This window comes from Hephaestia mangrovi (assembly GCF_019880555.1).
GTDB lineage: Bacteria > Pseudomonadota > Alphaproteobacteria > Sphingomonadales > Sphingomonadaceae > Sphingomonas > Sphingomonas mangrovi.
Genome location: NZ_JAINVU010000006.1, coordinates 164,350 through 215,797, shown reverse-complemented (window position 1 = coordinate 215,797; position 51,448 = coordinate 164,350). Strand labels below are relative to the sequence as shown.

Below are 51,448 nucleotides of genomic sequence, written 5' to 3'. Positions count from 1 at the left end.
CATCTCGGCGATCACCGCTTGCGGAATCGCGTCCTCCGCCTCGACCTCGGCCTCGAGCGGACGGAGCCGTTCGGCAACGAAGCGCCGCACCGCCTCGATCAGCGCAGCAAATGTCTCGGGGTCCAGCGCCACATACCTCTCCCTCTTTTTCTGGCGCGAGGGTTACGGAAACGATCGTTGTCGGGCAAGCCTTTCCCTACCCGATATTCAAAAATCGCTCAGACGGCGCGCGGCTCGCCGGGCTTGCCGAGCGGACAATCGAGCGCGGCACGATCCCAGCGGCCGAGATCGGCGGCGGCATCGTAGGTCGACTGGCAGAAGGCGAGCAGTGCCGCATCGGGATCGGCCGCCGTGCGCACCGCATCATAGCTGAGCAGGAACTCGCCAAGCTCGGCATTCCACGTCGCGCCCTCCGGCATCACGCCGGCATCGGCATAGCCGGGCGGCGCGGGATAGGCATAAGCGTAGAAAGCGGGTTGCGGATAAGCGTCGCTGCCGGGCCAAAAGCCAACGCTCGCTTCCTCGTGGCTGTACGCCTCGCAGGTCACGGCATCGGGCAGGCCGGGAAAACCGCCGGGGTGGCGCGGCGCCGCACGGCCTGAAAAGCGCGTCGAAGCGAGATCGAAGCTGCCCCAGAAAAAGTGGATCGGGCTCGCCTTGCCGAGAAAGCCGGTGCGGAATGCGCCGAACACGCGCTGCACTTGGATCAGCGCGCGCCAGAAGTGGCGGGCGGCCTCCCCATCATAGGGCCGCTCCGCACGATCCTCGGCGAAGGGCACCGGATCAGGCATTTCGCTGGGCTTCGGATCGAACCGGCAATCGACGCCAAGATGGCGGAGCGCGGCTATCACCGCGGCATGGAAATCGGCAATCGTGCCGGCTTCCAGCGCGATCAAGCGCTCGTCACCCTCGCTCGTCGAGAACCGCACACGATCAGCCAGCAGATCGAAATCGATCTCGAGAAGGCGATCGTCTACCGCGATCGCCGAGGTCGTCCAGCCGCGCGCTGTGAGGTAGAACGGCACATGCCAGCTGTGGTTGAGCCACGGCGACAACGCCAGCCGGACCTTGCCGACGATCTGGCAGCGCAGTTGCAACCCGATCGCCGTCTCGCGCCAGGCCGGCCAGTCGAGCTCGGGCCAGGCGCCGGCGCCGCTCATGCGACGGCGGTGCCGCCGACGGTCAGCCCCTCGACCAGCAGGGTTGGCTGGCCAACACCGGCGGGCACGCCCTGCCCGGCCTTGCCGCACATGCCGATGCCCTCGTCGAGCGCGAAGTCGTTGCCGATGCCGGTGACCTTGGTCAGCACGGTGGGGCCGTCCCCGATCAGCGTCGCGCCCTTGATCGGGGAGCCGAGCTTGCCGTTCTCGATGCGATAGGCCTCGGTGCAGGAAAAGACGAACTTGCCCGAGACGATATCGACCTGTCCGCCGCCGAACGACTTGGCGAAAATGCCCTTCTTCACGCGGCTCATCAGCTCGGCGGGGTCGTCATTGCCGGCGCGCATGAAGGTGTTGGTCATGCGCGGCATCGGCGAATATTCGAAGCTCTGACGGCGGCCGTTACCGGTCGGCTGAACGCCCATCAGCCGGGCGTTGAGGCGATCCTGCATATAGCCCTTGAGCACGCCATTCTCGATCAGCACGTTTTCCTGCGTCGGCGTGCCCTCGTCGTCGATCGAGAGCGAGCCGCGGCGATCGAGAATCGAACCGTCGTCGACTACCGTGACGCCCGGCGCGGCGACGCGCTCGCCGATGCGGCCGGAGAAGGCGGAGGTGCCCTTGCGGTTGAAATCGCCCTCCAGCCCGTGGCCGACCGCTTCGTGGAGCAGCACGCCGGGCCAGCCGGGGCCGAGCAGCACGGTCATCTCGCCGGCGGGGGCATCGACCGACTCGAGATTAACCAGCGCCTGCGCCAGTGCCTCGTCGATCGCGCGGTTCCATACATCCTCGCCCATCAGGCGATCGTAGAGATAGCGCCCGCCGACCCCGAAGCTGCCGGTTTCGCGGCGGCCGTTTTGCTCCACCACGATCGAGACGTTGAGGCGCACCAGCGGGCGGATGTCGGTAGTGACGAAACCATCGGCGCGCACCACCTCGACCACGCTCCACGAGCCGGACAGGCCCACCGATACCTGGCAGACGCGCGGATCGCGGGCGCGCGCGGCGGCGTCGATCGCCTGGCACAAATTCACCTTGTCGGCGAACGGGACCAGGTCGATCGGATCGGCGTCGGTGTAGAGATGGCGATTGGTGTGCTGCGGCGGGCCGGCCTTGGCGCGCGCGGAAGGGTCGATCAACGCCATGGTTTCGCCGGCGCGGCGGATCGCCGCCGCCGACAGCTCGTTCGAATGGGCGAAAGCGGTGGTCTCGCCCGAGATCGCGCGCAGGCCGAAACCCGATTGCGTATCGTAGCTCGCGGTCTTGAGGCGGCCGTCGTCGAAGCCGAACGCTTCGGTCTTGCGATATTGCAGGAAGAGTTCGCCGTCGTCGGCCTTGGCCAAAGTCTCGGCGGTGAGCGTCTGCGCGGTCTCGGGATCGAGGCCGTCGCGATACAGGAAGGAGCGGGGATCGGTGATGGTCATGCTTCTCGATATAGGAGGTGCGGCGCTCAATCGAAGAGGCCGTCCTGCATGTCCTTCGGCGGCGCGATGCCGAGGTGCTTCCAGCCGCCGGCGTTGAGGCAGCGGCCGCGCGCGGTGCGGGCGACGAGGCCGAGCTGGATCAGATACGGCTCGATCACTTCCTCAATCGTGTCGCGCGGTTCGGAAAGGCCCGCGGCGAGCGTTTCGACGCCCACCGGACCGCCGCGATAGATATCGGCGATCATGTGGAGATAGCGGCGATCCATCGCGTCGAGGCCGAGATTGTCGACCTCCAGCCGATTGAGCGCCGCGTCGGCCGTCTTGGCATCGACCGTTTCGGTGCCGGCGACATTGGCGAAATCGCGCACCCGGCGCAGCAGCCGCCCGGCAATGCGCGGGGTGCCGCGCGCGCGCCGCGCGATTTCCCGCGCGCCATCCGGGGCGACGTGGAGATCGAGCAGGCGCGCGGCGCGGGTAACGACGTGTTCGAGCTCGTCGACCGTATAGAAATTGAGCCGCACCGGGATGCCGAAGCGATCGCGCAGCGGGGTGGTGAGCAGCCCTTGCCGGGTGGTCGCGCCGACCAAAGTGAAATGCGGCAGGTCGATCCTGACCGAGCGCGCCGACGGCCCTTCGCCGATCATCAGATCGAGCGCGCGATCCTCCATCGCCGGATAGAGCACTTCCTCGACCGCGGGCTGGAGGCGGTGAATCTCGTCGATGAACAGCACGTCGCCATCTTCGAGATTGGTAAGCAGCGCGGCGAGATCGCCCGACTTGGCGATGACGGGGCCGGAGGTGGCGCGGAAGCCCACCCCCATCTCCCGCGCGATGATCTGCGCCAAAGTGGTCTTGCCGAGCCCCGGCGGGCCGAAGAACAGCACGTGATCGAGTGCCTCGCCGCGCGACTTGGCGGCTTGCAGGAACACGCGCAGATTGTCGCGCGCGGCGGCCTGCCCGACGAACTCGTCGAGCGACTTGGGCCGCAAGGCAGCGTCCATGTCCTCGGGCTTGCGCTGTGCGGTCAGGATACGGTCAGCATCGCCCATCAATCGTGCTCGACATCGTCGCCGGTGATACTCACCCATGGGTGGCGGCGGTTTTCGAAGACGGAGAAGTGCGGGGGCGGGAAGGTCGGGTCGGCGAAGGCGCCGAGCGGGATCGCGATCAGGCCGGGCATGCTTTCGTTGCGATAATAGAGGCCCGAACCGCAGGTCGGGCAGAAGCTCTGGGTCATCGCGCCATTGTCGCCGGTGCGGGTCCAGTCGGTCGCGGCGCCGGTGATCGTCACGTCCTTGTCCTCGAAGCGCGCCTGCGCGGCAAACGCGCTCCCCGAACGGCGCTGGCAATTGAGGCAGTGGCAGACCGAGACGCGGACCGGCTCGCCCGACACCTCGACGCGGAGCTGGCCGCACTGGCATTCGGCGTGGCGGGCGGTCATCGGCGTTTCTCCAGCTTGCGCTCGATGCGTTCCCACAGGCCGGCAATCGCGGCGACCCCGACGGCACGACGCGGCGCATAGGCGCCGAGCGGGGCACGGGCCTCGCTCATCGCCTCGAACGCGCTGGCCATCGGGATCACCGGCCAATCGGGCTCGGCCTCGAGCGCGGCGCGGTGGAGCGCGCGGCGGCGGTCGACCATCGAATAGACCGGCAGGAGGCGCGCATCGGGGCTCTTCTTGCCGTGGAGATGCTGTTCGATCGTCGCCAGCGCGCGGCGCGACAGCGGCGACGGGATCACCGGCACGACGACGAGATCGGCGGCGCGCAGAATCTGGTCCGAGGTGTCCGAGAGGCCGGGCGGGCAATCGATCAGGATGCGATCGTGATCGCGCGCGAGGCGCTGGGCGAGCTTGGCGACGCGCTTCTTCTTGTCGAGTTCGTGGAAAGCGATGTCGAGCCCGCGCAGCGAGGCATCGGCGGGGAGCAGATCGAGGCGGGGGATGTCGGTCGCGCGGACCAGCTTTTCCGGATTCACCGCGCCGAGGATGGTCTTTTCCGCTTTCGGGCCACCGGCGCCGTGGCCGAGAATCCAGGTCGCGGCAGCCTGGGCATCGAGATCCCACAGCAGCGTCCGGCGCGACGAGAGCGCGGCCGCGGCCCAGGCGAGATTGACCGCGATGGTCGTCTTCCCGACGCCACCCTTGAGGCTGTAGACCGCGATGATCCTGCCGCTCATCTCGATGCCTTGCGTAGCGCCAATCGCACCAGCGCGTCGAGGGTCGCGCCGGTGCCGAGTTCATCCTCGGCAGCTTTCACCGCGGCCGACGCCTCGGCCGGCTTGAACCCGAGATTGCCGAGCGCGGAGACGGCATCGGCCGACACGCCCGTCGCGGCGACGGGCGCGCTGCCGCCGCTGCCGAGCGCGATCGCGCCGGCCTTGTCCTTCAATTCGCGGACGATGCGTTCGGCGAGCTTGGGGCCGACCCCGTTGGCGCGCGCGACCATCGCCTTGTCCTGCCGCGCCACCGCGGTGCCGAGTTCATCCGGCGCGAGCACCGAGAGGATCGCCAGGGCGACGCGCGCGCCGACCCCCTGCACGCTGGTGAGGTGGCGGAACCAGTCGCGCTCGGCCGCCTCGGCAAAGCCCATCAGGCGGATCGAATCCTCGGCGACCAGCATCTCGGTGTGAATCGTCACCGCCTCGCCGGTGGGGCCGAGCGCGGCCAGCGTGCGCGACGAGGCGCCGACGAGATAGCCGACCCCGGCGACGTCGATCACCGCATGATCGATTCCCGTGGAGACGAGCAGGCCCTTGAGGTGCGCGATCATCGCTCAGCGCCCTCCTCGACGAGGGTGAAGTGGAGAAAGTGGAGAGTGTCGCGCGGATCTTCACAGGGCAGCGCGAAAGACCGTGAACGAGGCGGATGGGATCGAGCGACGGTCATGCTCGGGACATAAGCAGAACGAGGCCGTGTAGGAAAGGTGTTTCGGCTGTTCAGCGGGTGAGTCGGCGCGCGGACGCGAGATGATGCGCGTGGCAGATCGCCACCGCCAGCGCGTCGGCGGCATCGGCGCCGTCGATCCTGACGCCGGGCAGCAGGCGCGTGACCATCGCATGGACCTGCGCCTTTTCCGCATTACCGACGCCGACCACCGCCTTCTTGACCAGGCGCGCGGCATATTCGCCGACATCGAGCCCGGCGCGGGCGGCGGCGCAGATCACGACGCCGCGGGCCTGACCGAGCTTGAGCGTCGATTGCGGGTTGGCGTTGACGAACACTTCCTCGACCGCGGCGGTATCGGGGACGTGGTCGGCGATCAGCGCCGATAGCATCGCATCGAGATGCGACAGGCGGCCCGGCAATGGCGCGGCGCTATCGGTCTTGAGCTTGCCATTGGCGAGATGCGACAGGCGGTTGCCCTCGGCGCGGATCAGCCCCCAGCCGGTCGTGCCGAGCCCGGGATCGAGGCCGAGGATCAGCAAGGGTGCACGCGAAGGCGCGAAGGCGCGGAGAAGGAAGCAGAAAGTTCGCGCAGAGGCGCAGAGGCGCAAAGAGGATGCGTGCTCAGCAGGCGCCCTGCGTCAGCAAGGCAGACGTCGCATGCGGCAGCCACATGCGATAATGGCCGCTGGCGCGGCGGCGGGCGCGCTCCCTCTGCGCCTCTGCGCCTCCGCGCGAACCACCCCCTTCGCGCCATCGCGCCTTCGCGCGAAACGAGCACTAGCCCAGCTTCTCCATCACCGCGTCGGAGACTTCGTAATTGCCCCACACGGTCTGGACGTCATCATCGTCGTCGAGCGTGTCGATCAGCTTGAACAGCGTCGCGGCATCGTCTTCGCCGACCTCGACATTGTTCTGCGCGCGCCAGGCGAGCTTGACGCCTTCCGGCTCGCCGAGCGTCTTTTCGAGGTTTGCGGCGACTTCGTGGAGCGCCTCGACCGAGGTCCAGATCTCATGACCGTCGTCGCTCGACGAGACATCCTCGGCGCCGGCCTCGAGCGCGGCTTCGAATACCTTGTCGGCGCTGCCCGCATCGGCGGGGTAATTGATCAGACCGAGCCGGTCGAACCCGTGACTGACCGAGCCGGCGGTGCCGAGGTTGCCGCCGTTCTTGCTCATCGCGGTGCGCACATTGGTCGCGGTGCGGTTGCGGTTGTCGGTCAAGGCTTCGATGATGAGGCTGACGCCGCCGGGACCGAAGCCTTCGTAGCGGATTTCCTCGTAATTCTCGGTATCGTTGCCGGCCGCCTTGTCGATCGCGCGCTGGATATTGTCCTTGGGCATCGACTGCGCCTTGGCGGCGTTGACCGCGGCGCGCAGGCGGGCGTTGGCATCCGGATCGGGAATGCCGGTCTTGGCCGCAACGGTGATCTCGCGGCTCAATTTGGAGAATAGCGAGGAGCGCTTCTTGTCCTGCGCGCCCTTGCGATACATGATGTTCTTGAACTTGGAATGGCCTGCCATCGGGTGCCTCTGGGTTGGGGCGCAGTGCGTGGAAGTCTCGAGCCGTCATGCCGGGCTTGTTCCGGCATCCACCGTTCCGCAGGAGCCGCGGCGGCCGATTATGCGGCACCGTGGACCCCGGAACAAGTCCGGGGGACGTTCGGCGACCTCAGATCATGCCGAGCGCCTGCATATAGGTTTCGAGGATCGCTTCCTCTTCCTGATACTCTTCCTTCTTCTTCTTGCGGATCGAAAGGATCTTGCGGATCGCCTTGGGATCGTAGCCGCGGCTCTTGGCTTCGGCCATCACGTCCTTGATGTCGTCGGCGATGCCTTTCTTTTCCTCTTCAAGCCGCTCGGCGCGCTCGATCAGCAGCCGCAGTTCGTCCGCCGCGACATGCCCGCCGCCCATGCCTTCGCCACGCTCTTCCGCCATATCTTTTCCCGCACCCCGAGGGCGCGGCCCTTTCTTCGATGATGAGATGAGTCGCCGGAACCGGCGACTGGACCGTCGCCTCTACGGGGTTCGCCGGTGCGGCTCAACCCCGGCCGGGCTCGGTCATCGCAGGCGGATCGCTTGCCGGGAACGATTCGTCGAGCGCCTCATCGAGATCGTCCTCGACCTTGTTCTTCGCCACGCTCGCTTTCATGCGATCGAGCTGTTCGGGCGTCGCCTCGGCCTGATGCTGCGCCTTCCACTCGGCATAGGTCATGCCGTAGACTGCTTCGCGGCCCGCCTCCTTGCTGAGCGTGCCCTCGCTCGCTTCGGCCAGCCAATCGCCCAGGCAATTGCGGCAGAAGCCGGCAAGGCCCATCAGGTCGACATTCTGCGCATCGGTGCGATGGCGCAGGTGCCGGACCAGGCGGCGAAACGCCTTGGCGGCGACGGCATCATCGATTTCGTTGAGCGCTACCATTTTTGCCTCCGACGGTTGATCCTTTCGAGATAGGGTTTAGGGACGGCTCCGCACAACCCGCAGGAAATTATATGACCAAGGCCTCCGCCCCCCGCTCGCGCAAGGTGCGCGTGCTCGCGACGCTGGGCCCGGCGAGCAATTCGCCGGAGATGATCGAGAACCTGTTCGCCGCCGGCGCGGACGCGTTCCGGATCAACATGAGCCACGGCGATCAGGCGTCCAAGATCCCGGTGATCGAGGCGATCCGCGCGCTCGAAAAGAAATACGGACGGCCGACCACGATCCTCGCCGATCTGCAGGGGCCGAAGCTGCGCGTCGGCAGGTTCGCCGGCGGCAAGGTGATGCTCGAAACCGGGCAGACCTTCGTCTTCGATCGCGATTCGACGCCGGGCGATGCCGCGCGCGTGGAATTGCCGCATCGGGAGATTTTCGAGGCGATCGAGCCGGGCGCGCGGCTGCTGCTCGACGACGGCAAGCTGGTGCTGCGCGTCACCGACAATGACGCCGAGCGGATCGAGGCGCTGGTCGAGGTCGGCGGCAGGCTTTCCAACAACAAGGGCGTCAACGTGCCCGACGTGGTGGTGCCGATGGCGGCGCTGACCGATAAGGATCGGAGCGACCTCGCCTTCGCGCTGGAACAGCATGTCGACTGGATCGCCTTGTCGTTCGTGCAGCGCCCCGACGACCTCGCCGAAGCGCGCAAGCTGATCCAGGGCAAGGCCTCGCTGCTCGCCAAGATCGAGAAGCCCGCGGCGATCGACCGGCTCCCCGAGATCATCGAGATGTGCGACGGCGTGATGGTGGCGCGCGGCGACCTGGGCGTCGAATTGCCGCCGCAGGACGTGCCGCCCTTGCAGAAGATGATCGTCGAGGAATCGCGCAAGCAGGGCAAGCCGGTCGTCGTCGCGACGCAGATGCTCGAATCGATGATTACCTCGCCGACGCCGACGCGCGCCGAAGTGTCCGACGTGGCGACCGCGATCTATGACGGCGCCGACGCGATCATGCTGTCGGCCGAGAGTGCCGCGGGCGAGTGGCCGGTGCAATCGGTCGCGATGATGAACTCGATCGGCGAAGCGGTCGAGCGCGATCCGCGCCACGGCGACCGCGTGCATTTCACTGTGACCCGCCCCGACCCGACCACGGCGGACGCGATCGCGGAAGCCGCCAAGCAGATCGCCCGCACCGTATCGGCGACGGCGATCATCTGCTTCACCGCATCGGGATCGACCGCCCGGCGCGTGAGCCGCGAGCGCCCCTCGGTGCCGATCATGGTGCTGACGCCCAAGATGGAGACGGCGCGGCGCTCCGGCCTGTTGTGGGGCGCCTATGCCGTGCACACTCGCGACGTCGATTCGTTCGAGGAAATGGTCGCCAAGGCCAAGCGCATGGCGCTCCGGCATCACCTCGCCCAGGCCGGCGACCGGGTGATCGTGATCGCCGGCGTGCCGTTCAAGACGCCGGGATCGACCAACGTGCTGCACGTCGTGCGGATCATCGGCGACGAGCTGAAGAACCATTCTGATTGATCTGCGTCATCCGGTCGGCGCTTGCGCCCGGAGCGATCGGAACATAAAAGGAACGGATGGCGCAGCTCGACGTCCGTCAGAAGCTCGAAATCCTTGCCGATGCGGCGAAATACGACGCGTCCTGCGCGTCATCGGGATCGATCAAACGCGATTCGCGCGGCGGCAAGGGGATCGGCTCGACCGACCAGGGAATGGGCATCTGCCACGCGTATGCACCCGACGGCCGCTGCATCTCGCTGCTCAAGGTTCTGCTGACCAATAGCTGCATCTTCGACTGCCATTATTGCATCAATCGCAAGAGCTCGAACGTGCGCCGCGCGCGCTTCACCGCGCGCGAGGTGGTCGATCTGACGATCGCTTTCTACAAGCGCAACTATATCGAGGGGCTGTTCCTTTCGTCGGGCATCATCCGATCGGCGAATTATACCATGGAGCAGATCGTCGAGGTCGCGCGGTCGCTGCGCGAAGACCACGATTTTCGCGGTTATATCCATCTGAAGACGATCCCCGACGCCGATCCGGCGTTGGTCGAGGCGGCCGGGCGTCACGCCGATCGCGTGTCGATCAACGTCGAACTGCCGACGATCGGCGGGCTCAAGCGGCTGGCGCCGGAAAAGAACGCCGGACGGATCGAGGGCGCAATGGGGGCGATGACCGCGTCGATCGCCGATCATAGCGACGCCCGGCGCCGCTATCGCGCGGCACCACGTTTCGCGCCGGCCGGGCAATCCACCCAGATGATCGTCGGCGCTGACGCGGCGACCGACAGCGACATCGTCCATCGCGCCGCCACGCTCTACGGCCGGTTTGATCTCAAACGCGTCTATTATTCGGCGTTCAGCCCGATCCCCGATGCCAGCGCCGTGTTGCCGCTGCGGCGGCCGCCTTTGATGCGCGAGCACCGACTCTACCAATCCGACTGGCTGATGCGCTTTTACGGCTTCGCGCCGGGCGACGTAGCGGCGGCGGCGGACGAGACGACGGGGATGCTGCCGCTCGATATCGACCCGAAACTGGCCTGGGCGCTGCGGTTTCGCGCGGCGTTCCCGGTCGACGTCAACACCGCCGCGCGCGAGCGGCTGCTGCGCGTGCCGGGGCTCGGCATCAAGGCGGTCGACGCGATCCTGTCGATCCGGCGCTGGCGGCGGCTGCGGCTTGACGATGTCGCCCGGCTGACGGTGTCGATCGCCCGGCTGCGCCCGTTCATCGTGGCCGCCGACTGGTCGCCGACCGCGCTCGTCGACCGGCAGGACCTGCGGCCGCTGGTGGCGCCGCGTCCCGAGCAGTTTGAATTGTTCGCGGCCTGACATGGCCGCGCTGCGCACTGTGACGCTCTCCGGTCCGGACGATGTCGCGGGCTGGCGCGACGCGGCAAGAACGCTTGCGGCCCAGGGCGTCGCGCCCGGGGCAGTCATATGGCAGACCGGGGAAAGCGGCGACCTGTTCGCCGCGGCGCCCGCCTCGATAGCCATCGCGGAGCCATCGGCGCGGTTAAGGGTGCCGCGCGCGTTCATCGACCTTGCCGGCGCGGCGCTGCTGCATCGCGACCCCGAGCGGTTTGCCTTGCTCTATGCCGCTCTGTGCCGATTGCAGGCGCATCCCCGCCTGCTCGACGACGAGGCCGATCCGCTCATCGCGCGGATCGCGACAATGGCCAAGGCGGTGCGGCGCGACATCCACAAGATGCGCGCCTTTCTGCGCTTTCGCGAGACGCATGACGACGACGGGCTGCGCTATATCGCCTGGTTCGAGCCCGAGCATCATATCGTGCGCGCCAATGCCGGCTTCTTCGTCGATCGGTTCGCGGCGATGCGGTGGTCGATCCTGACGCCCGAATTGTCATTGCATTGGGACGGCGAGACGGTGCGCGAAGGGCCGGGCGCGACGCGCGGCGACGCCCCGGCGGACGATGCGATCGAAGCGGTGTGGCAGACCTATTACGCATCGATCTTCAACCCGGCGCGGATAAAGATCGGCGCGATGCTCAAGGAAATGCCGAAGCGTTACTGGAAAAACATGCCCGAAACGGCGTTGGTGCCGAGCCTGATCGCCGACGCCCAGGCACGGGAGAGACGCATGATCGATACCGCACGGACGCAGCGCGGCGGCAATGCCGAGGCGGCATGGCACGCGCTGCGCGAGGAAGCCGCGGGCTGCACGCGGTGCCCGCTCTACAAGAACGCTACGCAGACGGTGTTCGGCGAAGGGCCGACGAGCGCGGCGATGATGCTGGTCGGCGAGCAGCCGGGCGATCAGGAGGATCTCGCTGGGCGTGCGTTCGTCGGGCCGGCCGGGCAGATGCTCGATCGCGCGCTGGCGGACGCCGGCGTCGATCGTGCGCAAGCCTATGTCACCAACGCGGTGAAGCATTTCAAGTTCGAGCGGCGCGGCAAACGGCGCATCCATTCCAAGCCCAATGCCGGCGAGATCGAGGCATGCCGCTGGTGGTACGAGCAGGAGCGGCTGGTGGTGAAGCCGCAGGTCACTGTGGCGCTGGGCGCGACGGCGGCGCGATCGGTTTTCGGCCGGCCAATGACGATCGGGCGCGAACGCGGTGCGGCGCACGAATTGCCGGATGGCGGCACCGGCTGGGTGACGGTGCATCCCAGCTATCTGCTGCGCCTGCCCGACAAGGCCAAGGCGGCCGAAGAATTCGAGCGGTTCGTCGAGGATTTGCGCGGCGCGGCGGCGCTGTTGCGACGCTGACCACGCGCCGGGGTGGGCAGCAAAGGCCCCGCGCCGCCTGGGCGCGAGGCCTGCCTTGACCCGTTAGCCCGGGCTGGAGGGCGGGGTCGAATCCGAGCTATGATCGGTCGCGACGATCGTCGCGGCGACCAGGCCGGCGGCAAACACGCCGGCAAGGGCGTAACCCAGGACGGGCGTGCCCTCGTCGGACTGGCTGCTGCGGTGCTTCAGCGCGGGCGCGGCGCGGACGCCGTTTACCGGTGCGCTCTGCACGGCGGGAACCGCGGCAGCGGAACGGACGGGGCCGGCGGCAATCGCGCCACTGGCGACCAGCATCGATGCCGCGGCAGTGCCGGCCATCGCAAATTTCATCAAACGCATAATAAACCCTTTTTTGACTTTGACTTGGCGACCAACGTCTCGAACGAACCGGTGGCGGAATAAGTTCCGGCGAGGTGCAGCTGACGCCGGCGCGGCTTGGCCGGGCAGATGCGAAGGCCGCGCATTTGGGGCTGGAAACGCAACGGCGCCTCGGCCATGGCGGCGGACATGATCGAACATATCCTCGCCGTGCTCGCCGGGTTCATCGTCGCCGTGATCTCCGCGACCGGCTATCTCGGCGTCGCGCTGATGATGGCGATCGAAAGCGCGTGCATCCCACTGCCATCCGAAGTGATCATGCCGTTTTCGGGCTATCTGGTTTCGACCGGGCGCTTCGAGCTGTTCGCGGTTGCGACCGCGGGCGCGATCGGCTGCAACATCGGATCGGTGTTCGCTTATGAGCTCGGCAAGCGCGGCGGCCGGCCGGCGATCGAGCGCTGGGGGCGCTTCGTCCTGCTGGGGCCGGGCGAGCTCGACGCGGCAGACCGGTTTTTCGCGCGGTTCGGATCGGCAGCGGTGCTGATCGGGCGGCTGCTGCCGGTGATCCGGTCATTCATCGCCTTCCCCGCGGGCATCGCGCGGATGCCGCTGGGGCGGTTTCACCTCTACACCTTCATCGGATCGTGGCCGTGGTGCTTCGCGCTCGCCTGGATCGGGATGAAGCTCGGCGCCGCATGGGACAGCGACCCGCGGATCAAGGCCGCGTTCCATTCGGCCGACGCGGTGATCGGGGGACTGATCGTGATCGCCGTGGCGGGCTATGTCGCCCATCGCGTGCGCGGGATGCGCCGCTGAGCCTGGCTGGCACTCGCGATGGCGAGGCCTTGATCGCTACGCGAGCTTGAAGCCCTCGCGATTCATCTGGCGGGTCAGCTTGCGGTTCTGATCTTCCGAAAGCTGCGCCTTCAGCGCCGGAAAATCGCGCTCCTCCTCCTCGCGCATGTGCGTTTCGATCTCGTGGCGGAAGGCCTTGATCGTCTCGAGGAACTCGGGCGCGTTCTTGGGCATGTTCTCGAGATCGTAGAGGAAATGCTTCACGTCGCCATGATCGCGGATCAGCGATTCGGCGGCATCGGCACGGCCAGCATCGCGCAACGCGGGATAGATCGCATTCTCCTCCTCGATCGCGTGCTTGGCCAGCGCATGCTTGAGCTGCGCCAGCAACATCGTGCGGCGCGCGACGGCGCGCGTCTGCGTCGCCTCGATCGCGTCGAACAGCTTGAGCACCGCCTTGTGCTCGGCGGCGAGCGCCTGCGGCCAATCGCCGGCGAGGATCGTCGGCGCCTGGCTGGCAGTGCGCCGCCCGAACAGCGCCATCATCCCGATCGCCGCGCCGGCGGTGGCGGCGAGGCCGAGCTTGACAGCCGAGGTGCGCCGCTGGCGCGCGTCCTCGTCCGAAATGAAGCGGCCCTTGCTGTCGCGATCGAGCGTCGTCATGGCAATCTCCCTTCTCGCGAGAGACAACCGACGAAGCGCGATGCGCGTTCCGCTGCCGCGTCCACGTAAGTGGACCAGCTTCAATCAGCGCGCGGCGGCGGCCAGTTCGACGTTGCGATCGCGCGCGGCGGTGAGCGTCGCGACGAGCAGGCGTTGCAGCGCATCGTCGCGATCGAGCACGTTGAGGCCCTCGCGCGTCGATCCGCCCTTGCTGGCAACGCGATCGGCGAGCGTGGCGGGCGTCTCATCGGCGTTCGCTGCCATCATCGCCGAGCCCTCGACCGTCGCGGTGGCGAGGCGCAGCGCCTGATCGGCTGGCAGGCCAAGCGCGGCGCCGGCCGCGGCGAGCGCGTCGATGAAGCGATAGACGAAGCCGGGGCCGCTGCCCGACAGCGCGGTGACGGCATCGAACAGCCCTTCTTCGTCGATCCACTCGACGGTGCCGAGCGGCGCCATCAGCGCCGACGCCGCGTGCCCCGCCTCGCTTTGCGGATCGGCGCCGTAGAGCCCGACGGCGCCATGGCCGAGCGCGACCGGCAGATTGGGCATGACGCGCACGATCGCTTCCGCCTCAAAGCGCCTGGCGAGCGACGCGACCTCGACCCCGGCCAGGATCGACAGCAGCAGCTTCACGCCCTTGATCCTCGGCGCCAGCGCGCCGGCGATATCATCGAGCATCTGCGGCTTGACGCCGATCATCACCGCCTCGGGCGCCGCCTCGTCGGGCAGGCTGGCGACATGGCGCACGCCGCCGGGAAGCCGGGGCTGGCCGGGATCGACCACCGTAACGGTGGCCGGATCGACCACGCCGCTTTCCACCCATCGCGACAGCATGGCGCCCGCCATGTTGCCGCAACCAATCAACCAGATGCTCGTCGGTACGTCTGAAATCATGCTTCTCCCTGGGTTTCGATGAGCGCGGCGGCGATTGCCTCCTTCGGCGTCTTGCCGCCCCACAGGACGAACTGGAACACCGGATAGAAACGCTCGCACTCGTCAATCGCGCTTTCGATGATCAGTTCCGCGTCGGACAAGGACAGGCCGGCATCCTCGCCTCCGCCGACCATCGCGGCATGACGATAGAGCAGCACGCCGGTCGACGACCACAATTCGAAATGGCCGATCCACAATTGCTCGTTGATCAGCCCGATCGCCTCATAGATCGCCGCGCGCCGCTCCTCGGTGACGCGGATGTCCGGAAAGGCGAGGAATTGCAGCACGCTGTCGTCCTCGCGCCACAGCCCGCGCAGCTCGTATTCGGTCCAGCTGCCCTTGACGGTGGCGACGATTTCCTCGTCCTGCCGCTCGTGCTTCCAGCCGTGCGCGGCGAAGTAATTTTCCAGCATGTCGATCGGCGCGGCGGTATCGTCGCGCTCGAGATCGCCCTCATCGAGCATAAATGTCTCCCTCGCGCGCATGGTGACGGGCCGCGCCGCGCGAAACAACCCCGCCGCCGAACCCCCGCGTGGAAAAAGCTGTGGACAAGCTGTGGGGCACGCGCGGCGCCATCGCGACGAAGCGCGCGCGCCGGAGCGCCGGATGACGACGCGGACTGGCGCCGCGATCGATCAACTCACGCCTTGGGCGCGGCCTTCGGCGCCGCCTTGGCGCGCTTCGCCGCAGCAGGCTTGGCGGCCGGCTTCACGGGCTTGACCACGGCCGGCGGCGCGGCGCCTTCGAGCGCATCGAGACGGGCGCGCAGCGCATCGACCTCGTCGCGCGCAGCCGCGGCCATCGCCTTCACCGCATCGAATTCCTCGCGGGTCACAAAATCCTGGCCACCGATCCATTCGCGGAACCGGGTTCGCGCATCGGCCTGGCCCTCACGCGCCATGCCGGCGAACGTGCCGGCGGCGCCGTTCACGAATTTGACGAAATCGTCGAAAATCTTGTTTTCGGATTGCATTGCGGATGTTCCTTCGTTCGTTCGGCACCAGCCGCCTCAACCATCATAATGCGATCTGGGTGCTTACCGCGCCGGGGACAAGGCCATCGGCATCCGGATTGAGCCGATGGATACCCCAGGTCAACGCCCCGGCAAAGCAGATCCAGGCGAGATAGGGCACCATCAGCCACGCCGCCGCCGCGCGGATACGCCCGAACAGGATCGTCGCCGCCAGCGCCAAAGCAAACATCACGACGATCACGCCGAACGCCAGCATCACGCGATGCGCGCCGAAGAACAACGGGTTCCACACCAGGTTGGCCGCCAATTGGGCGACGAACAGGCCGATCGCCAACCCGCGATCGCGCGCGCCACGCGCGTTGAGCACGATCGCCAGCGCGATACCCATCAGGACGTAGAGGATCGTCCAGGCAACCGGGAACACCCAATCCGGCGGGGTCAGCGCGGGCTTGGCCAGCATCATATACCAGCCGTTGTCGGCGCCGGCCGGCACACTCGATCCCGACAGGAAGCCGAGCAACAGCACCGCGGGCACGGTGACCAGGGCCCAGCGCACGAACGACATCCTCAATTGCTGCTTCGATGCCAGTTCGCTCACCCACGCGCTCCTTTGTCAAGCGGTACGAGACAGATCGGAAACCCGCTTACAACGGATTTCGACTAGGCGGAAAGGTCCCGCTGCGCGGCAAGCAGGAACTCGACATTCCCCTCCGGTCCCGTAATGGGACTTTGCGTCACGCCGACGACACGCCAGCCCTGATCCTCGAACCAGCGCGCGACCTCGTCGCAGACGCGGGCGTGGACGGCGGGATCGCGCACCACCCCGCCCTTGCCGACTTCCTCCCGCCCCGCCTCGAACTGCGGCTTGACCAGCACCAGCGCGCGCGCCAGCGGCTTGGCGAAGCCGAGCGGCTTTTCGAGCACCTTGGCGAGGCCGATGAAGCTCGCATCGCAGACGATCAGGTCGACGTTTTCCGGGATGTGCTCGGTGGTGAGGATGCGCGCGCTGGTGCGTTCGTGAACGATCACGCGATCATCCTGGCGCAGCTTCCAGGCGAGCTGGTTGGTGCCGCTGTCGACTGCATAGACGCGCGCCGCGCCGCGGCTGAGCAGCACATCGGTGAAGCCGCCGGTCGACGAGCCGACGTCGATCGCCACCGCGCCGGCGACGTCCCAGCCGGTCTGATCGAGCCCGTGCGCGAGCTTGATGCCGCCGCGCGACACCCAGGGATGATCGCGGCCGCGCACCTCCACCGCCGCGTCGTCGGCCACCTGCTGGCCCGCCTTGTCGATCTTGCGATCGCCGACGAAGACATGGCCGGCCATCACCAGCGCCTGCGCGCGCGTCCGCGATTCCGCGAGCCCGCGATCGACGAGCAGTTGATCGATGCGCTGCTTGGCCATGGTTCCTCCAGCGCCTCCTTGACGCGGACGGCGCGGCGCCGCAACCGTCGCGCGATGGCCGATATGGTGATCGAACCCGCGACCGAAGCCGACATTCCGGCGATCCGGGCGCTGATGGCGCGCGCGATCGACGATTTGCAGCGCGGCTTCCTGAGCGACGCCGAGATCGCGGCGAGCCGCGCGGTGATGGGGCTCGATACCCAGCTGATCGCCGATCGCAGCTATTTCCTCGCGCGGATCGGCGGCGCGCTGGCCGGATGCGGCGGCTGGAGCTGGCGCGCGACGCTCTACGGCGGCGATCACAGCAGCGACCTGCGCGACGCGCGGACACTCGATCCCGCGCGCGAGCCGGCGCGGATCAGGGCGATGTTCACCGATCCCGCGTTCGCGAGGCAAGGCGTCGGCCGCGCGATCCTCGACGCTTGCGAAGCCGCGGCTGCGAAGGCGGGGTTCGGCCGAGCCGAGCTGATGGCGACATTAGCCGGCGAACCGCTCTACCGCGCGTGCAGCTATACCGCGAGTGAGCGGGTGACGACGCCGCCGGTCGATGGCGTCGCGGTGCCGCTGGTCAGGATGACGAAGGCGCTGCCTTAGGCGACCGGCAGGTCTACGAAGTCAGACCGTCTTTGGCATATGCTCGGCCATACGTCTTCGGCGCTTGCGAATCGCGAGCGGCACCGCGATCACGACGAACACGCCCAGGGCGAGATACAGCTGAACCAGGCCCCTCTCCTTCTCCAGAAAGGCAAGCCAGATCAGGCAGGGCACGGCGATGAGTGGCGTCACCTTGGTTACCCACCACAGGATCGTTCCCCAGCCGGGGCGATCGCGGGCTTCTATATCGACGAGCAGGACGATCGCGGCCGCCGCCCCTTTCGCGCCGAGCGCAAGGATCACGATCCAGCTCAGCAGATCCAGCGTTGTCGCGAACCCGAGATGCAGCATCGCAGCAGGATGGCGCACGGACCGGCGGAACGCAACGCCATCCGGATGACGAACCCGCCGCCGGTGGTCCTGACCCTATTCCTCGCAATCGGCGCAGGTGCCGCGGACCTCGATCACCGGGCGCACGGGCGAGAAGCCGGCGGCTTCGGCGGCGTGGCGGACAGTGCCGGTGATGCGATCGTCGTCGATATGCGTGGTCTGGCCGCATTTGTCGCAGACCAGGAAGATGCAATCGTGCAGGCAATCGGGGTGCGCGTTGGCGACATAGGCGTTCGAGCTCTCGACGCGGCGCGCGAGATTGGCCGAAACGAACAGATCGAGGATGCGATAGACGCTGTTGGCGGCGACGCGGCGATCCTCGGCCTTCGACACCGCCTCGGCGATGTCATAAGCGGACGCCGGCTTGTCGAACCCGGCCAGCGCCTCGAACACGCTGGCGCGCATCGACGTCCATTGCTCGCCGGCCTTTTCGAGCGTGGTCTGCGCGGCATGGGTCAGCGCCTTGCCCTTGGGCTCGTGATGATGGTGGTGCGCGGCCATCAGCGGAATTTAGGGTCCGGCCCCGTAAACGGCAAGCCGCGTCAGTGGCTGGCGCGGCGGTTGAGATCGTGGCCGAAGGCGAGCAGCGCGACGCCCATCACCGTATAGATCGTTTCCATCCCGCCATCGTGCGGCAGCGTGATCGCGCCGGCCATCATGCCCAGCCCGAACGAGCCGACGAACAGCGGCGCGGCATAACCGTGGCTGAGGAAACCGCGGCCCAGCGCGACCACGCCGAACAGGATCGCGAAAGTGAGGCCGATCTCGTGCCACAACGGGTTGAGCAGCGCGGCGCCGACCGAGGCCATGAAGGCGAGGAACAGCGCGCTGGCCACGCAATGCACCGCGCACAGGCCCGACAGCCCGATCGCGAAACGATCGAACCGCGTGTCCACCCAATGCGAGAGCCGCGATTGCGCTAGGGCCGTCATGCGCGGCGATATGGCACGGCCGGCCCGATGTTACAACATAACATTTGATGCGGCGACGTGGCGATTCCGCGCGGCGAAAATATGCGCTACACCGCCGCGCGATGCTGCAGCAAACCTCGTTTCCCGCCACCCGCGCCCGCCCCCGCGCGATCGCCCATTGGCTGTTGTTCGTCGCCGGCATGATCGTCGGCATGGTGGTGCTCGGCGGGATCACCCGGCTGACCGAATCGGGGCTGTCGATCACCGAATGGGAGCCGATCAGCGGCATCATCCCGCCGCTCAACCACGCGCAATGGATCGCCGAATTCGATCATTACAAGCGCATCCCCGAATATACCGAGATCAACCGCAACATGGACCTTGCCGGGTTCAAGGCGATCTTTTTCTGGGAATATCTCCACCGGCTGTGGGGGCGGCTGATCGGCTTCGCCTTCGCGCTGCCGCTGATCTGGTTCGCGGTGCGGCGGCAGATCCCGCGCGGTTATGGCTGGCGGCTGACGGCGATCCTCGCGCTCGGCGGGCTGCAGGGAGCGATCGGCTGGTGGATGGTATCCTCCGGCCTCGCCGTGCGCACCGACGTCAGCCATATCCGGCTCGCGGTGCATCTCGTCACCGCCCTGTTCATCCTGGCGGGCACGGTGTGGACGGCGATGGACCTCTATGCGCTGGCCAACACGGCGGCACGACCGGCGCGGCTGACCGCGATCGGCGCGGCGGCGATCATCCTGCTGTTCATGCAGATCACGCTTGGCGCGTTCACCGCCGGGCTCAATGCCGGCTATGCCTTCGCGAGCTGGCCGTTGATGGGCGACCGGCTGTTCCCGGCCGGCGTGACGATGCTGCAACCGGCCTGGACCAACGTTGTCGACAATCCGATCGTGGTGCAGTTCGTCCACCGCTGGTTCGCCTTCATCGCCGCCGCCGGGCTGATATGGCTGGCGGTGCGGGCGATGCGGGTCGGGGCCCGGCGCCAGGGCCAGGTGGTGATTGGCCTGGTCTGCCTGCAGATCGTGCTGGGCATCTCGACCTTGATGAGCGGGGTGGAGATCGTCATCGCGGTCGCCCACCAACTCAATGCCGCGCTGACGCTGATCGCCGCGGTGATCGCGGCCCATGCCGTCGGTCGCCGCGCGGCACGGTGAGCGTGATCGCGCTGGTCGCGCCACCTTCGCCGACCGGGCGGAGGCCGAGCGCATCGCCACAGCGGTGGTCGAGGCGCGGCTGGCGGCGTGCGCGAATCTCGGCGCGGTGGAATCGATCTACACATGGGAGGGCGCGATCGAGAGCGGATCGGAAGTGGCCGGCATCTTCAAGACGCGCACGACGCTGGCGCCGTTCCTCGCCGCACGGATCGCCGCGCTGCACAGCTACGATCTGCCGGCGGTCACCTGGTGGACGGTCGATGCCGAAGAGCGTCTGGCCGCGTGGGTGGAGGCCGCGACCGATGATTGATGCCGTATCGGTACCCGCCGGCAGGCCTCGCTGACCCCTCCGGTATCCTGATACCCGCTCGCTAACCCGCGCATTCCCTTGACTCGCGCGATCCGATCGACGATAGGGCGCGCGTTCGCGCCGCTCCGTCTGGGGCGGCGTCGCTCGTTTCAAACGCAAGCATAAGGTCCAAGCCCCATGAAGGCGCTGATGAAGACCACCAAGTCGGCCAAGCCGCATGAGGTGGAGAAGAAGTGGCACATCGTCGATGCCGACGGCCTGGTGGTCGGTCGCGCGGCGACGATCATCGCCAACGTGCTGCGCGGCAAGCATAAGCCGAGCTACACCCCACATGTCGATTGCGGTGACAATGTCATCGTGATCAACGCCGACAAGGTGAAGTTCACCGGCAACAAGCTCAAGGACAAGGTCTATTACCGCCACACCGGCTATGCCGGCGGCATCAAGGGCGTGACCGCGGGCAAGGTGCTGGAAGGCAAGTTCCCCGAGCGCGTGCTGGAAAAGGCCATCGAGCGGATGATCCCGCGCGGGCCGCTCGGCCGTGCCCAGATGCGCAGCTTGCGCATCTATTCGGGCGCCGAGCATCCGCACGCCGCCCAGAACCCCGAAGTGCTCGATATCGCGGGCATGAACCGCAAGAACAAGGTGGGCAACTGATGTCCGACAATCGTCAATCGCTTTCCGATCTCGGCGCCGTCGTCGGCGGCCAGCAGGCCGATACGGCCCCGGCCGCGCCGGCTGCCACCGAAACGGCAACCGCCGCCGCTCCCGAAGCGCCCGTCGCCGCCGAGCCGACCACGCCGCTGCGCGAGCAGCAGATCGACAAGCAGGGCCGTGCCTATGCCACCGGCCGCCGCAAGGATGCGGTGGCGCGCGTGTGGCTGAAGCCGGGCTCGGGCAAGATCACCATCAACGGCCGCGACCAGGCGGTCTATTTCGCGCGCCCGACGCTGCGCCTCGTCATCAACCAGCCGTTCGACGTCTCGTCGCGGCAGGGCCAGTATGACGTCGTCTGCACCGTCAAGGGCGGCGGCCTGTCGGGCCAGGCGGGTGCGGTGAAGCACGGCATCAGCCAGGCGCTGACCCGCTACGAGCCGGCGCTGCGCAGCCCGGTCAAGGCCGCAGGCTTCCTGACCCGCGACAGCCGCGCGGTCGAGCGCAAGAAGTACGGCAAGGCCAAGGCCCGCCGCAGCTTCCAGTTCTCGAAGCGCTAAGACGCAGGCGGCTTCGGATTGCGCGAGCAATCCGAAGACTCGCCACCAAACACGAGAAGGGCGGTGCCGGCAGCGGCGCCGCCCTTTTTCTTGAGCACTTGCACTTCACCCGTTGTCGATCGTCACCGGTAATTGGCGGCCGGCGGAAGCCATCGAAGCGTCGGTTGTCTTCGCCCCCTTGCTCGCGATGCCAGCCATTACGGCCTGTCGTTACCCACCAACGCCAGCAGGAAGCCGTCCCATTTCTTGCCGCCGACCGTCTGGATCGCGGTTGCGGTCAGGCGCGGTTCGGCGGCGACCGCGTCGAACAGTGCGCGGGTGCCGGCAATGCGCGGGTCGGTGCTGGTCGCATCGAGCACGCCGCCCTCGCGGATCACATTGTCGATGACGATCGCCGTGCCGGGACGCGACAGCCGCAGCGCCTCGCGGAGATAAGCAGCGTTGTTCTGCTTGTCGGCATCGATGAACACGAAGTCGAACGGCCCGTCCAACGTCGCGAGCGTCTCGATCGCCGGGCCGACAAGCACCTCGACGCGATCACCGAGGCCGGCCGCGTCGAGGTTCGCCCGCGCGACCGCGGCATGGTGCGGGTCGATCTCCAGCGTCACGACGCGGCCGCCCTCGCTCACCGCGCGCGCCAGCTCGATCGTCGAATAGCCGCCGAGCGTGCCGACTTCGAGCACATGCGTCGCACCGCACATCGTGGCGAGCAGCCGCAGCATGCGCCCTTGCGGCGGCGACACGTCGATATCGGGCAGCCCGCCCGCCGCATTAGCCGCGAGCGCGGCGGCAAGCGCCGAATCATGGCCGAGCAGCGTCTCCCCGATATAGGCGTCGACCGCGGCCCAGCCCTCATCCTGCGGCTGCGTGCGCTCGACCATCAGCGCGCGTCCGGCGTCTTGTCCACCGAGGCGGCGTAGATCTGATCGATCGCCTCGGCGAGCGCGGCATCGAATTCGGCATCGCTCATCTGATGACGCAGATCCTCGAGCAGCGCGCGGCTGAAGCTCGCGATCATGCCCTTGTTGCGGGCGAGCTCGGCACAGGCTTCGGGGCGATTGAACCCGCCCGACAGCGCGACGACGCGCAGCACGCGCGGATGGTGGATCAGCCCTTCGTAAATGCCGCGTTCGGCCGGCAGCGAGAGCTTGAGCATCACCTTCGGCCCGTCGCGATCCTTGTCGAGCGCCGCGGCGAGCTCGGCGACGAGCAGGCGATCGGCATCGGCGCGCTCGGGGCTCTTGATGTTCACCTCTGGCTCGATGATCGGCATCATGCCCTGCGCCGCCACCGCGCCGGCGATCTCGAACTGCTGCGCGACGATGGCCGCGATCCCGTCGCGATTGGCGAGATTGACCACCGACCGCTCCTTGGTGCCGAACACGCCCAGCCCCTTGGCCCGCACGAGCAGGCCGTCGAGCCCCGGAATCGGCTTCATCAGCTGCACGCCGTCGGCCTCTGCCTCGAGGCCCTTGTCGATCTTCAGGAATGGCACGATGCCGCGATCGTGGAGCGCCTGGGGCACCGGCATGCCGCCGGCCTGCCCATCCATGGTCCGCTCGAACAGGATCGCGGCGAGCACCTTGTCGCCGGTGAAGGCCGGTGCCGTGATGATCCGCACGCGCATCGCGTGGATCAGCGCGAACATCCCCTCGTCATTGGACCAGGCGCCGTCCGCGATGCCATATGCCTTGAGCGCCTTTGGCGTGGAGCCGCCCGATTGATCGAGCGCGGCGATGAAGCCGCGGCCCTCCCTCATCCTCGCGGTCATCTCGTCAGTGTTCATTAGCCTTCCCCATCTTATGATTGTGCGCGACTGATAGACGCCGCGCCGGCCAGCGGCAACGCGACTGAACGCGACCGGGAAACGTCGCGGGGCTTGTTCTTGTTGCGATGCGGCTTATTGCCGCGCGATGCCTGCCGATCCCCCGCACGAGCATCTGACGCGCGCCGCGACGTTGTTGTTCGCGGTTGCCTGCGGGGCGATGGTCGCCAATCTCTATTACGCGCAGACGCTGATCGATTCGATCGGGCCCGAGATCGGTCTGTCGCCGCAGATCGCGGGCACGATCACGATGCTGACCCAGTTCGGCTACGGCCTCGGCCTCGCGCTGCTGGTGCCGCTGGGGGACTTGTTCGAGAACAAGCGGCTGACGCTGATCGCCACTGCCGGCGCGGTGATCGCCTGCCTCGGCATCGGGCTTTCGCGCGGGCCGATCACCTTCCTCGCCGCCTCGTTTCTGACCGGCGTGTGCGCAACCGGCGCGCAAGTGCTGCTGCCGCTCGCCACGCATCTGACCCCCGAGGACCAGCAGGGCCGCGTGATCGGCCGGATCATGGCGGGGCTGCTGACCGGCATCATGCTGGCGCGCCCCGCAGCGAGCTTCGTTGCCGAGGCGATCGGCTGGCGCGCGATCTTCTTCGCATCGGCCGGGCTGATGGCGCTGCTGATGGTCGCACTCGCCATCGTCTGCCCGCACCGCAGGCCCGAAGCGAAGCTCGGCTATGGCGCGATCCTGCTATCGACATTGACGCAGATCCGCGATCGCCGCGCGCTCAGGCTTCGCGCCTTCTACCAGTCGATGATGTTCGCCGCGTTCAACCTGTTCTGGACCGCCGCGCCGCTCGTCCTGCTGCACACATTCGATTTCACTCAGAATGAGGTCGCGCTGTTCGCGCTGGCCGGCGCGGGCGGCGCCTTCGCCGCGCCGCTGGCCGGCTGGCTCGCCGACAAGGGACTGGCTTGGTGGACCAGCCTTGCCGCACTGGCGATCATCGCCTTGGGCTTTGCCGGCGCGATCCCCGCGGTCGCCGCGACCAGCGTGATCGCCTTCGCCGCCGCCGCGATCCTGATCGATGCCGCGGTGCAATTGAGCCAGATCACCGGCCAGAAGATCATCTTCGCGCTGTCGAACGAGGCGCGGTCGCGCGTCAATTCGGGTTATATGACGATCATGTTCGTCATCGGCGCGACCGGCTCGCTGCTCGGCTCGGCGACCTTCGAGTCGGGCGGATGGACGCTGAGCGCGATCGCCGGCACGGCGATCGGCGCGGTGACGCTGATCGTATTTCTGCTGTTTGATCGCGGCGCGAGCCGAACCTAAGCTGGTTGCGATGACCGAAGCCGAATTCCTCGCCGCGCTGCGCCGCCTGCCGCTCCATCCCGGCGCGCTCGGGCTAGAGGACGATACCGCGCGGCTCGGCGAGCTCGTCATCACCACCGACACGATCGTCGAGGGCGTGCATTATCTCGCGACCGACCCGCCCGCCGACGTCGCGTGGAAACTGCTCGCGGTGAACCTCTCCGACCTCGCCGCCAAGGGTGCGACCCCAGAGGGCGCGCTGCTGAACTATCCGCTGCGCGACTCAGCATGGGATCGGCCGTTTATCGGCGGGCTCGGGCAAGCCTTGCGCGACCTGTCCTGCCCCTTGCTCGGCGGCGATACGGTGTCGCTGCCCGCTAATGCCCCCCGCGTCATCACGCTGACGGCGATCGGGCGCGCCCCGGCCGCGCCGGTTCGCACGGGTGCGAAGACGGGCGATGCGCTCTACGTCACTGGCACGATCGGCGATGCCGGCGCGGGACTTCGGATCGCGCAAGGCGCGGACGGGCCGGCCGATCCGCTCGCGGCCTACCGGCGACCGCATCCCCGCATCGCCGAAGGACGTGCGCTGGCGCCGCTCGTCCACGCCATGATGGACGTTTCCGACGGCTTGCTGATCGACGCCGCGCGCATGGCAGCGGCGAGCGGGATCGGCGCAACGATCGCGCTCGATACCGTGCCGCTGTCCGCCGCTTATCGTACCTTTGCCGGCGACGATCGCGCCGCGCGGCTCGCCGCGGCGACCGCGGGCGACGATTACGAACTTCTGTTCGCCGCCCCGGCCGACATCGCCCTTCCCGTCCCGGCGACGCGCGTCGGCACGTTCCGCGCCGGCGCCGGCCTGGCGCTCACCGATCGCGGCCGGGCGATCGACCTTCCGGCGAAACTCGGCTTCCTCCACGGCAATTGAGGCGCTTGCGCTGGCGCATCCGCCCCGATAGCCTCCGCCTACAAGTCACGGGAGCGTTCCCACCCAATCAGCCTCCCGGACAGGAGAGAGCAGGGAAGGAGTGCCAATGACGTATGTCTATGCCGCCATCGCGTGCGGCCTGATTGCTGTGCTCTACGGATTCTTCACGTCCGGCCAGGTGCTGCGCGCCTCGGCGGGAGATACGAAGATGCAGGACATCGCCGCCGCCATCCAGGAAGGCGCCAAGGCGTATCTCGCCCGGCAATACACCACCATCGCGATCGTCGGCGTGATCGTCGCCATCGTCATCTTCGCCACGCTTGGCATCGTATCGGCGGTCGGCTTCGCGATCGGCGCGATCCTGTCGGGGGTCGCGGGCTTCGTCGGCATGAACATCTCGGTGCGCGCCAATGTGCGCACCGCGGAGGCCGCGCGCGGCTCGCTGCAAGGCGGCCTGACCATCGCGTTCCGTTCGGGCGCCGTCACCGGCATGCTGGTGGCGGGGCTCGGCCTGCTCGCGATCTCGGTGTTCTTCTGGTATCTGACCGGCCCCGCCGGCCACGCGCCGAGCGACCGTATCATCACGCAATCCTTGACCGCTTTGGCCTTCGGCGCCTCGCTGATTTCGATCTTCGCGCGGTTGGGCGGCGGCATCTTCACCAAGGCCGCCGACGTCGGCGCCGATCTCGTCGGCAAGGTCGAGGCGGGCATTCCCGAGGACGATCCCCGCAATCCCGCGACGATCGCCGACAATGTCGGTGACAATGTCGGCGATTGTGCCGGCATGGCGGCCGACCTGTTCGAGACCTATGTCGTCACGCTCGGCCTGACGATGGTGTCGCTCGCGCTGCTCTTGCCGCATGCCGACAAGCTGTTTGCGCTGATGTCGCTGCCGCTGCTGGTCGGCGGGGTGTGCATCATCACCTCGATCATCGGCACCTATATGGTGCGCCTCGGCGGCGGATCGATCATGGGCGCGCTCTACAAGGGCTTCTTCACCACCGCGATCCTGTCGATCCCGGCGATTTATGTCGTCACCACCTGGGCGCTGGGCGACCTCAACGCCGCGATCGGCGGCACCGCGTTCCTCGACCAGGCCGGCGGCGCGCTGCCCGCTACGGCAGCCGAGGCGGCGACCGGCTGGGATCTGTTCTGGTGCATGATGATTGGCCTCGCCGTCACCGGTCTGCTGGTGTGGATCACCGAATATTACACCGGCACCAATCACCGCCCGGTGCAGACCATCGCCAAAGCCTCGGTCACCGGCCACGGCACCAACGTGATCCAGGGCCTCGCGATCAGCCTCGAGGCGACTGCGCTGCCGACGCTGGTGATCGTCGTCGCGGTGATCGCCTCGTACCAGTTGGCCGGGATCATCGGCGTCGCCTTCGCGGCGACCTCGCTGCTCGCGCTTGCCGGCATGGTGGTCGCGCTCGACGCTTACGGCCCGGTCACCGACAATGCCGGCGGCATCGCCGAAATGTCCGGCCTGCCCGACGACGTGCGCAACCGCACCGACGCATTGGATGCGGTCGGCAACACCACCAAGGCAGTGACCAAGGGCTATGCAATCGGCTCGGCGGCGCTGGCCGCACTGGTGCTGTTCGGCGCCTACACCAGTGACCTGCATGAGTATTTCGGCGCCATCACCGTCGATTTCTCGCTGTCGAATCCGTATGTCATCGTCGGGCTGCTGCTCGGCGCGATGCTGCCGTTCATCTTCGGCGCGTTCGGGATGACCGCGGTCGGCCGGGCGGCAGGAGCGGTGGTCGAGGAGGTGCGCACCCAGTTCCGCGACAATCCCGGCATCATGCAAGGCACCGCACGGCCGAACTATGCCCGTACGGTCGATCTCGTCACCCGTGCCGCGATTCGCGAGATGATCGTGCCCTCGCTGCTGCCGGTGCTGAGCCCGATCCTGGTGTATTTCATCATCACCTGGGTTGCCGGCCAGGCACAGGGCTTCGCCACCGTCGGCGCGATGCTGCTGGGCGTGATCGTCTCGGGCCTGTTCGTCGCCATCTCGATGACCTCGGGCGGCGGCGCGTGGGACAATGCCAAGAAATATATCGAGGACGGCAATTACGGCGGCAAGGGCTCCGAAGCGCACAAGGCGGCCGTCACCGGCGATACCGTCGGCGATCCCTACAAGGATACCGCGGGGCCGGCGGTCAATCCGATGATCAAGATCACCAACATCGTCGCCCTGCTGCTGCTCGCGGCACTGGCGGCGCACGCCGGGGTCGCCGGCTGATCCTCATGCCCCGCCCGGCGACGCCCGGGCGGGGCCTTCTTCCCGCTTGACGTAAGCGTCAATCACTCTCACGCTGGCACGCAAAACAAGCCACGGAGAGGATCATGACGATCGACGACGTCGCCGGCCGTTCGGCCTACACCCCCGACCACGAGGCGTTTCGCAGCACCGTGCGCAGCTTCCTGCAGAAGGAAGGCGTGCCCCATGTCGCCGATTGGGAAGCCAACCGGCTGGTGCCCAAGGAGTTCTGGCGCAAGGCGGGCGAGGTCGGGATGCTCTGCCCGACCGTGCCCGAAGCCTATGGCGGGCTCGGCCTCGATTTCGGCTATAACGCGATCGTCAACGAGGAGCTGAGCTACAACGGCGTGCCGGCCGGCTTCTCGCTGCAATCGGACATCGTCTGCGACTATATCGTCGCCTACGGTTCGGAGGAGCAGAAGCGTGAGTGGCTGCCCCGCCTCGTCTCGGGCGAGACGATCACCGCGATCGCGATGACCGAACCCGGCACCGGCTCCGACCTCCAGGCGATCCGCACGACGGCGAAGAAGGACGGCAACCATTATGTCGTCTCGGGCTCGAAGACCTATATCACCAATGGCCAGAATGCCGATCTGGTGCTGGTCGTCGCCAAGACCGATCCCGAGGCCAAGCCCGCCTACAAGGGCATGTCGATCATCCTGGTCGAGGCGGATCGCGAGGGGTTCCGGCGCGGGCGCAAGCTCGACAAGATCGGGCAGGATGCCGCCGATACCAGCGAACTGTTCTTCGATGACGTCCGCGTGCCGATCACCAATTGCCTGGGCGAGGAAGGCAAGGGCTTCATCTACCTGATGAGCCAATTGCCGCAGGAGCGCCTGTCGATCGCCGTCGGCGTGCAGGCCTCGGCGCAGAAGGCATTCGACGAAACGGTGGCCTTCACCAAGGACCGCAAGGCCTTCGCGGGCATGGTGTTCGATTTCCAGAACACCCGCTTCGTGCTGGCTGACCTCAAGGCCAAGCTGCAGGTCGGCTGGGCACATCTCGATTGGGCGATCCGCCGGCATCTGGCGGGCGAGCTGACCCCGACCGAGGGTGCGGCGGCTAAGCTGTGGCATACCGAGCTGCAATGGGAAGTGATGGACAAGTGCCTGCAGCTCCACGGCGGGGCGGGCTATATGAATGAATATCCGATCGCCCGCGCCTGGCGCGCTGCACGCGTCAGCCGCATCTATGGCGGCACCAACGAGATCATGAAGGAACTGATCGGACGAAACCTGTAGCGTCCCGCCGCTAAAGGCCGCTTCAGCCCCCGCCGATCGCGACCCAGGCGAACGCGCAACTCGCGGCGAGAACCAGCGTGCTCGCGGCAAGCGCAAGAGCCGCCGCCGTTCCGCGTCTGCCGGCATAAGCAAGCGTCACCCCGATCTTGAGCGTCATGTTGGCGACGACCGTGCCGGCCAGCGCCAATGCGGCAAGATCGGGCGCGATCGCGGACGGCGGCAACCCGCCCGCGGTGACGATCGAGGCATCGACGTCCGCCGATCCGACCAGGAACAACAGCATGGCGATGCCGCTGCTACCGAACCGCGCCTCCGCCCAACGCGCAGCGACGGCGGCGACGGCGACGAACGCCATGAAGCTCAACGCCGGCAGCATCGCGATCGGGTTGCCGGGCGCCGCGGCGGCGCCGTTGCCGCTCGCCCGGCGATAGAGCCACAAGGATGCCACCGCCTGCGTCACCAGCGCCGGCGTGATCAGCGTGGCGAAGGGCAGGAACACGCGCCCGGCCAGCATCGCGACCAGCACGAGGACGCGGCCGTACATCACGGTGCTCGCCAGCGCGATGCCCGCCGTCGCGGTGGGATCGCTGGTGCTGTCGCGCATGCGCTGGGCGAGCGACTGCGTCACCGCCGTCGACGAATAGGCGCCACCGATCACCGCCGTGGCGATCGTGCCATGTTGCGTGCCGAACACGCGATTGGCGGCGTAACCGGCGAAGGAGAAGCCGGTGACGAGCACTACCACAAGCCATAATCTGAACGGATTCCAGGCGAGAAGCGGGCCCATCGCCCGATCGGGGAGGAACGGGAGCACGGCCAGCGCGATCACCGCGAATCGCGCGAGCGCCTTGATATCGCGCTGGTCGAGCCGCGCGACGAAGCGGTGGAGATTGTCGCGCAACGCGAGGATCAGCACCGCCAGCGCGGCAGCGGCCAGCGCCGGGCCGACGATGCCGATGCCGGCCAGGAAGCCGATCGCCAGCACCAGCACGCCAGTGGCGGCGCTGGTCGCGTCGGCCTGTTGGTGTGCCGCGCGGGCATATCCCGCAACCAGCAGCGCGGCGATCGCGGCGACGATCGCCGCGGCAGCGATCGGCTGACCCAGGCTGGCCTCGATGCCGGCGACGCCGCCAGCGAGCCCGATCAGCGTCACCGTCCGCACCCCGGCGACGCGGGTGCCGTCGCGCCGGTCGCGCAGCGTCCAGCCCCGTTCGATGCCGGCCAGCGCGCCGATCGCCAGCGCCGCGGCGAGGCGAATAATCAGATGCCGCGGCTCGACGTCCATCCCGCCACTGTGCGCCCCGGCGGCGCGAAATCAGTCCGTAATAACCCTTAGATCGGGAGCCGGGGTTACGGGAAAGCCCCGATAGGCCGGCCCGCGAGGGCGCCATAAAACGCCGGACATCAGCCCGAAGGAGCGGATCGATGAAGAACGTGCTGCTGCTGGTCCATGACGACGCCGGACAGGAGGCGCGGCTGCAATGCGCGCTCGATCTCACGCGGGCGATCGACGGTCATCTCGCGTGCATCGACGTCGCGATCATGCCGCGCTTCATGGACGACTATATCTCCTCGGGCGGCGAAGCTCTGCTGATCGCCGACGAGGAAGCCAAGGAAGCGCGCAATCGCGAGCGGCTGGAAAAGCGGCTCGCGGCCGAGGACGTGCCGTGGAGCTGGGCCGATACGTCGGGCCTGCTCAGCGATGGCGTTCGCAAGGCGATGCGGCTCAACGACATCGTCGTGGTCAATGCCCATCTCGATCATTTCCCCGGACGCGAGATGGCGCATGTCGCCGGCGAGCTGATCGTCGGCTCGGGCAAGCCGGTGCTCGCGGTGCCGCCGCAAGCGCGGCGCTTCGACGTCACCGGCCACGCCATGATCGCCTGGGATGGCTCGCCGGCCGCCGAGGCGGCGCTGCGCGCGGCGGTGCCGCTGCTCGCGCTCGCCGCCAACGTGACGCTGTTCGAGGTCGATGACGGGTCGATCAAGCTGCCCGCCGAACGCGCCGCCGAATATCTGTCGCGCCACGGCATCAAGCCGGTGATCCGCCGCGATTCGGCGCTGGCCGATGTCGCGAGCACAGTGATCCTTGCCGCGACGCAATCGTATCGCGCCGATTGGCTGGTGATGGGCGGCTTCGGCCACAGCCGCCTGATCGAAGCCGCGTTCGGCGGGGTCACTCGCCGGCTGTTCCACGACGCCGCAATACCGCTGTTCCTGGCGCATTGAACGCCATGTTCCGCCAAATCCTCGTGCCGGTCGATCTCGACGAGCCCTCGTCATGGTCGAAGGCGATTCCCGCGGCGCGCGCGCTGGCGGACGCGTTCGACGCGCGATTGACGGTGATGACGGTGATCACCGATCGCGATGCGACCAGCGAGGCCGCCTGGTCGGCGATCAATTACGGCGCGCTGGTCGACAAGACGACGACTCACCTCGCCAATCTCGCCGACCGCGAGTTGGGCAAGGACAAGGCGGCCGTGCGGGTCGGCTCGGGTTCGATCTACGGCGCGATCCTCGATGCCGCGGCGGACATCGAGGCGGACCTGATCGTGATGGCCTCGCACCGCCCGGCAATGCGCGATTTCCTGATCGGCGCCAACGCCTCGCGGGTCGCCCGGCACGCCCGCTGCTCGGTGATGATCGTGCGCGAATAGCCGCGATCTACGGGATTTACCCGAACGACCGAGCACACCCGATCTGCCAAGCCATTCGCCGAAAGGAGCATCGCCATGGCCGAGAAGATGCGCGCGACGATCTTCGTCGAACCGGGCCGAATCGTGCTCGGTGAAAAGCCGATCCCCGATGTCGGGCCGCTCGATGCGCTGATCCGCATCACCACCACCACGATCTGCGGCACCGATATCCACATCCTCAAGGGCGAATATCCGGTGCAATCGGGGCTGACCATCGGCCACGAACCGGTCGGGGTGATCGAGAAGCTCGGCTCGGCGGTGACCGGGTACGAAGAGGGCCAGCGCGTCATCGCCGGGGCAATCACGCCGTCGGGCACGTCCAACGCCTCGCTCGACGGCTGCCATTCGCAATGCGGGGCCGGCACCAAGCACGGCTGGAAAGCGATGGGCGGCTGGCGGTTCGGCAACACGATCGACGGCGCGCAGGCCGATTACCTGCTGGTGCCCGACGCGATGGCCAATCTCGCGCCGATCCCCGAGGGGCTGACCGACGAGCAGGTGCTGATGTGCCCCGACATCCTGTCGACCGGCTTTTCGGGCGCGCAATCGGGCAAGGTCAGGATCGGCGACACCGTCGCAGTGTTCGCGCAAGGGCCGATCGGATTGTGCGCGACCGCCGGCGCGCGGCTGATGGGCGCCGCCAGGATCATCGCCGTTGAGTCCGTGCCCGCCCGCGCCGCGATCTCCCGCAAGATGGGTGCCGACGAGGTGGTGGACTTCACCAAGGAAGATCCCGTCGCCGCGATCATGAAACTGACCGACGGCCGCGGCGTCGACGTCTCGATCGAGGCGCTGGGCAAGCAGCAGACGTTCGAATGGGCGCTGCGCGTGCTGCGCCCCGGCGGCACGCTGTCGTCGCTCGGCGTCTATTCGAGCGACCTCACCATCCCGCTCGACGCCTTTTCGGCCGGGCTGGGCGACAACCGCATCGTCACCACATTGTGCCCCGGCGGCAAGGAGCGGATGCGCCGCCTGATGGCGATGGTGAATGGCGGCCGGATCGATACCGCCGCGCTGGTCACGCACCATTTCAGTCTCGACGACATCGAGACCGCCTATGATTTGTTCGGCCATCAGCGCGATGGCGTGTTGAAGGTCGCCATCAAGCCATGAAGATTCGCGTTCCGATCGCGGTGCTCGCTCTGGCGTGCATCGCCGTGCCGTTGCCCGCCGCCGCCCAGTCGCTCGACAGCGGCTCGGTCATGGCGGCGGTGGAGAAGCTCAAGCCCGGCGAATATCTGTGGGCGCCGCAGCTCGCCCCGGAAGGGCCGATGCTGCTCGTCGTCAATCGCGAGACGCAGCGACTGGTGGTCTATCGCAACGGCCTGCCGATCGGCATCTCAACCGTTTCCACCGGCAAGCCCGGCCATCGCACGCCGACCGGCGTGTTCACCATCCTGCAGAAGCAGGTCGAGCATTATTCGAGCCTCTACGACAGCGCACCGATGCCGTTCATGGAGCGGCTGACCTGGGACGGCGTCGCGCTGCACGGGGGAACTCTGCCCGGCTATCCCGCCTCGCACGGCTGCATCCGCCTGCCCAAAGCGTTCGCCGAGAAGCTCTATGGCGAAACGCGCACCGGCATGACGGTTGTGATCACCGACAAGCCCGAGTTGCCGCATATGGTTCCGGCGCCCGATCTGCTCGGCCAGGGCGATCAGCCGCCGCCCGCCGGCGACACCGTCTGGCAGCCCGACAAGGCGCCGATCGGCCCCGTCTCGATCGTGGTGAGCGGCGCCGACCGGCAAGTCACCGTACTGCGCAACGGCGTGGTGATCGGCACCGCGCCCGTCGCGCTGGCGACACCGATCGCGCGACCGGCAGCCTATTCGCTGCAATCGATCGATGCCGGGGGGCGGCACTGGACGCGCTTGCCCTTGCCCGGCCAGGACATTGCGACCCCCGACGCGGACGAAACGGGGCAGCACGTCGCCGTCGACCCGACTTTCGAGAAGCAGGTGCTCGCCGCGATCATGCCGGGTACGACCGTGCTGCTCACCCCGGACAGCATGGCGGCGCTCGCCGCTGCCGCCCCCGAACCGCTGATCGAAAGCGAGCCCAGCGCTGCCTCGGCCAGCTCTAGGTAAGTTCCCCGATACCCCGGCCCCCGATGCTCGTGGCTTAGTCGCCCCGGACAGCCGAGGACGATGGCAATGAAGAACATTCTGCTGCTTGTGCATGACGATCCGGGTCAGGAGGCGAGGCTCCAGGCCGCGCTCGACGTGACACGGGCACTGGAGGGGCATCTCACCTGCCTCGACGTCGTGGTGATGCCGCCGGTGATGGGAATGGACGTCATCGAAACCGGCGCGACCTCCATGTTGCTGGCTGACGAGCGCGAGCGCGAAAGCGCCAACCGCGCGCGGCTCGAACAGCGGCTGGCGCATGAGGACGTGCCATGGAACTGGCATGACGTGGTGGGCAATTTCGAGCCGGCGCTGCGCAGTGCGGCGGACCTTGCCGACCTGATCGTGGTCAGCCGCCAGCTCGAAGACTTTCCGCTGCCCGACATGCGTCACGTCGCCGGAGACCTGGTGGTGAAATCGGGCAAGCCCGTACTCGCGGTGCCCGATTATGCCGAAGGCCTCGCGGTCGCCGAGACCGCGCTGGTGGCGTGGGACGGCTCGCACACCGCCGCCGCCGCGCTGCGCGCCGCCGTGCCGCTGCTGCAGCTTGCCGGCAAGGTGGTGGTGCTGCAGTTCAGCGAGCCGGACAATGACGCATTGGTCGAGGACGCGGCGATCTATCTGTCGCGCCACGGCGTGCATGCGGTGATCCGGCGCGAGCGCCCCGAAGGCAAGATCGGTGACGCGCTGATCGCGGAGGCGGCGAGCGGCCGCTACGCTTATGTCGTGATGGGCGGGTTCGGGCATCTGCGCTTCGTCGAAGGCCTGTTCGGCGGCGTCACCCGGACGATGCTGACCAAGAGCCCGATCCCGGTCTTCCTCGCGCACTAGGGCCGATCGCCATTCAGTTCTGGCGGGCTGCAAATGGCGGCTCTTACGCGCTTTCCGGTGCTCACGGACCTGTAGTCCGCTGCGCTCCGGGTCACGAAAATCCACCATTTTCGCGCCGCCACCTCCTGAATGTCGATCGACCCTGGGGTCAGGACCTATTCATTGCACGTTCGAGGCGCGTCGAAATGGCAAAGATATTGGGCCTGGCCGGGCGGCGGCGGCTTACTCGGCCGCCGCTTCTTCGGTCAGCCACTTGCGCACCGTCATCTCGCGCGAATCGCCCTCGCCGCGTACCTCGCGAAAGCCCATTTCGTGCTCGAGCGACAGTGCCGCCCGGTTGTCGGCGCTTTCGACCGATTCGACCGTTTCGATCCCCTCGGCGCGGGCATAGCGCAGGACGTGCTCGAGCAGCGTCCAGCTCGCGCCGCGATTCTTGAAATCGCGATGCACCGAGATCGCCACTTCGGCATGTTTGAGATCGGGATCGGCAGCCAGCGTCGCGCTGGCGATCAGCGTTTCGCCGGCAAAGGCCAGGAAGGTCATCGTCCGGCGATAATCGATCTGCGTCATCGCCGCGATCCGATCCGGCCCCACGTCGCGGATCGCCGAGAGGAAGCGGAAGCGCAGATCCTCGGGCGTGACGTGGTGGAAGAATTCGGCCAGCGCCTCGGCATCGGTCGGCAGCACCGGGCGGACGTGCATGCGGAGCTTCGAGCGGGTCTCGAGATCGGCGGTCCATTGCACCGGCACCGGGCGGATCACCGGCAGCACCGGCGCGTCGAGGCGGATCCGCGCGTCGAGCGCGATCACGCCATCGGGATCGACGATCAGCGGGTTGATATCGAGTTCGGCGATCTCGGGGAAGTCGACGATCATCGACGACACCGCCTCGAGCACCGCCACCACGGCGTCGACATTCGCCGCCGGCACTTGCCGATAGGCAGCGAGCAGGCGACTGACGCGGGTCCGGTCGATCATGTCGCGCGCCAGCGCCGCATCGAGCGGCGGCAGGCCGATCGCCCGGTCGCGCAACACTTCCACCGCCGTGCCGCCGGCGCCGACCACCAGATACGGGCCGAAGGTCGCATCGCGGGCAATCCCGACCAGCAGCTCGCGCGCATGCGGCCGGACGATCATCGGTTCGATCTCGAATCCCAGTATCGAGGCATCGGGGTGTTCGCGCGCGATGCGCGCACTCACCGCCTCGGCGGCGGTGACGGCGTCGAGCGGCGTCACCAGCCCGGTGACGACACCGCCGACATCGGCCTTATGGCTGATCTGCGGCGATACGATCTTGACGACATAGGGCGCCGCGAGGTCCGCGCATGCCGCCTCGATCCCGCCGATCGTGCGCGCAAACCGCGCCGGCGCGGTGGGGATGCCATAAGCGGCAAGCACCGATTTGGCCTCGACCGCATTGAGCACCTGGCGGTGTTCGGAGCGCGCCCCGACCAGCATCGCCCGCGCTCGTGAGCGATCGGCTTCGGCAATCGGCCGCAGCGGCGGAGTCCGGCGGAGAATGGCTTGCGCCTCGCGGGCAGCGAGCAAATCGCGAACGCCGCCGACGGCGCCCTCGATCGTGTCGAACAACGCGACGTCGCGGCGCGCACAGGCGTCGCGCGCCGCCGCGGCATGGCGCGGGCCGAGCCAGCAGCCGATCACCGGCACGCGCGGCCGCTCGGGCAGCACCTCGGCAAGCGCGGCCGCCGTGGCGGCGCCGTCGCCGATCGCGGTCGGGCAGTTGATCGCCAGCACCGCGTCGACGTCCGGATCCGCGCTCGCCGCCGTCACCGCTTCGGCAAACGCCGCCGCCGTGACATCGCCGCCGAGATCGACCGGGTTGGCGCGCGACCAGCCATGACCAAGCGCGGTGCCGATTCGATCGATCGTTGCCGCGCCGAGATCGGCAAGCACCGCGCCGGCGCCTGGCAAGGCATCCTCCGCCAGGATGCCGGGGCCGCCGCCATTGGTGACGATCGCGACGCGGTTACCGGCGATCGCCGGTGGCCGGGCAAGCACCTCGGCAGCGTCGAACATCTCGCTCAGCGTCTCGACCGTGACGATCCCGGCGCGGCGGAACGCGGCGGCGGCGACATCGTAGCTGCCGGTGATCGCGCCGGTATGCGACAGCGCCGCCCTGCCCGCGCCCTTGGTGCGGCCCGCCTTGATCGCGATGACCGGCTTGTCGCGCGCCGCGGCGCGCGCCGCCGACATGAATTTGGCGGGATTGGTGACGCCTTCGATGTAGAGCAGGATCGCCGCGGTGTGGCGGTCGGCGGCGAACAGGTCGATCAGGTCGCCCAGATCGACGTCGCTCATGTCGCCGGCCGAGACGATGCCGGAAAAACCTACCCGGCGATCGGTCGCCCAGTCGAGCATCGCCGTCACCAGCGCGCCGCTCTGCGAGATCAGCGCCAGCCGGCCGGGCGCCGCCGGGCTGGCCGCGAACGACGCGTTGAGGCCGACATGCGGCATCAGCACGCCCAGGCAATTGGGCCCGACGATGCGCAGCAGGTGCGGCTCGGCGGCGTCCAGCATCGCCTGGCGCAAGGCCGGGTCCTCATGCACACCCGAGCTGATGACCACGGCGACGCGGCACCCGCGCTTGCCGAGCGCGTCGATCACCTGCGGCACCGTCGCGGCGGGCGTGGCGACGATCGCCAGATCGGGGGTCCGCGCCAGCGTCTCGACCGAGCTGGCGCAAGCGATGCCGGGCCGCACGATCGGATGGAGATTGACCGCCTCGATCAGGCCGTTGAAGCCGCCCTCGACCAGATTGTCGAGGATCGCGGCGCCGAGCGTGCCCGATCGGTCCGATCCGCCGATCACGGCGATGGTGCGGGGATGGAGCAGCGGTTCGAGATTGCGGATGGTCATCGGAAAAGGCGCCTCGCAGCAAGTGATGCCCCCGGCATGCCCCGGCGCCGGCTCGCACTCTATTGGGGGAAATCCGTAAGCGGATGCCGCCGCGCCCCAGCGAGCGGGCGCGGCGGCTCGCCTGACAGGATCAGGCGATGACGATATTGTCCTCGATCCGCGTCACGCCGGGCGCGGCCCAGGCGGCGCGCTCGGCGACCTGGCGTTCGTGCAGGCTGTGGACCCGGCCCGACAAGCGCACGATGCCGTCGGCGGTGCTGACGTCGAGCCCGCCGGCGTCGGTATCGGCGGCGCGCTTGAACGCGTCGACGATGCGCTGCTTGACGTCATAGGCGGTCGGCATCTTGCGCACCTCGATCAGGTTGGAAACGCCGATCACGCCGGTGATCCGCCCGGCGGCGTTGCGCGCCGCCTCGCGCTGATAATGCCAATCGACGGTGCCGCCCAGCGTCACCCAGCCATGCTCGACCTTCACGGTGAGCTTGTCGTCGGGAATCATCACGTCGAACGCGAACATGTCGAGGATACGCTTGGCGATCTCGCCGTCGCTGGTCTTGGGGTCGCTGGCGAAGCGGACCTTGATCTCCTCGGCGATGCCACGCACGCCGGAGACGCGGCGCGCCGCCTTTTCGGCCGCCATCTTCTCGGCATAGCTCTTGACGAACCCGCTCAACGTAACGACGCCGCCGTTCACCGCGACACCGATATGGCCATGATCGATGCTCGGCTCCCAGGCGAGTTCGTCGAGCACGTCCTTCTGCAACTGGCTGTCGGTTTTCATGTCTGTCTCCTCGGGGGGTGTTGGAACCGTGGTTGACAGTGCGCGCGCCGGCGAGGCGACAGAATCGGGAGTTTCCCTTACGGTTGCCCATCGGGATGTTCGCCCAGCGCAACCAGCAGGTCGATCCCGCGCAGCGGCTTGGGCAGAACGGCCTCACACCCCTGGAGCCGCGCCGCCGCGACAAGCTCGGGCGACGGAAACCCGGTGATGACGACCGCTCGCCCGCGCCAGCCGCGCGCGCGCAATGCCGCCAGCAGCGAGACGCCATCGCCATCGGGCAAGCGCTGGTCGACCACGATCGCCGCCGCCTCGATCGCCAGCGCATCGGCGAGCACCGGCGCCGAGGACGCGAACGAGCGCACGTCGTATCCGCGCCAGTGCAGCATCAATTGCAGCGACCGGCGAACCGCATCGTCGTCGTCGACGACGATCAGGCGACGCCGCGCTTCCGGCTCGACCGTCGCGGCGCTGGTAACACTTGGCATGAACGCAACTCACTTCCCTGTTGGAAGCGACACCCTGCACGCAAACCGCCGCACTGGCGTTACGTATTGATCCTAGTCCTCGCCGATCCGGGCGGCGAAGGCGATGCGCAGCGCCTCGGACAGGCTACGCACGTCGAGCTTGCTCATCACATTGGCGCGATGCACCTCGACCGTGCGTGGGCTGATGCCGAGATCATAGGCGATCGTCTTGTTGGGATGGCCGCGGGCCAGCTCGCGCAGCACGTCACGCTCGCGCGGGGTGAGCGCGGCGATGCGGACCTTGGCCTCGCGCTCGGAGGCCGAGGCGGCGTCGTGGCGCCCCAGCGTCTCGGCGGCGCGGCCGATCGCATCGAGCAGGCTCGCCTTTTCGAACGGCTTTTCCAGAAAGTCGCTGGCGCCGTTCTTCATCGCCGTGACGGCGGTGGCGACATCGCCGTGACCGGTCAGCACGATCACCGGCATCGTCACGCCGCGATCATTGAGCTCCTCCTGCACTTCGAGGCCGTCCATATCCGGCATGCGGATATCGAGCAGGATGCAGCCGGGATCGAGATGCTTCACGTCCTTGAGCAGTTCGACTCCCGAGGCGAACGAGCGGACCTCGAACCCCGATGTCTTGAGCATGAAGCTGGCCGATCGCCGCACCGCATCGTCGTCGTCGACCAGATAGATGATCGTCTTCTCGCTCATGATTCCTCCTCGCCGGCAATCAGCGTGAAATTGAATGTCGCGCCCCCGCCTTCGGCCGGCTGGTGCCAGATCCGGCCGCCGTGCGCCTCGACGATGGTGCGGCAGATCGACAGGCCCAGGCCCATGCCGTCGCGCTTGGTGGTGGTGAATGCCTGGAACAGGTGATCGGCGACCTCCGGCGTCAACCCGGGGCCGCTGTCGCTGATCGTCACCCGCGCCATGCCGTCATCGGCCGGCGCGGTACTGATGTGGATGTCCCGCGTCGACGCATCGGCCAGGGCCTCGACCGCGTTGCGCAGCAGGTTCACCAGCACCTGCTGGATCTGCACGCGATCGACCACCACCAGATCGGCGGCCGGATCGAGATCGTAGAAGGTGCGGATGTTGCGCTCGCGCGCGCCGACCAGCGCGAGCCGCGCAGCCTCTTCGATCACATCCGTCAGATGCTGGGGGCGCTTTTCGATCTCGCCGCGCGCGACGAACTCGCGCAGGCGCCGCACGATCGCGCCGGCGCGCAGCGCCTCCTTGGCCGATTCGCTCACCGCTTCGTGCACCATCGCCCCGGTTTCGTCGGTCGGCTCGCCGATCAGGTCGCGCGCCGCCTCGAGGTAATTGGCGATCGCGGTCAGCGGCTGGTTGAGTTCGTGCGCCAGCGTCGAGGCCATCGTTCCCATCGCGCTCAACCGCGAGACGTGGATCAGCTCCGATTGCAGCTCCTTGAGCTCCAGCTCGGCGCGTTCCTGCTCGGTCAGATCGCGGATGAAGCCGGTGAAGATGCGGTGATCATCGGCCAGTGCCTCGCCGACCGCGAGCTCCATGGGGAATTCGCTGCCGTCGGCCCGGCGACCGACGACGATACGGCCGATGCCGATAATCCGGCGCTCGCCGGTCGAGAGATAGCGCTGGAGATAGCCGTCGTGCAGCTCGGCATCCTTGCTCGGCATCAGCATGTTGACGTTGCGGCCGATCACCTCGCTGGCGGCATAGCCGAACAGCCGTTCGGCCGCGGCGCTGAACGATATCACCGTCCCGCGCTCGTCGATCACCACCATGGCATCCGGCACGGTGGCGAGGATCGACTGAACATGGCGCACCGACCGTTCGAGCGCCGTCTCGGCAGCCTTGCGAGCGGTGATGTCGTCGACGCGATAGCCGAAGCCGTGCGACCGCCCGTCGCCATCGACCAGCGCCGCGATGTTGAGCGCGGCAAGGAATTCGCTGCCGTCACGACGACGCAGCCACACCTCCTTGCGCAGATGGCGGGCTTGCAGCGCCAGATCGCGATCACGCTGGACCGCGCCCACCACCTGATCCTCCGGCGAATAGAGGCGGTCGACCGTCTCGCCGATCATCATCGCCGGCAGCCAGCCGGTGAGCAGTTCGGCGCCGCGGTTCCAGCTGGTGATCGTGCCGTCTTGATCGACCAGGATCAGCGCACGGTCGGTCGCGGTCTCGGCGAAGATCAGATGCTGATCGAGCAGGCGCTGGTGCGAATTGTTCATGCCGGCTCATCCGCCAGCAGGCGTTCGACCATGCGGATGCGCCCGACGATCGCGACGAAGAAGGCCGTCGACCAGCCAAGCAGGATCACGCCGTTCGCTCCTTCGATCGCCCCCAGCACGCGCCAGCCGCGGGGCAGCACCAGATCGCCATAGCCGATCGTCGCATAGCTGGAGGTCGAAAAATAGAGGGCCGATTCGAGGTCGGGCAATGCATGCATGCGATAATAGACGAGAGCATAGAGCCAGATCTCGATCGAATGCAGGACGAACAGGCCATAAGCGGCGATCACGATCCCTGTCGCGGCATGAAACAGCAGGTTGGTGCGGGACGCGACGCGGCGATGGCGGCGCAACGCCGCGAGCAGGACCGCGAGCCCGGCGAGGTGGATGACGATCGTCGCGGTGACGATCGCGCTGGCGATCAGCAATTCGGTAAGGATCGGCACGGGCGCGGTCTCCGGAATTGCCCCCGCTTTTGGTCAAGGCGGGCCGGCCGACCCATTGGGGAAATCCCGTATAAGCGCCCGATCAGCGATTGCTCGGCCAGGCCGCCGGGTGCAGCGCGCGCTGGGCGCGCTCCTGATCGAGCGTCGCGCACAGGCCGATCGCTTCCTGCCGCACGTCCTCCAGCTTCTGAAGCACGAAGCGTTCTTTCAACCCGTCGACCACCGCATCGAAATGGCGCCGCTTAGTCTCGCGCATGGCGAATACGTCGGCCAGATAATTATCGAACGCCTGGCGCAGCGAGATCCACTGCCCCCGCTCGCTGAGCCACGGCATCGTCGTCGCCGACGAGGAAAAGGTCATCAGACGCGCGCCAGCCAGCAACGGATGCGCCTTGCCCGCCTTCACCTCGCGCGCGCCGAAACCCGCGCTCAGCACGCGATCGACATAGCCCTTGATGATTGCCGGCGGCGTCCCGAACCAGATCGGATAGACGAGCACCAGCGCGCGCACGCCTTCCAGCGCCGCGAGTTCGGCGGCCACGTCGGGAGCCGGCGTGCCGGCACCATAGCCGGGCCGCTCGTCGGCCTTGAGCAGCGGATCGAAACCGTTGGCATAAAGGTCGCGCACTTCGGCTTCTTGCCCGCAGGCGCGAGCGGTCGCGCAATAGGTCTCGGCGACCTGATGGTTGAAGCTCCCCGGCGCAGGATGGCCGAGCACGACAACATGGCGGATCGCGGGCTGATTGGTCATGACGCTATCTCGCGCCAGCCGGCCGGTTCGGCCATACGCAGCTATACTTAGAGCGCCCGCGACTCGCCGATCGCGCGATCCGCCGAATTAACAATAGTATTTGCTATTCATCCTTCGGTAGCAAACTCATCCTTTCTAATTTTATCTTTTAATTTCCGTATATTGATGGAATTTGCATAAACAATATCTTTTGCTATCTTCTCTCGCGTCAGGGAGAGGAACCTATGGCGATGAGAGAGAGCCTCGGCAGCGCCGTCTCGATCACGATGATCGGCACCGCGCAGGCGATCGCCGCGTGACGGCCGCCCCGGCGGCGGATGAGCGCAGATGGCTCGGCACACCGCCCTCGACGACCGGGATCGCCGCAACCCTGTTCGCCGGCGTGGCGGGGATCATGTTCGCCGGCGTCGGCCCATTGCTGCTCGGCGCGCTCGAACGCGAGGGCCGGCTCAGCGCGGCACAGATCGGGCAGGCCGGTACGCTCGAATTGCTCACCATGGGGCTCGCCGCCGGGCTGACCGGCATATTGCTGGGCACGCGGCGGTTGCGGCAGCTGACGATCGTCTGCGGGCTGATGATCGCGCTGCTCGACCTCATGACGATGGCATGCGGCGGGTGGACGCTGGTCGCCGTGCGCGGGCTGGCCGGGGTGCCGAGCGGCGCGCTGATCTGGCTGATGACCGCGATGATCGTGCGCGCGCCGCGGCCTGAACGCTGGGCGGCGATCTATCTGACGGTGCAGACGCTCGCGCAATTCCTCGCGGTGGCCGCGCTGGGCGCGTGGGTGGTCCGCCCGTTCGGCGCCAATGGCGGCTTCGCCATGTTGGCGGCGACGGGCGCGATGACCGCGCTCGCCGGCTTCGCGGTCCCGCGCGCCTTCGCGCCGCTGCCCGTCGCCGCCGACGAACCGAGCGGGTTGCCGGCGCCACGCGGGCTGGCGGCGCTGGGGGCGGCCTTCTGCTTCAACGCGGCGATCCTGGCGGTGTGGATCTATGTCGAGCCGCTGTCGCGCCAGGCCGGCCATCCCGCGGGCACCGCCAGTGTGGCGTTGTCGCTCTCTCTTGCCGCGCAAGTGACGGGCGGCACGCTCGCCACGCTTCTTGCCGGGCGACTGCGCTGGCTACCGGCGTTGCTGGCATCGCAGGCGGCGATGGCGGCGCTGATGCTGCTGTTCGCGCAATTGCCCGATGCCAATGCGTTCCTCGTCGCATCCGCGCTGTTCGGCGGCTTGTGGATGTTCGCCGCTCCCTTGCTGACGCCGCTGGCGATCGCGGCGGACCCGACGCGCCGTGCCGCCGTGCTCGGCTCGGGCGCGGCGCTGTTGGGGTGTAGCACGGGGCCACTTCTCGCCTCGTTCGTGGTCAGCGACGGCGACGTGCGCGGCGCCGCGCTGCTCGGCGCCGGCGTGATGGCAGCGGCGATCGCGATCGTCCTTGCGGTGCACGCGACACGCCGCCGCGTCGTGCTCACACCGGCGGCATGACCGGCACCCGCCCCCCCCGTCGCGCCGCCAAACGCACCGCGACGCCGCCGCTCGCCACCAAGCTGCGCCCCAGGCAGGCGCGCGCGCAGGACACGTTCGAGCTGATCCTCGAAACCGCCGGCCAGTTGCTTGAACGCGTGGGGTTCGAGCAGCTGACGACCAACCTGATCTGCACGGCGGCGGGGCTGTCGCCGCCCGCGCTCTACCGCTATTTTCCGAACAAATATGCCGTGCTGAAGGAGCTCGGCGACCGCCTGATGCGCGCGCAGGACGACGAGGTGATCGCCTGGGTTGACGCCGGCGGGCTGACCGGCGCGACCTTCGAGGAACGGCTCGCCAAATCGCTGGCGATCCACGAGCGGATGGTGGACATCCAGCGCAATTTCCCCGGCGGGCTGGCGATCGGGCGGGCGCTGCGCGCGGTGCCGATGCTGCAGAACATCCGCTTCCGCTCGCGCGACATGGTGGCTGCACATTTCTTCAAGCACATGCGCGATCTCTATCCCGCCACCGACCCGCGCCGGCTCGAGGTGGCGACGCGCATGACGATCGAGCTGAGCTACGCCGCGATGGAAATGGTGGTCGAGGAACCCGATCGCGATACCGACATCATCAACAGGGAAGTGAGCCTGCTGTTCGCGCATTATTTCGCGACCTTCAGTTAGCGAGAGGAGGACCGGATGGAATGGCATAACTGGTCGGGAAGCGTCGCGGCGCGGCCGCAGGCCATCGTGGCACCACGCGACGAAGCCGAGTTGCGCGCCGCCGTCACCGCTGCCGCCAAGGTCCGCGTGCGCGGCGCGGGCCATTCATTCATGCCCCTGTGCGAGACCGGGGGCACGCTGATCGACATGGCCGATTACGCCGCCGCGATCGAGATCGCGCCCGATCGTGCGAGCGCCTGGGTGCCCGCCGGCTGGAGCCTGGCGCGGCTGACCGAAGCCTTGTGGAACGAAGGGCTGTCGCTGATCAATCAGGGCGACGTCAATCCGCAGTCGCTGGCCGGTGCCACCGCCACCGGCACCCATGGCACCGGCAAGGATCTCGGCAGTCTCTCGACCCAGGTGACCGGGTTCGAGCTGATGCTGGCCGACGGCAGGCTGGTCCAGTGCGATGCGACGACCAATTCCGATCTGTTTCAGGCGCAGCGCCTGTCGCTCGGGCTGCTCGGGGTCGCGACGCGCATCCGCATCGACCTGCTGCCCGCCTATCACCTGGAGGAGCGTATCGAGAGCCGCCCGCTCGGCGAGATCGCCGAACGCTGGCAGGAGCTCGCCGCCGCGACCCGCCATTTCGAATTCTTCGTCTTTCCCTATGCCGATCACGTGATCTTCAAGAGCCTGCATCCGACGCCGGATGATGGCGGGTTGCAGCGATCGACCGATATCGACGAGCGCCCGTTCCGCATCGCCTGCGAGATCGCTCGAAAGGCGCCGTTCACCATCCCGACGCTGCAACGCCTGATGATGTGGGCGAGCCGCAAGCCTTCCCGGCGGACCGGCCCGGCCTGGCAGATCTTTCCCGGCGAGCGCACCATCCGGTTCGAGGAAATGGAAGATGAACTGCCCCGCGCCGACGGGATGCCGACACTGCTCGAGGCGATCGACTATATCCGGCGGAAGCACCTGCCGGTCGCCTTTCCGTTCGAATTCCGGCTGGTGGCGGGCGACGATATCTGGATGTCGCCGTTCAACCGCGGCCCGGGCGCGTCGATCTCGTTCCACCAATATGCCCGGATGCCGTGGCGTGACCTGTTCGCCGAGATCGAGCCGGTGCTGCGCGGCGCCAACGGCCGCCCGCATTGGGCGAAGCGGCATACGCTGAACGCGGCGGAGGTTCGCACGCTCTATCCCAAGGCGGACGCCTTCCTGAAGGTGCGCAGCGACGTCGATCCGTCGGCCAAGTTCGTCAACGCCGATCTCGCGCGGCTGTTCGATATCGCGACAAGGAGCTGATGCCATGACCGACGAGGAACTCCACCGCCACCTGGTCGGGCGCCAGGGATCGCGCCGCGATCTCAACACGCCGGTGCTGGTGGTGAATCGCGACGCGCTCGATCGCAACATCGCGCGGATGGCCGATTTCGCCGCCGCCAATGGATTGAAGCTGCGCCCGCACGCCAAGACGCACAAGAGCGCAGACATCGCGCGCCGCCAGATCGCGGCGGGCGCGATCGGCCAATGCTGCGCCAAGCTGGGCGAGGCCGAGGCGCTGGCCGACGCGGGGATCGCGGGGTTGCTGATCACCTCGCCGGTGATCTCCGCGCCGGCGATCGAGCGGCTCGTCGCGCTCAACCAGCGGTGCGACGGGCTGATGTGCGCGGCCGACAGCCTCGCCGGCGCGCGCGCCATCGCCGCGGCGGTCACCGCGCATGACGGGCAGCCGCTCACGCTGCTGATCGACGTCGATCCCGGCATCCACCGCACCGGCGTTGCCAGCGCCGAGGCGGCGGTCGAGCTGTTCCGCGCGATCGAGGCCGAGCCGGCACTGCTTTACGGCGGCGTGCAATATTATTGCGGCGCCCAGCAACATATCGAGAGCTTCGCCGAACGCGAGGCGGCGATCCGCGAGCGCGCCGACTATCTCCGCACCGTCCTCGCCGCCTTGACCGAAGCGGGCGGCGCGCCCCCAATCGTTTCGGGCGGCGGCACCGGCACGCACCGGATTGACGCGACGCTGGGCCTGTTCACCGAGCTGCAGGTCGGCTCCTACATCTTCATGGACGATCAATATCGCGTCTGTGCCCTGACGGCTGAGGGCGAAATGCCGTTCGAGACCGCGCTCACGATCGACACCCGCGTCATCAGCGCCAATTCGCCCGGGCTGGTGACGGTCGATGCCGGCTTCAAGTCGCTCGCCACCGACGCCAAGCCGCCACTGGTCGCCGATGGCGCGGCCGAGGGCACGGTCTATTTCTTCATGGGCGACGAACAGGGCGCGCTGGTGCACCCGGCCGGCGATCTGCCCGCGCTTGATGCGATGGTGTCGCTCGGCGCGCCGCATTGCGATCCCACCGTCAATCTCTATGACACCTATCATGTCGTGAGCGGCACGACGCTGGTCGACCTGTGGCCAGTGACGGCGCGCGGGCGATCGCGCTGAAGGATGATGCCCTCCGGGGAGTAAGTGAATGAAATCGCTGTTCCACGTCCCGGCGAAAGGGCCCTATCTCCTCGCCCACAGCGTCGGTTGCCAGCCGCTGGGAACGCAGGAACGCCTCGCTCGCGACTTCCTGGCGCCGTGGCGCGACACCCCCGATGCCGTCTGGCAAAACTGGCTCGACACGATCACGGCGTTCCGCGAGGCATTGGCCACGCTGCTGGGCGGAGACGCCGCCGATTGGTGCCCGCAAACCAGCATTTCCGGCGCGATCTCCCGATTCCTCTCGGGCATCCCGGTCGCGCCCGGCCGCAGCGTCGTGCTCGCCTCGCACGAGGCGTTTCCCTCGGTGGGCTTCGCGCTCGCCGGGCTGGCCAGGCTGGGGCTGCGGCTCGAGCTGATCCGCGGCGCGCCCGACCGAATCGATAGCTGGGCGCGGCTCGCCGATCCCGATGTCGCCGCGGTCGTGCTCACCCATGTGCATTCGAACAGCGGGCGGATCAGCCCGGTCGCCGAGCTTGCCGCCCGGGCGCGCGCCCATGGCGTGCTCACCGTCGTCGACATCGCGCAATCGGCCGGCATCCTGCCGATCGACGTCACGGCCTGGCCGGTCGACGCCGTCGCCGGCACCTCGCTCAAATGGCTGTGCGGGGGGCCGGGTGGCTGTTTCCTGTGGGTTTCGCCGACCATCGCCGCGCGGATCGAACCGGTCGAGCGCGGCTGGTTCTCGCACCGCGACCCGTTCGAGATGGATATCGAGCATTTCCTGTTCGCCCCCGACGCGCGCCGCTTCTGGGGCGGCACGCCGAGCATCGCGCCCTATGTCTCGGCACGCGAAGGCCTCGATCTGATCGGGCGGATCGGCGTCGACGCGATCAGGGCGCACAACCTGCGCCTCGCGCGACGCTTTCTCGATGCCGCGAGCGGCGTCGCCGCGCCGGCCGCTGCGCTGGAGGAGCGCGGCGGCACGCTCTGTCTCGAGCTTGGTGCCGAGGCCGAAGCCGCGCTTGCCGCCGCCGGCGTCCAATGCGATCGCCGCGGCAAGATCCTGCGCTTGTCGTTCGGCGCGTGGAACGACGAGGCCGATGCCGAAATCGCCGCGCGCGCGGTTTCGGGTGTCGTTTCGCATTAGGCCGGGCGAACGAGCGCACCGTTTCGGCGTCGCTGAAACAAGGTCTAAAGAGCCGCCATGGACAATGCTCATCGATTCGAAGACTGGATTCGCGGCCCGTTCGTCGCGATGAACACCGAGCTGGAGAATATCTATTTCGCCCAGCCCGACCGGATGGCGGTCGAAAATGTCGGCGCCGGGATCAAGCAGGCGCTGCGTGACGAGGGCCGCGCGCTGATCGTGCCGCTGCTGGAGGAAGGCAAGACCGGCGACGGCTTCGTCAATGCGTTCGGCGTGCTCGGCAATGTCGGGCTCTATATGGGCGCGATGCGGCGCCACGAGCTGACCCATCCCGATCGTGAGGATCGCTCGCCGTTCGAGGAGGCCTCGGCACTGGCGCTGCATATCGGCGTGTCGATCGGCATGGCGCCGCGCTTCGCCACCGCGCATCTGGCGACGCACAACCCGGCGGTTCAAGGGCTGCGCAAGAGCTTCACGTCGTTGCCCGACGAGTTCCTGTTCATCGACGAGAACACCCGCGGCATCCTCGCCTTTCAATGCGCCGCCGATGCGTTGAACCGCATCGTGCCACTGGGCGTGACCAGCCCGGTCGCCGATGTGTTGTACCAACAGGCCAGGCATGCGCTGTCGGACGTGATCCGGGTCAACGATCGCCTGTTCGAGAACCTCGATATCGATCGCTTCTTCTTTTCCGTCCGGCCCTATTACAAGCCCTATCGCGTCGGCCGCCAGGTCTATCGCGGCGCCAATGCCGGCGATTTCGCCGGGATCAACGAGATCGATCTGATGCTCGGCCTGTGCCGCGCCAACGACCCCTATTATTCGCAGCTCCTGCACGAGAAGATGCCGTTCATGCTGCCGTCCGAGCAACGCCGCCTCAACGCGTGCATGAGCCGGCGCAGCCTGCTCGACGACCTTCTGCTGCTGCTCGACGATCATGCGACGGCGCCCTGGTTCAGGAACAGCGTGCGGCTGTTCCTCGAGGTGTGCGATCTGTTCGCGGCGACCGCGCGGCAGCATCACGATCAGCTCGTGCGCCGTTTCATCGAGCAACCGAGCGACAATCTCAGCCAGGCCAATCTCTCGGGCATCACCGCAAGCGGCCCCGCGCTCGATGCGCTGATCCGCTCGCTGGAAAAGCTCCGCGACTATCGCTGTGCGGCGGATCGGCCCGACGTGCCGACCCGCCACCGCGATCTCGCGCGCCTGCGCGCAGCAGTCGATGGCTGAGCCCCGCGACCCCGACGATGCCTGCTTGGTGACGCTCGACGTCCGCCGGCTGGGCTTTGCGGATCGCGACGATCGGGCTTTGAGGCGAGACGTGCCGATCGAGGCGCCCGTCGCGATCGAGGTGTGCGGCATCGGCTATGCGGTAATGATGGCGACGCCCGCCGATCTCGGCGATTTCGCACTCGGCTTCGCGCTTGCCGAAGGGTTGATCGGCACGGCCGGCGACTTGATCGAAACCGATATCCACGCGGTAGAGGGCGGCTGGATCGTGCGCCTCACGCTCCCTCCCGAAGCGAGCGAACGCGTGCTGCGGCGCGCCCGCGCGCGCGTAACGGAAAGCAGCTGCGGGCTGTGCGGGATCGACAATATCGACGAGGTGCTGCGGCCGCTGCCGCCGGTCGCCGCGCGGATCGAGACCGATCGTGCGGCAATCGCCCGCGCTCTCGCGACGCTCCGCGATCATCAGCCGCTTGGCCGCGCGACGGGCGCCGTCCATGCCGCCGCCTTTTGCACGCCCGGCGGCGAGATCGTTTGCGCGCGAGAGGATGTCGGCCGCCACAATGCGCTCGACAAGCTGATCGGCGCCATCGCGACCGCGGGGATCGATGCGGCCACGGGCTTCATCCTCCTGTCGGCGCGGTGCAGCTACGAGCTGGTCGAAAAGACCGTCCGCGCCGGTTGCCCGCTGCTGGTGACGATCTCGGCGCCGACCAGCCTCGCCGCCGAGCGCGCTCGCCAGGCCGGGCTGACGCTGGTGACGCTCGCTCGTGCCGATTCGGCATTGATCGTCGGCGACGATCGCGGCACCATCGCCTGACGTCGCCGCGCGGCGGTTCGGCTGATATCAGCCGGCCCCCCGCCCCAACGCGGGATCGCCCGTGATCCGGGGCGCCGGTCCATCGCGATGATGGATCACCCGATTCCGGCCGCCATGCTTGGCGGTGTAAAGCGCGATATCGGCAGCTTCATAGAGCGTTTCGAAATCGTCCCCCGGCCCCATCTCGGCGACGCCGATGCTCGCCGTCACGCGCCGGTTGCCGATGATCGCGCGGTGATCGCACGCGGCGATCTCGCAGCGGACGCCGTCGGCGAATCGGGAAAGCGCGAACCCGCCGATGCCGGTAATCAGCAGCGCGAACTCCTCGCCGCCCAGCCGCGCCACTGCGGCGGTGCGGCTCTCCCAGCGCCTCAGCCGCGCCGCCAGTGCGCGCAGCACCGCATCGCCGGCACGATGGCCGTGCGCATCGTTCACGCTTTTGAAACGATCGACATCGATCAGCAGCAGCGCCACCGGCGCCTGCTCGCGCGCTGCCACCGCGATCAACCGGGCGACGCGCGCCTCGAAGCCGCGGCGATTGCACAGGCCGGTCAGCGGGTCGCGCTCGGCATGTTCGACGGCGATCGCCTCGGCCTCGCGCGCCTCGTCGCGCTCGATGCGCAGGCGCGCCAGCGATCGGGTTGCGGCGTACGACAGCCACACGGTCTGCCAGGCGCCGGCAAAGAGCACCAGGATCTGCGCGCCCCCGCCCCACAGGATCGTGCCGACATCGGTCACTTGCGTTACGGCCAGCGCAAGCATCGGTACCGACCAGGCCCAAACGAGATCGCGGGCCTGCACGCTGCCGCGCCGCCAAGCCCAGGCGAGGCTCAGCGCCACCGCGGCAAGATCGGCCAGCACCAATATCCCCAATAGCGTCGCCAGCCCCTCGATCGCGTGCCCGCGCACCAGTGACGTCGGAATGCCCACGACGCCTACTGAGACGCCAATACCGACCAGCATCCGCGACATCTGCCGCGGCAGCGCGGTACGGCCGAGGAACGTCGCCGCGCTGATCGTCGCCAGCGCGATGGCAAGGCAGGCCAGGAAGGTGCAGGTCTGCGCCGCCACCGTTCCCGCGATGCCGGGCGCCAGCGGCAGCTCGAGCTGCGACCAGATCACGCCCCATAGCAGCATGCACGCGGCCCAGGCGCCGTGCCACG

Annotated in this window: 57 protein-coding genes (1 of these 57 cut by a window edge); 25 read left to right on the top strand and 32 right to left on the bottom strand. The window is 67.7% G+C overall.

Annotated features, from left to right (window positions below):
- Nucleotides 1-218: 218 nt before the first annotated feature.
- The 10 genes from K7G81_RS14765 to K7G81_RS14720 all read right to left on the bottom strand — a co-directional run bounded on the left by K7G81_RS14765 (nucleotide 219) and on the right by K7G81_RS14720 (nucleotide 7,888).
- Nucleotides 219-1,160 carry a DUF5996 family protein gene (locus tag K7G81_RS14765; protein ID WP_223031578.1) on the bottom strand — a complete coding sequence of 314 codons (942 nt, stop codon included), beginning with the start codon at nucleotides 1,158-1,160 and terminating at the stop codon, nucleotides 219-221.
- On the bottom strand, nucleotides 1,157-2,584 hold the full coding sequence (tldD, locus tag K7G81_RS14760; RefSeq protein WP_223031577.1) for a metalloprotease TldD: 1,428 nt from the start codon (nucleotides 2,582-2,584) through the stop codon (nucleotides 1,157-1,159). The genes K7G81_RS14765 and tldD overlap by 4 nt, the downstream gene beginning before the upstream one ends.
- Before the next feature lie 26 nt (nucleotides 2,585-2,610).
- Nucleotides 2,611-3,633 carry a Holliday junction branch migration DNA helicase RuvB gene (ruvB, locus tag K7G81_RS14755; RefSeq protein ID WP_223031576.1) on the bottom strand — a complete coding sequence of 341 codons (1,023 nt, stop codon included), beginning with the start codon at nucleotides 3,631-3,633 and terminating at the stop codon, nucleotides 2,611-2,613.
- Nucleotides 3,633-4,025 carry a GFA family protein gene (locus tag K7G81_RS14750; protein WP_223031575.1) on the bottom strand — a complete coding sequence of 131 codons (393 nt, stop codon included), beginning with the start codon at nucleotides 4,023-4,025 and terminating at the stop codon, nucleotides 3,633-3,635. The genes ruvB and K7G81_RS14750 overlap by 1 nt, the downstream gene beginning before the upstream one ends.
- On the bottom strand, nucleotides 4,022-4,762 hold the full coding sequence (locus tag K7G81_RS14745; protein ID WP_223031574.1) for a ParA family protein: 741 nt from the start codon (nucleotides 4,760-4,762) through the stop codon (nucleotides 4,022-4,024). The genes K7G81_RS14750 and K7G81_RS14745 overlap by 4 nt, the downstream gene beginning before the upstream one ends.
- Nucleotides 4,759-5,355 (bottom strand): Holliday junction branch migration protein RuvA, encoded by a 597-nt coding sequence (gene ruvA, locus K7G81_RS14740; RefSeq protein WP_223031573.1) that lies wholly within the window; start codon nucleotides 5,353-5,355, stop codon nucleotides 4,759-4,761. Before ruvA ends, K7G81_RS14745 begins: the two co-directional genes overlap by 4 nt.
- Nucleotides 5,356-5,521: 166 nt before the next feature.
- A complete protein-coding gene (gene ruvC / locus K7G81_RS14735; protein WP_223031572.1) occupies nucleotides 5,522-6,010 on the bottom strand; it encodes a crossover junction endodeoxyribonuclease RuvC in 489 nt (162 codons plus the stop codon).
- Nucleotides 6,011-6,248: 238 nt separating this feature from the next.
- Nucleotides 6,249-6,992 carry a YebC/PmpR family DNA-binding transcriptional regulator gene (locus K7G81_RS14730; RefSeq protein WP_223031571.1) on the bottom strand — a complete coding sequence of 248 codons (744 nt, stop codon included), beginning with the start codon at nucleotides 6,990-6,992 and terminating at the stop codon, nucleotides 6,249-6,251.
- Nucleotides 6,993-7,140: 148 nt separating this feature from the next.
- Complete coding sequence (locus K7G81_RS14725) at nucleotides 7,141-7,383, bottom strand: DUF2312 domain-containing protein (protein WP_223031593.1); 243 nt, start codon at nucleotides 7,381-7,383, stop codon at nucleotides 7,141-7,143.
- Between the two features lie 127 nt (nucleotides 7,384-7,510).
- Entirely contained in the window at nucleotides 7,511-7,888 is a 378-nt protein-coding gene (locus tag K7G81_RS14720; RefSeq protein WP_223031570.1) for a DUF1244 domain-containing protein, read from the bottom strand.
- A gap of 71 nt (nucleotides 7,889-7,959) precedes the next feature.
- Here K7G81_RS14720 and pyk point away from each other — a divergent pair, with 71 nt between their 5' ends.
- Genes pyk through K7G81_RS14705 form a run of 3 tightly spaced genes read left to right on the top strand, consistent with a single transcriptional unit; the run spans nucleotide 7,960 to nucleotide 12,123 of the window.
- Complete coding sequence (gene pyk / locus K7G81_RS14715; RefSeq protein ID WP_223031569.1) at nucleotides 7,960-9,417, top strand: pyruvate kinase; 1,458 nt, start codon at nucleotides 7,960-7,962, stop codon at nucleotides 9,415-9,417.
- A 56-nt stretch (nucleotides 9,418-9,473) separates the two neighbouring features.
- Nucleotides 9,474-10,724 (top strand): putative DNA modification/repair radical SAM protein, encoded by a 1,251-nt coding sequence (locus K7G81_RS14710; protein ID WP_223031568.1) that lies wholly within the window; start codon nucleotides 9,474-9,476, stop codon nucleotides 10,722-10,724.
- Between the two features lie 10 nt (nucleotides 10,725-10,734).
- Complete coding sequence (locus K7G81_RS14705; protein WP_223031592.1) at nucleotides 10,735-12,123, top strand: UdgX family uracil-DNA binding protein; 1,389 nt, start codon at nucleotides 10,735-10,737, stop codon at nucleotides 12,121-12,123.
- A 63-nt stretch (nucleotides 12,124-12,186) separates the two neighbouring features.
- Here the strand turns inward: K7G81_RS14705 and K7G81_RS14700 are convergent, their stop codons facing one another.
- Together K7G81_RS14700 and K7G81_RS14695 are read right to left on the bottom strand one after the other, a co-directional pair.
- On the bottom strand, nucleotides 12,187-12,462 hold the full coding sequence (locus K7G81_RS14700) for a hypothetical protein (protein ID WP_223031567.1): 276 nt from the start codon (nucleotides 12,460-12,462) through the stop codon (nucleotides 12,187-12,189).
- 11 nt (nucleotides 12,463-12,473) lie between these two features.
- Nucleotides 12,474-12,653, bottom strand: coding sequence for a hypothetical protein (locus K7G81_RS14695; RefSeq protein WP_223031566.1), 180 nt, complete (start codon nucleotides 12,651-12,653; stop codon nucleotides 12,474-12,476).
- Between K7G81_RS14695 and K7G81_RS14690 the strand changes: the two genes are divergently transcribed.
- Complete coding sequence (locus tag K7G81_RS14690) at nucleotides 12,652-13,278, top strand: DedA family protein (protein WP_223031565.1); 627 nt, start codon at nucleotides 12,652-12,654, stop codon at nucleotides 13,276-13,278. The two genes, K7G81_RS14695 and K7G81_RS14690, sit on opposite strands and share 2 nt — an antisense overlap.
- Before the next feature lie 36 nt (nucleotides 13,279-13,314).
- Here K7G81_RS14690 and K7G81_RS14685 read toward each other — a convergent pair whose 3' ends face one another.
- From K7G81_RS14685 to K7G81_RS14660, 6 genes are all read right to left on the bottom strand, one after another.
- On the bottom strand, nucleotides 13,315-13,920 hold the full coding sequence (locus K7G81_RS14685) for a hemerythrin domain-containing protein (protein ID WP_223031564.1): 606 nt from the start codon (nucleotides 13,918-13,920) through the stop codon (nucleotides 13,315-13,317).
- Nucleotides 13,921-14,004: 84 nt separating this feature from the next.
- Nucleotides 14,005-14,814: a pyrroline-5-carboxylate reductase gene (proC, locus tag K7G81_RS14680; protein ID WP_223031563.1), complete on the bottom strand. Its 810-nt coding sequence runs from the start codon at nucleotides 14,812-14,814 to the stop codon at nucleotides 14,005-14,007.
- Nucleotides 14,811-15,317: a type III secretion system chaperone family protein gene (locus tag K7G81_RS14675; RefSeq protein WP_223031562.1), complete on the bottom strand. Its 507-nt coding sequence runs from the start codon at nucleotides 15,315-15,317 to the stop codon at nucleotides 14,811-14,813. The genes proC and K7G81_RS14675 overlap by 4 nt, the downstream gene beginning before the upstream one ends.
- Before the next feature lie 176 nt (nucleotides 15,318-15,493).
- Entirely contained in the window at nucleotides 15,494-15,826 is a 333-nt protein-coding gene (locus K7G81_RS14670; RefSeq protein ID WP_223031561.1) for an accessory factor UbiK family protein, read from the bottom strand.
- Between the two features lie 43 nt (nucleotides 15,827-15,869).
- The gene (locus K7G81_RS14665; RefSeq protein WP_223031560.1) at nucleotides 15,870-16,424 is read right to left on the bottom strand and encodes a TspO/MBR family protein; all 555 of its coding nucleotides are present in this window, start codon (nucleotides 16,422-16,424) and stop codon (nucleotides 15,870-15,872) included.
- Nucleotides 16,425-16,486: 62 nt separating this feature from the next.
- Nucleotides 16,487-17,230, bottom strand: a complete 744-nt coding sequence (locus tag K7G81_RS14660; protein ID WP_223031559.1) for a TlyA family RNA methyltransferase — start codon at nucleotides 17,228-17,230, stop codon at nucleotides 16,487-16,489.
- Between the two features lie 54 nt (nucleotides 17,231-17,284).
- On the opposite strand from K7G81_RS14660, the gene K7G81_RS14655 reads away from it, so the two are divergent.
- On the top strand, nucleotides 17,285-17,824 hold the full coding sequence (locus K7G81_RS14655) for a GNAT family N-acetyltransferase (RefSeq protein ID WP_439649555.1): 540 nt from the start codon (nucleotides 17,285-17,287) through the stop codon (nucleotides 17,822-17,824).
- 21 nt (nucleotides 17,825-17,845) lie between these two features.
- Here K7G81_RS14655 and K7G81_RS14650 read toward each other — a convergent pair whose 3' ends face one another.
- The 3 genes from K7G81_RS14650 to K7G81_RS14640 all read right to left on the bottom strand — a co-directional run bounded on the left by K7G81_RS14650 (nucleotide 17,846) and on the right by K7G81_RS14640 (nucleotide 19,146).
- Complete coding sequence (locus K7G81_RS14650; protein ID WP_223031557.1) at nucleotides 17,846-18,175, bottom strand: hypothetical protein; 330 nt, start codon at nucleotides 18,173-18,175, stop codon at nucleotides 17,846-17,848.
- A gap of 75 nt (nucleotides 18,176-18,250) precedes the next feature.
- Entirely contained in the window at nucleotides 18,251-18,715 is a 465-nt protein-coding gene (locus K7G81_RS14645; RefSeq protein WP_223031556.1) for a Fur family transcriptional regulator, read from the bottom strand.
- A 41-nt stretch (nucleotides 18,716-18,756) separates the two neighbouring features.
- Entirely contained in the window at nucleotides 18,757-19,146 is a 390-nt protein-coding gene (locus tag K7G81_RS14640) for a MerC domain-containing protein (RefSeq protein ID WP_223031555.1), read from the bottom strand.
- Between the two features lie 101 nt (nucleotides 19,147-19,247).
- Between K7G81_RS14640 and K7G81_RS14635 the strand changes: the two genes are divergently transcribed.
- The 4 genes from K7G81_RS14635 to rpsI all read left to right on the top strand — a co-directional run bounded on the left by K7G81_RS14635 (nucleotide 19,248) and on the right by rpsI (nucleotide 21,812).
- Nucleotides 19,248-20,288, top strand: coding sequence for a COX15/CtaA family protein (locus tag K7G81_RS14635; protein ID WP_223031554.1), 1,041 nt, complete (start codon nucleotides 19,248-19,250; stop codon nucleotides 20,286-20,288).
- Nucleotides 20,260-20,598 carry a divalent-cation tolerance protein CutA gene (cutA, locus tag K7G81_RS14630; protein WP_223031553.1) on the top strand — a complete coding sequence of 113 codons (339 nt, stop codon included), beginning with the start codon at nucleotides 20,260-20,262 and terminating at the stop codon, nucleotides 20,596-20,598. The genes K7G81_RS14635 and cutA overlap by 29 nt, the downstream gene beginning before the upstream one ends.
- A gap of 177 nt (nucleotides 20,599-20,775) precedes the next feature.
- A complete protein-coding gene (gene rplM, locus K7G81_RS14625) occupies nucleotides 20,776-21,255 on the top strand; it encodes a 50S ribosomal protein L13 (RefSeq protein WP_223031552.1) in 480 nt (159 codons plus the stop codon).
- Nucleotides 21,255-21,812 (top strand): 30S ribosomal protein S9, encoded by a 558-nt coding sequence (rpsI, locus tag K7G81_RS14620; protein WP_223031551.1) that lies wholly within the window; start codon nucleotides 21,255-21,257, stop codon nucleotides 21,810-21,812. Before rplM ends, rpsI begins: the two co-directional genes overlap by 1 nt.
- Nucleotides 21,813-22,009: 197 nt before the next feature.
- Here the strand turns inward: rpsI and K7G81_RS14615 are convergent, their stop codons facing one another.
- Nucleotides 22,010-22,693 carry an O-methyltransferase gene (locus K7G81_RS14615; RefSeq protein WP_223031550.1) on the bottom strand — a complete coding sequence of 228 codons (684 nt, stop codon included), beginning with the start codon at nucleotides 22,691-22,693 and terminating at the stop codon, nucleotides 22,010-22,012.
- Nucleotides 22,693-23,598 carry a fructose bisphosphate aldolase gene (locus tag K7G81_RS14610; protein WP_223031549.1) on the bottom strand — a complete coding sequence of 302 codons (906 nt, stop codon included), beginning with the start codon at nucleotides 23,596-23,598 and terminating at the stop codon, nucleotides 22,693-22,695. Before K7G81_RS14610 ends, K7G81_RS14615 begins: the two co-directional genes overlap by 1 nt.
- A gap of 127 nt (nucleotides 23,599-23,725) precedes the next feature.
- On the opposite strand from K7G81_RS14610, the gene K7G81_RS14605 reads away from it, so the two are divergent.
- The 4 genes from K7G81_RS14605 to K7G81_RS14590 all read left to right on the top strand — a co-directional run bounded on the left by K7G81_RS14605 (nucleotide 23,726) and on the right by K7G81_RS14590 (nucleotide 29,339).
- The gene (locus tag K7G81_RS14605; protein WP_223031548.1) at nucleotides 23,726-24,916 is read left to right on the top strand and encodes an MFS transporter; all 1,191 of its coding nucleotides are present in this window, start codon (nucleotides 23,726-23,728) and stop codon (nucleotides 24,914-24,916) included.
- 10 nt (nucleotides 24,917-24,926) lie between these two features.
- A complete protein-coding gene (gene thiL / locus K7G81_RS14600; protein WP_223031547.1) occupies nucleotides 24,927-25,826 on the top strand; it encodes a thiamine-phosphate kinase in 900 nt (299 codons plus the stop codon).
- 106 nt (nucleotides 25,827-25,932) lie between these two features.
- Nucleotides 25,933-28,080 carry a sodium-translocating pyrophosphatase gene (locus K7G81_RS14595; protein ID WP_223031546.1) on the top strand — a complete coding sequence of 716 codons (2,148 nt, stop codon included), beginning with the start codon at nucleotides 25,933-25,935 and terminating at the stop codon, nucleotides 28,078-28,080.
- 104 nt (nucleotides 28,081-28,184) lie between these two features.
- The gene (locus K7G81_RS14590; RefSeq protein ID WP_223031545.1) at nucleotides 28,185-29,339 is read left to right on the top strand and encodes an acyl-CoA dehydrogenase family protein; all 1,155 of its coding nucleotides are present in this window, start codon (nucleotides 28,185-28,187) and stop codon (nucleotides 29,337-29,339) included.
- 22 nt (nucleotides 29,340-29,361) lie between these two features.
- On the opposite strand, the gene K7G81_RS14585 is transcribed toward K7G81_RS14590, so the two are convergent.
- The gene (locus K7G81_RS14585; protein WP_223031544.1) at nucleotides 29,362-30,624 is read right to left on the bottom strand and encodes an MgtC/SapB family protein; all 1,263 of its coding nucleotides are present in this window, start codon (nucleotides 30,622-30,624) and stop codon (nucleotides 29,362-29,364) included.
- A 140-nt stretch (nucleotides 30,625-30,764) separates the two neighbouring features.
- Here K7G81_RS14585 and K7G81_RS14580 point away from each other — a divergent pair, with 140 nt between their 5' ends.
- From K7G81_RS14580 to K7G81_RS14560, 5 genes are all read left to right on the top strand, one after another.
- Complete coding sequence (locus K7G81_RS14580; protein ID WP_223031543.1) at nucleotides 30,765-31,568, top strand: universal stress protein; 804 nt, start codon at nucleotides 30,765-30,767, stop codon at nucleotides 31,566-31,568.
- 5 nt (nucleotides 31,569-31,573) lie between these two features.
- Nucleotides 31,574-31,996: a universal stress protein gene (locus K7G81_RS14575; protein WP_223031542.1), complete on the top strand. Its 423-nt coding sequence runs from the start codon at nucleotides 31,574-31,576 to the stop codon at nucleotides 31,994-31,996.
- A 75-nt stretch (nucleotides 31,997-32,071) separates the two neighbouring features.
- Entirely contained in the window at nucleotides 32,072-33,148 is a 1,077-nt protein-coding gene (locus K7G81_RS14570; protein WP_223031541.1) for an NAD(P)-dependent alcohol dehydrogenase, read from the top strand.
- Nucleotides 33,145-34,122: a L,D-transpeptidase gene (locus K7G81_RS14565; RefSeq protein ID WP_223031540.1), complete on the top strand. Its 978-nt coding sequence runs from the start codon at nucleotides 33,145-33,147 to the stop codon at nucleotides 34,120-34,122. Before K7G81_RS14570 ends, K7G81_RS14565 begins: the two co-directional genes overlap by 4 nt.
- A 66-nt stretch (nucleotides 34,123-34,188) precedes the next feature.
- Nucleotides 34,189-34,992 (top strand): universal stress protein, encoded by an 804-nt coding sequence (locus K7G81_RS14560; protein ID WP_223031539.1) that lies wholly within the window; start codon nucleotides 34,189-34,191, stop codon nucleotides 34,990-34,992.
- A gap of 222 nt (nucleotides 34,993-35,214) precedes the next feature.
- Here the strand turns inward: K7G81_RS14560 and K7G81_RS14555 are convergent, their stop codons facing one another.
- The 7 genes from K7G81_RS14555 to K7G81_RS14525 all read right to left on the bottom strand — a co-directional run bounded on the left by K7G81_RS14555 (nucleotide 35,215) and on the right by K7G81_RS14525 (nucleotide 42,524).
- The gene (locus K7G81_RS14555) at nucleotides 35,215-37,869 is read right to left on the bottom strand and encodes a bifunctional acetate--CoA ligase family protein/GNAT family N-acetyltransferase (RefSeq protein ID WP_223031538.1); all 2,655 of its coding nucleotides are present in this window, start codon (nucleotides 37,867-37,869) and stop codon (nucleotides 35,215-35,217) included.
- 130 nt (nucleotides 37,870-37,999) lie between these two features.
- The gene (locus K7G81_RS14550; protein ID WP_223031537.1) at nucleotides 38,000-38,650 is read right to left on the bottom strand and encodes a BON domain-containing protein; all 651 of its coding nucleotides are present in this window, start codon (nucleotides 38,648-38,650) and stop codon (nucleotides 38,000-38,002) included.
- Between the two features lie 77 nt (nucleotides 38,651-38,727).
- Nucleotides 38,728-39,135 (bottom strand): response regulator, encoded by a 408-nt coding sequence (locus tag K7G81_RS14545; protein ID WP_223031536.1) that lies wholly within the window; start codon nucleotides 39,133-39,135, stop codon nucleotides 38,728-38,730.
- Between the two features lie 72 nt (nucleotides 39,136-39,207).
- Complete coding sequence (locus K7G81_RS14540; RefSeq protein WP_223031535.1) at nucleotides 39,208-39,825, bottom strand: response regulator transcription factor; 618 nt, start codon at nucleotides 39,823-39,825, stop codon at nucleotides 39,208-39,210.
- A complete protein-coding gene (locus K7G81_RS14535; RefSeq protein WP_223031534.1) occupies nucleotides 39,822-41,327 on the bottom strand; it encodes a PAS domain-containing sensor histidine kinase in 1,506 nt (501 codons plus the stop codon). Before K7G81_RS14535 ends, K7G81_RS14540 begins: the two co-directional genes overlap by 4 nt.
- A complete protein-coding gene (locus K7G81_RS14530) occupies nucleotides 41,324-41,773 on the bottom strand; it encodes an ion channel (RefSeq protein WP_223031533.1) in 450 nt (149 codons plus the stop codon). The genes K7G81_RS14535 and K7G81_RS14530 overlap by 4 nt, the downstream gene beginning before the upstream one ends.
- 82 nt (nucleotides 41,774-41,855) lie before the next feature.
- Nucleotides 41,856-42,524, bottom strand: a complete 669-nt coding sequence (locus K7G81_RS14525) for an NAD(P)H-dependent oxidoreductase (RefSeq protein WP_223031532.1) — start codon at nucleotides 42,522-42,524, stop codon at nucleotides 41,856-41,858.
- A gap of 295 nt (nucleotides 42,525-42,819) precedes the next feature.
- Here K7G81_RS14525 and K7G81_RS14520 point away from each other — a divergent pair, with 295 nt between their 5' ends.
- From K7G81_RS14520 to fdhD, 7 genes are read left to right on the top strand one after another with little or no spacing between them, the layout of a single operon-like run.
- Nucleotides 42,820-44,007, top strand: a complete 1,188-nt coding sequence (locus tag K7G81_RS14520) for an MFS transporter (protein ID WP_223031531.1) — start codon at nucleotides 42,820-42,822, stop codon at nucleotides 44,005-44,007.
- On the top strand, nucleotides 44,004-44,672 hold the full coding sequence (locus K7G81_RS14515; protein ID WP_223031530.1) for a TetR/AcrR family transcriptional regulator: 669 nt from the start codon (nucleotides 44,004-44,006) through the stop codon (nucleotides 44,670-44,672). The genes K7G81_RS14520 and K7G81_RS14515 overlap by 4 nt, the downstream gene beginning before the upstream one ends.
- Before the next feature lie 15 nt (nucleotides 44,673-44,687).
- Entirely contained in the window at nucleotides 44,688-45,962 is a 1,275-nt protein-coding gene (locus K7G81_RS14510) for a D-arabinono-1,4-lactone oxidase (protein ID WP_223031529.1), read from the top strand.
- A gap of 4 nt (nucleotides 45,963-45,966) precedes the next feature.
- Nucleotides 45,967-47,109, top strand: coding sequence for a DSD1 family PLP-dependent enzyme (locus K7G81_RS14505; RefSeq protein ID WP_223031528.1), 1,143 nt, complete (start codon nucleotides 45,967-45,969; stop codon nucleotides 47,107-47,109).
- Between the two features lie 28 nt (nucleotides 47,110-47,137).
- Nucleotides 47,138-48,238 carry an aminotransferase class V-fold PLP-dependent enzyme gene (locus K7G81_RS14500; protein WP_223031527.1) on the top strand — a complete coding sequence of 367 codons (1,101 nt, stop codon included), beginning with the start codon at nucleotides 47,138-47,140 and terminating at the stop codon, nucleotides 48,236-48,238.
- Nucleotides 48,239-48,295: 57 nt separating this feature from the next.
- Entirely contained in the window at nucleotides 48,296-49,468 is a 1,173-nt protein-coding gene (locus K7G81_RS14495) for a PrnB family protein (protein ID WP_223031526.1), read from the top strand.
- The gene (gene fdhD / locus K7G81_RS14490) at nucleotides 49,461-50,285 is read left to right on the top strand and encodes a formate dehydrogenase accessory sulfurtransferase FdhD (RefSeq protein WP_223031525.1); all 825 of its coding nucleotides are present in this window, start codon (nucleotides 49,461-49,463) and stop codon (nucleotides 50,283-50,285) included. The genes K7G81_RS14495 and fdhD overlap by 8 nt, the downstream gene beginning before the upstream one ends.
- A 27-nt stretch (nucleotides 50,286-50,312) precedes the next feature.
- On the opposite strand, the gene K7G81_RS14485 is transcribed toward fdhD, so the two are convergent.
- On the bottom strand, nucleotides 50,313-51,448 hold the 3' portion of the coding sequence (locus K7G81_RS14485; protein ID WP_223031524.1) for a sensor domain-containing diguanylate cyclase. Its footprint extends 562 nt past the window's final position; 1,136 of the gene's 1,698 nt are visible here — the last part of the coding sequence; its start codon lies beyond the right edge, outside the window — the gene reads right to left on this strand; it ends in the stop codon at nucleotides 50,313-50,315.

Excerpts from the sequence above, each read along its gene's own strand:
- rpsI (WP_223031551.1), top strand. The coding sequence starts at position 21,255 with ATGTCCGACAATCGTCAATCGCTTTCCGATCTCGGCGCCGTCGTCGGC.
- cutA (WP_223031553.1), top strand. The coding sequence starts at position 20,260 with ATGCCGTCGGTCGCCGCGCGGCACGGTGAGCGTGATCGCGCTGGTCGC.
- K7G81_RS14645 (WP_223031556.1), bottom strand. The coding sequence starts at position 18,715 with ATGGCCGCGCACCACCATCATCACGAGCCCAAGGGCAAGGCGCTGACC.
- K7G81_RS14765 (WP_223031578.1), bottom strand. The coding sequence starts at position 1,160 with ATGAGCGGCGCCGGCGCCTGGCCCGAGCTCGACTGGCCGGCCTGGCGC.
- fdhD (WP_223031525.1), top strand. The coding sequence starts at position 49,461 with ATGGCTGAGCCCCGCGACCCCGACGATGCCTGCTTGGTGACGCTCGAC.
- K7G81_RS14495 (WP_223031526.1), top strand. The coding sequence starts at position 48,296 with ATGGACAATGCTCATCGATTCGAAGACTGGATTCGCGGCCCGTTCGTC.
- K7G81_RS14555 (WP_223031538.1), bottom strand. The coding sequence starts at position 37,869 with ATGACCATCCGCAATCTCGAACCGCTGCTCCATCCCCGCACCATCGCC.
- K7G81_RS14550 (WP_223031537.1), bottom strand. The coding sequence starts at position 38,650 with ATGAAAACCGACAGCCAGTTGCAGAAGGACGTGCTCGACGAACTCGCC.
- K7G81_RS14730 (WP_223031571.1), bottom strand. The coding sequence starts at position 6,992 with ATGGCAGGCCATTCCAAGTTCAAGAACATCATGTATCGCAAGGGCGCG.
- K7G81_RS14655 (WP_439649555.1), top strand. The coding sequence starts at position 17,285 with ATGGCCGATATGGTGATCGAACCCGCGACCGAAGCCGACATTCCGGCG.
- proC (WP_223031563.1), bottom strand. The coding sequence starts at position 14,814 with ATGATTTCAGACGTACCGACGAGCATCTGGTTGATTGGTTGCGGCAAC.
- tldD (WP_223031577.1), bottom strand. The coding sequence starts at position 2,584 with ATGACCATCACCGATCCCCGCTCCTTCCTGTATCGCGACGGCCTCGAT.
- K7G81_RS14585 (WP_223031544.1), bottom strand. The coding sequence starts at position 30,624 with ATGGACGTCGAGCCGCGGCATCTGATTATTCGCCTCGCCGCGGCGCTG.
- K7G81_RS14610 (WP_223031549.1), bottom strand. The coding sequence starts at position 23,598 with ATGAACACTGACGAGATGACCGCGAGGATGAGGGAGGGCCGCGGCTTC.
- K7G81_RS14570 (WP_223031541.1), top strand. The coding sequence starts at position 32,072 with ATGGCCGAGAAGATGCGCGCGACGATCTTCGTCGAACCGGGCCGAATC.
- thiL (WP_223031547.1), top strand. The coding sequence starts at position 24,927 with ATGACCGAAGCCGAATTCCTCGCCGCGCTGCGCCGCCTGCCGCTCCAT.
- K7G81_RS14675 (WP_223031562.1), bottom strand. The coding sequence starts at position 15,317 with ATGCTCGATGAGGGCGATCTCGAGCGCGACGATACCGCCGCGCCGATC.
- K7G81_RS14690 (WP_223031565.1), top strand. The coding sequence starts at position 12,652 with ATGATCGAACATATCCTCGCCGTGCTCGCCGGGTTCATCGTCGCCGTG.
- K7G81_RS14640 (WP_223031555.1), bottom strand. The coding sequence starts at position 19,146 with ATGACGGCCCTAGCGCAATCGCGGCTCTCGCATTGGGTGGACACGCGG.
- K7G81_RS14575 (WP_223031542.1), top strand. The coding sequence starts at position 31,574 with ATGTTCCGCCAAATCCTCGTGCCGGTCGATCTCGACGAGCCCTCGTCA.
- K7G81_RS14595 (WP_223031546.1), top strand. The coding sequence starts at position 25,933 with ATGACGTATGTCTATGCCGCCATCGCGTGCGGCCTGATTGCTGTGCTC.
- K7G81_RS14515 (WP_223031530.1), top strand. The coding sequence starts at position 44,004 with ATGACCGGCACCCGCCCCCCCCGTCGCGCCGCCAAACGCACCGCGACG.
- K7G81_RS14725 (WP_223031593.1), bottom strand. The coding sequence starts at position 7,383 with ATGGGCGGCGGGCATGTCGCGGCGGACGAACTGCGGCTGCTGATCGAG.
- K7G81_RS14660 (WP_223031559.1), bottom strand. The coding sequence starts at position 17,230 with ATGGCCAAGCAGCGCATCGATCAACTGCTCGTCGATCGCGGGCTCGCG.
- K7G81_RS14565 (WP_223031540.1), top strand. The coding sequence starts at position 33,145 with ATGAAGATTCGCGTTCCGATCGCGGTGCTCGCTCTGGCGTGCATCGCC.
- K7G81_RS14745 (WP_223031574.1), bottom strand. The coding sequence starts at position 4,762 with ATGAGCGGCAGGATCATCGCGGTCTACAGCCTCAAGGGTGGCGTCGGG.
- K7G81_RS14510 (WP_223031529.1), top strand. The coding sequence starts at position 44,688 with ATGGAATGGCATAACTGGTCGGGAAGCGTCGCGGCGCGGCCGCAGGCC.
- K7G81_RS14540 (WP_223031535.1), bottom strand. The coding sequence starts at position 39,825 with ATGAGCGAGAAGACGATCATCTATCTGGTCGACGACGACGATGCGGTG.
- K7G81_RS14505 (WP_223031528.1), top strand. The coding sequence starts at position 45,967 with ATGACCGACGAGGAACTCCACCGCCACCTGGTCGGGCGCCAGGGATCG.
- K7G81_RS14525 (WP_223031532.1), bottom strand. The coding sequence starts at position 42,524 with ATGACCAATCAGCCCGCGATCCGCCATGTTGTCGTGCTCGGCCATCCT.
- K7G81_RS14580 (WP_223031543.1), top strand. The coding sequence starts at position 30,765 with ATGAAGAACGTGCTGCTGCTGGTCCATGACGACGCCGGACAGGAGGCG.
- K7G81_RS14615 (WP_223031550.1), bottom strand. The coding sequence starts at position 22,693 with ATGGTCGAGCGCACGCAGCCGCAGGATGAGGGCTGGGCCGCGGTCGAC.
- K7G81_RS14545 (WP_223031536.1), bottom strand. The coding sequence starts at position 39,135 with ATGCCAAGTGTTACCAGCGCCGCGACGGTCGAGCCGGAAGCGCGGCGT.
- K7G81_RS14500 (WP_223031527.1), top strand. The coding sequence starts at position 47,138 with ATGAAATCGCTGTTCCACGTCCCGGCGAAAGGGCCCTATCTCCTCGCC.
- K7G81_RS14650 (WP_223031557.1), bottom strand. The coding sequence starts at position 18,175 with ATGCTGCATCTCGGGTTCGCGACAACGCTGGATCTGCTGAGCTGGATC.
- K7G81_RS14720 (WP_223031570.1), bottom strand. The coding sequence starts at position 7,888 with ATGGTAGCGCTCAACGAAATCGATGATGCCGTCGCCGCCAAGGCGTTT.
- K7G81_RS14700 (WP_223031567.1), bottom strand. The coding sequence starts at position 12,462 with ATGGCCGGCACTGCCGCGGCATCGATGCTGGTCGCCAGTGGCGCGATT.
- K7G81_RS14710 (WP_223031568.1), top strand. The coding sequence starts at position 9,474 with ATGGCGCAGCTCGACGTCCGTCAGAAGCTCGAAATCCTTGCCGATGCG.
- pyk (WP_223031569.1), top strand. The coding sequence starts at position 7,960 with ATGACCAAGGCCTCCGCCCCCCGCTCGCGCAAGGTGCGCGTGCTCGCG.
- K7G81_RS14685 (WP_223031564.1), bottom strand. The coding sequence starts at position 13,920 with ATGACGACGCTCGATCGCGACAGCAAGGGCCGCTTCATTTCGGACGAG.
- K7G81_RS14750 (WP_223031575.1), bottom strand. The coding sequence starts at position 4,025 with ATGACCGCCCGCCACGCCGAATGCCAGTGCGGCCAGCTCCGCGTCGAG.
- K7G81_RS14535 (WP_223031534.1), bottom strand. The coding sequence starts at position 41,327 with ATGAACAATTCGCACCAGCGCCTGCTCGATCAGCATCTGATCTTCGCC.
- ruvA (WP_223031573.1), bottom strand. The coding sequence starts at position 5,355 with ATGATCGCGCACCTCAAGGGCCTGCTCGTCTCCACGGGAATCGATCAT.
- K7G81_RS14560 (WP_223031539.1), top strand. The coding sequence starts at position 34,189 with ATGAAGAACATTCTGCTGCTTGTGCATGACGATCCGGGTCAGGAGGCG.
- ruvB (WP_223031576.1), bottom strand. The coding sequence starts at position 3,633 with ATGGGCGATGCTGACCGTATCCTGACCGCACAGCGCAAGCCCGAGGAC.
- K7G81_RS14695 (WP_223031566.1), bottom strand. The coding sequence starts at position 12,653 with ATGTCCGCCGCCATGGCCGAGGCGCCGTTGCGTTTCCAGCCCCAAATG.
- K7G81_RS14635 (WP_223031554.1), top strand. The coding sequence starts at position 19,248 with ATGCTGCAGCAAACCTCGTTTCCCGCCACCCGCGCCCGCCCCCGCGCG.
- K7G81_RS14670 (WP_223031561.1), bottom strand. The coding sequence starts at position 15,826 with ATGCAATCCGAAAACAAGATTTTCGACGATTTCGTCAAATTCGTGAAC.
- K7G81_RS14605 (WP_223031548.1), top strand. The coding sequence starts at position 23,726 with ATGCCTGCCGATCCCCCGCACGAGCATCTGACGCGCGCCGCGACGTTG.
- K7G81_RS14590 (WP_223031545.1), top strand. The coding sequence starts at position 28,185 with ATGACGATCGACGACGTCGCCGGCCGTTCGGCCTACACCCCCGACCAC.
- rplM (WP_223031552.1), top strand. The coding sequence starts at position 20,776 with ATGAAGGCGCTGATGAAGACCACCAAGTCGGCCAAGCCGCATGAGGTG.